The following is a 57671-nucleotide window of genomic DNA, read 5'->3' on the forward strand; positions in this document are numbered from 1 at the left end:
CGTATACGCGGTTCCAGGCAACAAGTCGCATTTGCTGGTCCACTACGCTGATACCTAAACTGATGTTTTCAATGGTTGATTGCAGGAGTGAGCGGTTGAATCGCAGTGCCTGTGAAGCTTCATCAACAATGGTTACGACATCGCCGATATGCATGTCCTTGCCGCGTAAAGTTGAGGCTAAGACGATACGCGCGGAAGATGCACCAATTACACCGGCTAAAAGACGTTCAGTAAATTGCACTAATTCAGGGGTCGCTTTATCGCCTGATAAAGGGGGTTCTTCTCCATGTTGCAATGCGAAGCCAGTAAAGGAATGTTGGGTTCTGCTTATGCCTAAAAAACGCTCTGTTAGCATCTGTAGATCACCGACTGTTACCTGCCCATATTGGCGTGTAGCTTCGGTTAAATCTTTGTTGTAAACATCAACAAAGGCGCTTGCTTGAATTCGGTCAACAAGGCGCAAGCTTGTATATTTAGAGACTAAGAAATACAGCGCGGTATTGAAGAATAGGGACCAGAAAACGCCGTGAGTTAGAGGTTCCAAGCCTTCGATGCCGAATAGCTGAGTGGGTTTTAGCCACTCAATCCCAAAAATGCTGTTATTTAAGTATTCGGGGCCAAGCAAGCCTGCTTCACTGAATGATGGTAGTACTAATGTGTATAGCCATAAAAGGAATCCGCCTGTTAAGCCTGCAAGTACTCCGTGACGAGACCCCGCCTTCCAATATATGCCACCAACAATCGCTGGGAGGAATTGTGCTGCTGCAACAAAAGCAAGTAGGCCGAATGAGGCGAGAGGGGATTGTTCACCCAAAATTCGATAGTAGAAGTACGCCAGAATCATTAAGCACATGATGGTGATTCGACGGACTTTGAGTAGGAGTGCGCCGACATCGTTAGTGTCGGATAAACGAAGCCAAGAAATACGGAAAAGTAGTGGCATCACGATGTCGTTACAGACCATTGTGGATAAGGTGATGCTGGCAACAATAACCATACTGGTAGATGCTGACAGGCCACCAATGAAAGCAAAGGTGGCGAGCTCTTTATAGTCTGCAGCTAGGGGTAGCATCAAAACATAAGTGTCTGCATCAACGCTGGTGTTCTCGAAATACAGCATGCCTGCCGTAGCGATAGGTAGTACAAAGATTGCTAAAAGGATTAGGTAGATCGGAAACAGCCAGCGAGCTAGTTTTAAGTGGCCTGTATTGGTGTTCTCTACAATTGTTACGTGGAACTGCCGTGGTAAGCAGATTACCGCTGCGCAGGCGAGTAATATCTCTGTCAAAAAACTGTCGTCTAGAAATGACGAGTAATTGGAATTGTTATTAAGCTGAGTGGCTATGTTGTAAGCGAGGTCTTCAAAGCCATCAAAAACTTCCAACATGACGAAAATGCCTACCGCAATAAATGCGGTAAGTTTGACGATGGATTCAAAGGCGACCGCTAAGACTAGGCCTTCGTGGTGTTCTGTGGCATCAATCTGCCGAGTACCAAATAGTATGGCGAAGATCGCCATGACAATCGCTACGAAAAGAGCAGTATCACTACCCTTACTGATAACTTCTTCTGTCCCAGGTGTAAGCGCGTTATAACTGATTGCCACCGCTTTAAGCTGCATGGCGATGTAAGGCATAGTGCCTGTAACCGCAATGATGGTAACGAGCACTGCTAAGGCTTGGCTTTTGCCATATCGGGAAGAAATAAAGTCTGAAATTGTTGTGATGTTCTGCTGCTTACTGATAAGAATCATCTTCTCGATCAGGCGCCAACCAAAGATAAATACAATGACAGGGCCTAAGTAGGTCGCAAGAAATTCCCAGCCGCTGGTGGTTGCGCGCCCTACAGCGCCGTAAAAAGTCCACGAAGAGCAGTAAACGGCAAGAGATAGGGAGTAGATAATCGGTCTGCTGATAATGCGATCATTCTTTTGTGCGCTTTTATCACCGTAGTGTGCGATGGCGAATAAAAGGCCAAGGTAGGTGAATGAAATAAGAATTATCGACCAGCCAGAAAGCATCTTGCATTCCTTAGTGAATAGTAAAAACAGATGTGTAGCTAGTTTACTTAATTTTGACAGGAACCCAACAATTGTCTGAATGGTGTAGCTATGGCTTTTCTAAATTAGGGTCGGCAGTGTTAATACCTTTGTCTAGAGTCTTGAGTGGCCTTTTACTACTCAATATCGAGAAAATGCCGTAATACGGCGCTTTGAAGCGATTTTTTAATAGCTTAGAGGAAAGTTGAGTCGACTAAAGTTTAGCTTTGTTTGGCTGCGCTGTTTGTTAGTCTCTTACAGTCTTAAATTTTCACCAATTTTTAAATAACAAAAATAAGGATGGTGTTATGTCAATCAGTAATGAGCAGGCGCAAGCCTACTGGCGTGAAAACTTGCGCATCATTATGACTCACCTCGCGATTTGGTTCGTAGTTTCCTACGGCTGCGCGATCTTGTTTGTCGAACAGCTTAATGCGATTCCGTTCTTCGGCTTCCCACTAGGTTTCTGGTTCGGCCAGCAAGGGTCAATCTTCGTATTCGTCATCTTGATCTGGACATACGTGTTCAGCATGAACAAGCTTGACGAGAAGTATGACGTTCACGAATAACAATAATAATTTCTATTAGGACGGCATTGCTATGAGTCTCGACGTTTTAACATTTCTCTTTGTAGGCGGCTCCTTTGCGCTATATATCGGTATTGCGATATGGGCGCGTGCAGGATCGACTAAAGAATTCTACGTTGCGGGCGGTGGTGTACCACCGGTTGCTAACGGTATGGCGACTGCTGCTGACTGGATGTCTGCTGCATCGTTTATCTCCCTGGCTGGCTTGGTTTCCTTCGTTGGCCGTGACGGTTCTGCTTATCTAATGGGCTGGACTGGTGGTTACGTACTACTAGCGCTATTGCTAGCACCTTACCTACGTAAGTTTGGTAAGTTCACAGTGCCTGACTTCATCGGTGACCGTTACTACTCTTCTACTGCACGTACAATCGCAGTAGTTTGTACTATCGTAATCTCTTTCACTTACGTAGCTGGTCAGATGCGTGGTGTTGGTATCGTATTCTCTCGTTACCTACACGTTGACATCAACACTGGTGTAGTTATCGGTATGGCGATCGTATTCTTCTACGCTGTACTAGGTGGCATGAAAGGTATTACTTATACTCAGGTTGCTCAGTACGTTGTATTGATTCTTGCGTTCACAGTACCAGCATTCTTCCTATCTGCTCAGGTAACAGGTCACTTCCTACCACAAATTGGTTTGGGTGCGACTCTGGACAGTGGTATGTCTGTATTGGCTACTCTCGACCAATTGTCAGTAGATCTTGGCTTCCATCAGTACACTGACGGTAAGAAATCGACTATCGATCTATTCTTCCTAACAGTTGCATTGATGTGTGGTACTGCTGGTCTTCCACACGTAATCGTACGTTTCTTCACAGTACCTCGCGTAAAAGATGCTCGTCTATCTGCTGGTTGGGCACTAATCTTCATCGCGCTGCTTTACACTGCGGTTCCTGGTGTAGCTGGTTTCGGTCGTGTAAACCTTATCCAGACTATTAACGGTGCTGACGGTACAGGTACTGCGTACACTGAAATGCCTGCATGGTTCAAGAACTGGGAGAATACAGGTCTTCTAGGTTGGACTGACCGTAACGGTGACGGCAAAGTGCAGTACGCTGCAGGTGGTGCATTCACTTCTAAGAAACCTGCGTTCACTGAAGAGCGTGGTGAATACGGCCAGCGTCTAACTAGCAATGCGAAAACAGATGCTGAGTTTGATGCGGCTAAACAGCCATTCGCTAACGAAGTATACGTAGACCGTGACATCATGGTACTAGCTAACCCAGATATCGCTCAGCTTCCAAACTGGGTAATTGCTCTGGTAGCAGCTGGTGCGGTAGCTGCGGCACTATCAACTGCAGCAGGTCTGCTGTTGGTAATCTCTACAGCGATCTCGCATGACTTGATGAAGAAAACCATCAATCCAAATATCTCTGATAAGCAAGAGCTTATGTACGCTCGTCTAGCTGCTATCGTGGCAATCTGTATCGCAGGTTACTTCGGTATCAACCCTCCAGGCTTCGTGGCACAGGTTGTAGCCCTAGCCTTCGGTCTGGCATGTGCGTCCGTATTCCCAGCTATCATCATGGGTATCTTCTGGAAGCGTCACACTTCTCAAGGTGCGATTGCAGGTATGCTAGTAGGTCTTATCACTACTATGTGCTACATGTACTACTTCGCATTCGGTGGCGGTACTCCATCTGAATACATCATGGGTATCTCTCCAGGTGGCTTCGGTACTGTAGGTGCGATCCTTCACATCATCGTTGGTTTCGTAGTATCCAACATGACTGAAGAACCACCACAGGAAATCCAGGATATCGTAGAAGATCTACGTATCCCACGTGGTGCTGGTGCTGCTCACGATCACTAAGATCGATTAGATAAATCTAAAAAAGGGCGCCCAGCGTAGGTTGGAGCGCCCTTTTCTTTTTCCTACAAAGAGGATGTTGGAAATGCCTGATTCTTTCAAAATGACAAATTTGCCATTCAGTTTACTGGATGAGAAAGAGCAAGATTTACTCCGTTCAAGCCTAGATATTGGTTACTACCAAAAAGGCGAGTACATCATGACGGCGGGTGAAGAGCCCGAAGGTGTCTTTGTTATTTTTAAAGGAAAGGTAGGGGAGAGCGAAGTTCAGGAAGAGGGAAGTGATACACCTGAACATGTTTTTGTTCACTATACCAATGAGGATTATTTTGGCGGTTGGTCTGCTATTCGGGGTAAAGCAATTCACAACTTTATCGCCGAAGAAGAGACTATCTGTCATATTTTACCGACTAAGATCCTTTTAGATCTTATGTCTACAAACGGCTTATTTGCTGATTACTTCCAGCAAAACCTGTCAGCTAAAACGGAGATCGTTCAGCAACACGGCAAAGAGCAGGACATGGCCGAATTTATGTTGGCCAAAGTCTCTGATGGTTTAGTGCGTGAACCGCTGGTTATCCTTGAAGGTACATCCATTCGTGAAGCAACTCTGCTTATGCGTGAGAAAAAGGCGGATTGTATTCTGGTAAAACGTGGCAATCGTTACGGAATGGTGACCGGCACGGATCTATTGGATGCTGTGGTGGTTAATGAATTGGCGATGGATACTGATTTAGCAGAAATCGCGAGCTATCGCTTAATCACTGTTAAGCCAGATGATTATCTGTTTAACGCTTTGATCATAATGACTCAGCAGCATATAGAGCGTGTAGTTGTGATGAAAGACGGAGAAATGTCAGGCATTGTTGAGCTGACAGATGTATTGAGTTATTTCTCCAGTCATTCTCATGTGATTGGTTTACGAATCGAGCGCGCACAAACGGTTGAAGATCTAAAAGAAGCTGAAAAAGGCTTGGATGATTTGATTAAGGCGCTTGTATCACAAGGTGTTAAAACTCGATTTGTGATGGATCTATTGGCCGCGATGAACGGCCGTATTATTGCTAAGTTATTCAATATCATGATCCCAAGTGATATGCAGCCGCATGTGTGTCTGTTAGTGATGGGTTCCGAAGGGCGTGGTGAGCAGATCATGAAAACAGACCAGGATAACGCCATTATTCATAGGGATGGTTTGGTTTGGCCTGAGATGAATGAAACACTGAATCGTTTTAGTCAGACTTTGATCGAATTTGGCTTTCCTCCTTGCCCGGGTAACATCATGGTATCGAATCCTGATTGGGTTAAATCTCTGGGTGGCTGGACGCAAATGTTAGGTGATTGGGCTGATCGATGTGATGGCGATTCGCAGATGAATCTAGCTATTGCTGTTGATGCTAAGCCTGTAGCAGGTAACCCAGCTATCTTTAAAGCTAGCCGAAACTGGTTTATGAGACATCTACGTAATAATGATGTCTTCTTCTCTCATTTCGCTAAAGCTTCTCTTGAGTTTGATACGCCTCTGACTTTCTTTGGTAACTTAAAAGATAAAGGTCAGTTGGATATTAAAAAGGGCGGAATTTTCCCAATTGTGCATGGGATTAGAACAATAGCTCTAGAGCATCGCATCAAAGTGACAAATACCTTTGAGCGTATAGAGGCTTTGACTGAGCTTGGTCAGCTTAAAGAAAAACATGGTAGAGAGATAGCGGAGGCTTTGAGTCTATTTATTAGCCTTCGATTAAGACAGCAAGTTAAGCGTATGGAAAGCAGTGAAACGGGGCATGATCAAACCCCGAATATTATTGATTTGCAGTCCTTAGATAAGCTTGAAAGAGAGCTGCTACGAGATGCGTTACATATTGTTAAAGGCTTTAAAAAGCACCTCGAGCTTAGGTACCACCTTGGAGGGTAAGTTTTAATGATCATACCCAGAGCGGTAAGAAGAATAAAAGAGAAGCATGACCATAAATCTGGTCCATATGCTCACCTGTTTGATGCTTACGACGGCGATGAGGTTGTTTCTTTAGATTGTGAAACGACTAGTCTCGATGTGAAGCAGGGTGAAATTGTCTCGATTGGTGCGGTTAAGATCAAAGGTAAAAAGGTTCTTACGAGTGATCGTTTAGATATTAAACTTAAGCCACCTAAATCGCTGACGGGTGAGTCTATTAAGATTCATAAGATACGTGAAAGTGATTTAGCTGAAGGTATCGATATTGAAGATGCCTTAGAGCAGGTTTTAGAGTTTGTCGGAAATCGTCCAATTCTGGGTTACTACGTTAACTACGATATCCGTATGTTGGATAAATTCATTCGACCGCAATTTGGTTTCGGCTTGCCGAATAAGGCGATTGAGTTATCCCACGTTTATCACGATATTATTAAATGGAAGTCTGTTGGCGGAAATGTCGATCTACGATTTGATACGATTTCCAAAAAATTAGATATACCAATGCTCGAGAGGCATACCGCTATCGGCGATGCTCTAACTGTAGCGTTGATGTATGTGCGTCTTAAGTATGGAGATCCACCAGAAGCGCATTATTAATTAGACGTCAAAAGAATAGCGGGCCATTGGCCCGTTTTTTGCTTTTATCTATACATGAAAAGTAAAATCAAGCATAAATAGACAAAAAAATGTCGTGCTATTCTTGGTTTTTGCCTTGATGAAGTAAATTGACTGTTTATAATGTCAATAAATTGCCGTTGGGTGTGGTTATGGTAGATAGAGCTGACATAAATAGTGTGCTAATGCAGATGAGAACGATTAAGGCTCAAGTGCAGAGTGCATCTCCAGAAATGATGTCGGGAATGGTCTCTGAGCCAGGCGTTGTTAAGCCCTCTGATCGTACAGGTTTCGGTGATATTTTAAAGAATGCGGTAGACGCAGTGAGTGAAACTCAAGCGGATGCCAAAAAAATGGCGGTTGCATATGAGAAGGGAGATCCAACGATCGATCTTCCACAAGTTATGATCGCTGCAGAAAAAGCTTCAGTCTCGTTTCAAGCGATGACTCAGGTGCGTAACCGATTGGTTACAGCCTATGAAGACGTAATGAAGATGCCAATCTAACAATAAATAGAATTAATGGGATAAGTGGCAGTGGCAGATAGCGCAGAAACATTAAGCGGAAGCCCAATGCTTGGCTTTAATAAGCTAAGTATTGTTAGGCAGATTGGTTTGATGGTTGGTCTAGCGGCAAGTGTCGCTATTGGTTTTGCTGTTGTTTTGTGGTCGCAAAAGCCAGACCAGCGTGTTCTATTTAGTAATCTTAATTTCTCTGATGCTAACCAGATTATAGAGCAGCTCCGCCTTTATAATGTTCCTTACAAGTTTGATGCAGATGGCCGAGCTATTTTGGTTCCGGATGAATATGTTCATCAGGCTAGACTTAAGCTTGCTTCCGAAGGTTTTACTGCTGATAAAACAGTGGGCTTTGAAATTCTAGATCGTGAGCAAAGCCTAGGCACCAGTCAGTTCATGGAAACGACAAAATATCGTCGTGGTCTTGAAGGTGAATTGGCTCGGACAATTTCCAGTATGACTGCTGTGCGCAATGCGCGTGTTCACTTAGCTATTCCAAAAGATACTGTCTTTATCCGTGATACTCGTAAGCCGACAGCATCTGTATTCCTTGAGTTATTCTCTGGGCGTCAACTAGAGCGTGATCAGGTTGCATCTATTGCTAACTTGGTGGCTTCAAGTATTCCAGCGTTAAACGTTAAAGATGTGACGGTTGTGGATCAGCGCGGCCGTTTACTAAATATGCGTGATAAAGACATTAATGTTGTTTTAGCTGCTAAGCAATTGGAGTACACGCGTAATTTAGAAGAAACGATGCTCAACCGTGTAAACAGTATCCTTCAGCCGGTTGTAGGTATGGGGCGCTTCCGTGCAGAAGTGTCAGCAGATGTTGATTTTACAGCAGTCGAACAAACTGACGAATTATATAACCCTGATCTTCCAGCGCTTCGTAGTGAGCAGACAATGGATGAGTCAAGGGTTGGTGGTGCTGCACCAGTCGGTGTGCCAGGCGCATTGTCTAATCAGCCTCCTGGGCCGAGCAGTGTACCTGAAGAAGCATCAGGCGAGGGCGTGTTGGCCAACAACGGTGCGCCGGGTTCTTCTCGTAAACAAGCGACGCGTAACTTTGAATTAGATCGTACTATTAGCTATACCAAACATCAGCAAGGTCGCGTGCGTCGTTTAACCGTCGCAGTTGTGGTTGATGACTTATCAAGTGTTGATCCGTCAACAGGTGATGCTAAGCGCACACCGTGGCAGCAGAATGAGTTAGAACGTCTGCGTATTCTTGTTCAGGATGCGGTAGGTTATTCTGCGCTCCGTGGAGATAGTGTGAATGTTGTAAATACACCGTTTGTTCCTGAGCAGCCAATCGTTACTGAGGATGTGCCACTTTGGGAACAGGAGTGGATCTGGGATATTGTTAAACAAGTTATGGCTGCGGTGTTTGTTCTGGTTCTAGTATTCGGTATTTTACGTCCTATCCTTAAAAACCTAGCATCAGCTGGCACTGCAGGTAATGTTGCTGGCTTGGGTGCTGCGGGTGAAGTGTCTGCAGAATTAGAGGGCCTTGATGGCGGTGATTTTTCTTCTGATTCGGTAACTTTTGGTAGTGATGATGGACTATTGCCAACTCCAAATGAAAGCTTTGATTATCAGTTGAACGCGATTCGTAGTATGGTTGCGGAAGATCCTGCGCGTGTTGCGCAGGCTGTGAAGCAATGGGTAGGTGACGATGAGTGATGAAGCAAATCAGGGGGAAGTCAGTGAGATCGATAAAGCTGCCATACTTCTGATTAGCTTAGGTGAGGCCGATGCCGCTGAAATCCTGAAACATATGGGCCCTAAAGAGGTTCAGATGATTGGTGAAGCGATGGCTCAACTGAATAATATTCCACAAACAAAGGTAGAATCTGTTGTTGGTGACTTTATGGGGTTGGTAAGCGACCAGACCGGTATTGGCATTAACAATGATATCTATATTCGTTCTATGCTTAATCAGGCATTGGGTGAAGAGAAAGCTAAAACCCTCCTTGATCGTATCCTGATGAGCACAAATACATCTGGTCTAGATACTTTGCGCTGGATGGAGCCTCGTCAAATTGCTGAAATTATTCGCTACGAGCACCCTCAGATACAGGCCGTTGTTTGTGCTTACCTCGAGCCAGATGCGGCTGCGGGTGTGCTTGGATTCTTTGATGATAAGCAGCGCCTTGATATTTTGATGCGTGTTGCGGCTTTAGATCGTATTCAGCCGCAAGCATTGCAAGAGCTAAATGATATTCTTGAGCGTCAATTTGCTGGCGCAAGTGGTGCAAGTTCTGCGACTCTTGGTGGTATTAAAAATGCTGCTGACATTATGAACTTTATCGATTCGAGTATTGAAGCCGAGTTGATGGAAGGGATTAAAGAGAGTGATGAAAATCTAGCTACCACTATCTCGGATCTGATGTTTGTCTTTGAGAATCTGCAAGATGTAGAGGATCAGGGTATTCAGGCGATACTCCGCGAAGTGTCTACGGATGTTCTGGTTGTTGCTTTGAAAGGTGCAGATGTTGCACTGCAAGAGAAAGTATTCCGTAATATGTCTAAACGTGCTTCTGAATTGCTACGTGATGACCTTGAAGCTAAAGGTCCGGTTCGTGTGTCTGAGGTTGAAGAAGCGCAGAAAGAAATTCTGACTGTAGCTCGCCGTCTGGCTGATGAGGGTGAAATAATCCTTGGCGGCGGTGGCGAAGAGATGCTCTAGGCTAAGTGCGTATGTCTGATAATAAAGTTTTTAAGCGCATTAAGGCTGAACAGGCTTCTAAGCTTATTGGTTGGGAGTTGCCGCAGGTTGCAGGTCAGCATGTTGTCGGCTTGCAGCAAAAAGATCCTGTCGAAGTGACCGTAGTCGAAGAGGTTATCGCTGCAGAAAAAATCACTCTAGCTGAGCTAGAAGAAATTCGAGAAACTGCGCGTATCGAAGGCTTGGCTGCTGGTCTTGAAGAGGGGCGCCTTAAAGGTCTTGAAGAAGGTCGCGTTAAAGGGGTTGAAGAAGGTAAAGAGCGGGGATATCAAGAGGGGTTTAAGCAAGGAGAGGCTGAGGTTCAACGCCTTCAGGCTCTTTTTAGTAATATGTTGACGGAATTTCAGTTACCTCTAAAACAGCAAACAGAAGCTGTTGAGCAGCAACTTGTTGATATGGTTGTTTCGCTGGCGGAGGCGACAATTGGAGCAGAGTTATCTAATCGACAAGAGTTGCTTTTAGACTCCATTCAGCACTCCTTGCGAAGTGTGCCAGAGCCTCTAGGTACAGTAACTGCAAAAGTGCATAAAGACGACTTGTCTTACTTAGAACAAATGCTTTTAATACCTGGTGTTGTTCTTGAATGTATCGTGGATGACAATATTTCCCAGGGGAGTTATGAGCTTCAAGCTGTGAGTACTGTGGTGGAGTATAATTTAGATCAGCATTTCGCTACGGTTGTTAAGCAGTTCCTTTCAAGCGTTGAATCTGATTCGGCACAATCACATGAGTGAGTTACTGGGTCGCTTATCTCGATATCAAAAAGATCACTTAGATAAACCTCAACCTAGGATTGAAGGCCGAATTACCCGGATGATCGGTCTGACAATTGAGGCTGTTGGTATTAAATGTGCTGTTGGTGAATGTTGTTATATAGAGCTTTCCGAAGATCAGCAGATTGAAGCAGAGGTCGTAGGTTTCTCTGGTGATCGTATTTATTTAATGCCGCTATATCCGATCGAAGGGTTGCAGTCAGGTACTAAAGTTATTGCCCTTAGTTCTTCTGGAAAAGTGCCTGTTGGTATGAGTCTGCTAGGCAGGGTGTTGAATGGTGTTGGCCAGCCGATTGATGGAAAAGGACCTCTTCAACCTGAAGCTGAAACGGGTTTGGCTGGTGAAATTATCAACCCTTTACTTAGAGACCCTATAAAGCAGACACTAGATGTTGGTATCCGAACTATTAATGGTTTGTTAACTGTTGGTCGTGGTCAGAGGATGGGATTGTTTGCCGGTAGTGGTGTGGGTAAATCTGTACTACTTGGTATGATGACTCGCTTTACAGAGGCCGAAATTATTGTGGTTGGGCTGATTGGTGAACGAGGTCGTGAAGTTAAAGAGTTTATCGAGCATAGTTTAGGCGAGGAAGGTCTAAAGCGCTCTGTTGTTGTGGCCTCACCCGCAGATGACTCTCCTCTAATGCGTTTGAGAGCATCCCAGCTATCTACTCGAATTGCTGAATACTTTCGAGATCAAGGTAAAAATGTCCTTTTGTTGATGGATTCGTTGACCCGTTACGCTCAAGCGCAGCGTGAGATTGCGTTAGCGGTAGGTGAGCCGCCAGCAACTAAAGGTTATCCCCCTTCTGTTTTTGCTAAAATTCCAAAATTGGTTGAACGAGCCGGTAATGGTGAGGCCGGAAGTGGCTCAATAACTGCCTTCTATACAGTTTTAACAGAAGGTGATGATCAGCAGGATCCTGTAGCAGATTCCGCAAGGGCTATTTTGGATGGGCATGTTGTATTGTCCCGTCGTTTGGCTGAACAGGGGCATTATCCTGCAATCGATATCGAAGCTTCTATCAGTCGAGCTATGCCGCAGATAGTTGAGCCTGACCACTTACAAATGGCGATGCGATTTAAACAGCTATACTCAAAATATAGGCAAAATGAAGATCTGATTAATGTTGGTGCCTATGTGAAAGGAAGTGATCCTGACACTGACTTTGTTATGGATAATTTGCCCTCAATGAATGCCTATTTGAGGCAGGGCATTAGTGAGGCGTTTCCTTTGTTGCAGTCTATGCAGCAGATGGTTATGGTTCTTACTGCGCCCCCAACACCTAATGCAGATCAACAACAGCAACAACAGTTGCGCAGACCTACTGTAACTAACGGGTTACAAAAATGAGCAAACGTTCTAAGCGCTTGAAACTAGTTCTTGATTTGGCTGAGAAAAAAAAACAACAAGCAGATCAATTTTTGGCTGCCAGTCGTCAGCGTGTGGAGCAAGATCAGAAAACGATGACTCAGCTTGAAGAGTATGTTGCAGATTATCAGCAAAATTATTTAGGTGCGCATACAGAAGGGTGTACAGGTGCTCAGTTACATACGCAGCAAGCTTTTTTACAAAAAATCCAAGATGCTAAGTCTGCTCAGACAAAAGCGATGGAGCAAAATCGGAGAGAGCTAGATGTAGTTGAGCAGCACTGGAAGGCGGCTTATGCTCGAGTCAAAGGTTTACAAAAGCTGACAGATAAAGCTGTTGAGAGTGAGCTTCAAGAAGAAGAGAAAGCTTTGCAAAAGCAACTAGATGAACGTTCTCAAGCTATAAAAACCCCTTTTATCTAGATTGGCCTCCATTTTGCTTTATTAAAATCAGGCAATATTAATAGGAGCCTGTAATGAGTGAGCAAGTATCCCCGTCTACTGGAGGCGGATTATTATCTCTTAATTTATCTATAACCCCTCAGAGTTCGCCGTCTGCAGCCTCTGGGACTGTTCCTCTATTAGGTGGTTTTGGAGCAGTTCTTAATCAGCAGACTGACGCCAGCGTGCCTGTCGCTAAATTTTCTGGCGGCGGGATGTTGCCGCCTGAAGGGGAGGCTTTGCCGCAGAAATTAGAGCAGCTGCTTCCTGAAGATCAGATGCAGGATCAGCTACGCCAAATCGCTCAGCTATTAGAGCAGCAATCGGCACAAGATACTCAGTTACCGCCAGAGCTGAGTGCAGAACTAGCCAGAGCGCTGCGCCAATATACCGAGCAGCAGCCGATATTGCCGGCCACAGATAATGGCGGTAAAGAGGTAGGGCTTCCAGCAAATGCAAGTTCGGATAAAGTGGTTACGGTTCCCAATAGCTCTGGTGTTGCTAGAGTGGGGAGCGAGAATCAAGTTGTTATTACGCCTCCGCCCAAGACTGCTGCAGTTGATCTGAATGCAAAGGTCGCTTCCGCACAGCAAGAAGTTGAAGCTTCGCGCGCTAATACAAATTCTGGTCAAATTCCTGCTGAAGAGGTGAGTAATTCTCAAGCTCAACCATCAGTAGATGTTAAGAGTGCTGTCTCTAAAGCCTCAGCGGCCACATCTCCGAATTCAGCTCAACTCACTGAGGTTCAGGATTCGCAACAATTAGTTGCAAAAGACAATGCAAATGCTGCTGATGTTCCAGGTTCAAATATTCAAAATCAGCAAGCTACTCAGCAGCCTCTAAGTCAGCAAAATATTCAGCAATCTCAAGTTACAGTTAATGCTGCAGCAGATATGTCTAATTCACAGCAGGCAGTAGCTAATGATGCGTCCGTTAAGGTGGGTGCACCATCTGTAAATGCTCAGGCGGATATAACGTCCGCTCCAGTTAAAGGTGCAAATCCAGTTGCTGCTACTGATGCTGATGAAGTGAAACTGTTTGACCCAACTGCAAGAAAGGTTGAAGTGGATGCTGCTAAATCAACTAATCGTGCAGTAACAGAACCACTAGTATCTGTACAAGGCGCTAAATCGGATTTGGTTCTTAATTCACAGACTGATAACAGTAGTATTAAGAAGATTGAATCTGCTTTGGAGATGACTCAGCAGTTGATGCAAAAAGTGTCTGCAAGTGAAAAGGGTGATGTGACAGCTACACAGGTAGTGGAGCGTTTAGCCTCAAATACTATAGGTCAGGTTAATTCTGCTTCGCCTACAGCGGCTCAAAAGGTTGTTACTGATGGACAAAATTTGATGATGCCGCAAAATGTTAAGGTGAATACGCCTGCCTGGAATAATGCGTTGGGCGAACGAGCAATCATGATTGCAGCTCAAAATACGCGTGTCGCAGAGATTAGGTTGGATCCACCAGAGTTGGGTTCGCTTAATATTCGAGTGAATATCAATCAGGATCAGGTAAGTCTTAACTTTACCTCTCCGCATGCACATGTCAGGGATGCGGTTGAGCAAAGTTTACCTAGGTTACGAGAGATGTTTGCTGAGCAGGGTTTAGCGCTGCAGGATTCCTCTGTTTCTGATCAGTCCGCAGACCAGCAACGACGAGAGCAGTTTGCAGATGGGGATGGCTCAGGTAATCAGTATGGTGGAAGCGTTGGTGTCGAAGGGGAGGATGGTGCTCAACCAGAAAATGCTCGATCGGTATCTCTGGTGGATTATTACGCTTAATTGAGCGGATTGTGAGCTTTGTTCAGCGAATATAATTTATGCTTTTGCAAAGCTCTTTGCTCTAAATCGTATTTTTGTTTGTTCTTGATCTTCAGCCTTAAAATCAGTGTGTTATATTAGGCGCAATACTGTTTTTAGCGATATGTAGTTCATACTGTAGAGTGTCGCGTTTTTTGTTGGAGATATAGAGATGGCTGAAGAGCAGGAAGCAGGCGCTGAAGGCGGCGAAAAGAAATCATCTAAGCTCAAGTTGATCATCATTGCTGTGCTTGCGCTAGTTGTTGTTGGCGGTGGTGGTGCTGCCGCTGCTTTGTTTTTCTTAGGTGGCGATAACGAGCCTGCGGCTGAAGAAGCTGCGCCAGCTGAGCCTGTTCGAGCTGAGGCTATCTACACCAAAGTGAGAACTATGGGCGGCAAACCAATGTTTGTTGTAACTCTGCAGTCAAGTGATAATAGGCCGCACTATATGCAGTTGTATGTAGAAGCAAAAAGTCGGGATCAGGCTGTAGCAGATGCTTTGACATTGCATATGCCTCTGGTTGTTTCGCGCTTAAACAATTTATATAGCACGCAAGATTTCCGCACTCTGCAAACGGTTGAAGGTAAAGAGGCATTGTTACAAAGCTCAACTGACCTTGTGCGCGAGATTATGCAGGAAAAAATTGGTAAGCCGGGTGTAGAAACGATCTTGTTTACTAACATGGTTATGCAGTAATGCAATTTAGGCTGATAGGAGATTATTCCTAAATGTCGGTCAAAGACTTACTTTCGCAGGATGAAATCGATGCACTGTTGCATGGTGTCGATGATGGGGATGTTGAAACATCTGACGATGCGGAAGTAGAAGAAGGCGATGTCCGAGGCTACGACCTTGCCAGCCATGAACGAATCGTTCGTGGCCGAATGCCTACGCTCGAAATGGTCAATGAGCGTTTTGCACGTTATACCCGTATTAGTCTTTTTAACCTGTTACGTCGCGCGGCAGATGTGACCGTAGGTGGTGTTCAGGTGATGAAATACGGCGACTATATTCATACCTTGTACGTTCCTACCAGTATGAACCTCATCAGAGTCAACCCTCTACGTGGTACCGCTCTGTTTATCATGGATGCTAAGCTGGTATTTAAACTGGTGGATAACTTCTTCGGTGGTGATGGGCGTCATGCCAAGATCGAAGGACGAGAGTTTACGCCAACAGAGACGCGTCTTATCCATAAAGCTTTAGAGCAGTTCTTTATTGATCTGGAAGAGGCGTGGGCTCCGGTAAAAGAGCTTACCTTTGAGCATCTCGGTCATGAAATGAATCCGGCGATGGCTAACGTTATCAATCCAACTGAAGTTGTAGTTGTAAGCACTTTTCAAGTAGACCTGGAAGGTGGTTCTGGTGAGTTCCACGTGGCGATGCCGTATTCAATGTTGGAGCCGATTCGTGATCTTCTCGTCTCTGGTTTCCAAAATAGCGAAGATGAAAAGGATGAGCGTTGGCAGATAGCTCTGCAGCGGGATATTTTAATGGCTGGTTTGCCATTGGAGATGACCTTAGCGAAACAAGAAATGACGCTAAGGGATGTTGTTGAGTTGGAGGTTGGTGATGTTATTCCAATAGAGCTACCGGAAAAATTTGAGTTAAAAGCTAACAAAGTACCTGTTTATAATTGCACTATGGGTGTTTCTCGAGGCAATTTGGCCGTTAAAATTGTTGATCAAATTCAACGCCCTAAATAAGTGTGCAAGCGATTGTATTATAGAGAGCAAAAGCGATGAGTGATGAAACTGAAGACCAGCAAGCGTTAGCTGACGAATGGGCTGCGGCCATGGAAGAGCAGGTCACTGAAGAGGGGGGCGAAACAGTCGACCCTGATGCTTTGCTTGCTGAAACAGGTGTGACGGGTGATTCAGTTGAGTTGGATGAATTAACTGATGAAGGCGCGCCAGTCACAGATCCTAAGCTTGATGTAATTTTGGATATTCCTGTAACGCTCTCTATGGAAGTAGGTCAAACGGATATTCCAATTAGTAACCTGTTACAACTTAATCAGGGATCTGTTATTGAGTTAGATCGTGTTGCAGGTGAGCCTTTGGATGTAATGGTGAATGGAACACTCATCGCGCATGGTGAAGTGGTTGTTGTAAATGATCGATACGGCATTCGTCTGACCGATGTGATCAGCCCTCAAGAACGAATCAAGCGTCTTAAATAACCTATGCGGTCTTGGTTGTTATGTCTGCTTGTAACTATCTCACCCAGTGCTTTTGCGTTGGGTGTTGAAACTGCTTCGGGTGCTAAGCCTTCAGTCGTGCCTGTTACATCCTATCAAGAGCCATTCTCTGCTGCTGCTCTCACGCAATTACTATTAGGCTTGCTGTTTGTCATTGGTATGATTTTTATCCTTTCTTGGTGCTTTAGGCGTTTTAGCGGCGTTACGCCAATGGCTCGCCATATGAAGGTTTTAAGTGTATTGCCTTTGAGTACACGCGAAAAAGCAGTATTAGTCCAGGTTGGTGATAAGCAGTTATTACTGGGTGTGGCGCCAGGACGCGTTTCTCATCTGCACGCTTTTGATAAGCCTATTGTTGATGACCAGTCGAGTGAGAGCTTTGCTGCGCGCCTAGGAGAGGCTATTTCAAAGCGACGGAGCGTTGATGAGGCTGATTAAGTTAGTTTCAATTCTTCTTGTGTCCTTTCTTTTTCCACATCTAGCTTACGCTGCGGATGTGGGGATTCCGGCTGTAACGCTTACAACCGGAGAAAATGGTGAAAGTAATTACAGTGTGACACTTCAAGTGCTCGCGCTCATGACCATGCTGACATTCTTGCCAGCAATGCTCATGATGATGACCTCGTTTGCCCGTATTATTATTGTCTTTGCGATTCTCCGGCAGGCTTTAGGTCTTCAGCAAACGCCATCTAACCAGATCATGGTTGGTATGGCGATGTTTTTGACGTTGTTTATTATGACGCCAGTGCTGGATAAAGTTTACGTACAGGCTGTAACGCCTTATGTTAACGAAGAGATGGGGGTGTTTGAGGCTTTTCAGGCGGCAAGCAGCCCGTTTCGTGATTTTATGATGCTGCAAACCCGTGAAAGTGATCTGGATCTTTTTATGAGAATTTCAGGTACACCAGCCGTAGAAGCGGCTGAGCAGATCCCTTTTACCGTGCTTGTGCCTGCATTCGTAACTAGTGAATTAAAAACTGCCTTCCAGATCGGCTTTATGTTGTTTATCCCATTCTTGGTTATCGACTTGGTGGTTGCCAGTGTCTTGATGGCTATGGGTATGATGATGTTATCGCCAGTAATTATTTCTTTGCCATTCAAAATTATGCTATTTGTATTAGTGGATGGTTGGGCGTTGGTGATAGGTACATTGGCCGCCAGTTTTGGTATATAGCTAAGGAGGAAATATGACACCCGAAGTCGTACTTAGTCTCTTTGGCGAGGCGTTTTGGTTAATAGTCTTGATTGTTAGTGTCTTGATTGTACCAAGCTTGATAGTGGGTTTGGCGGTATCAACCTTTCAAGCGGCTACACAGATTAACGAACAGACATTGAGCTTTTTGCCTCGACTTATCATTACGATTCTTGTAATTATGTGGACAGGCCCTTGGCTTTTAACCAAGTTGACTGAGCATTTCACTACTCTAGTGAAAAACATCCCTTACCTTATAGGTTAATCCCTTGTTTGAGCTGAGTGTTCTGCAGATCGAACAGTGGGTAGCTGCATTTCTATGGCCTTTTTTTAGAATTGCTTCATTCTTTATGGCTGTGCCTTTACTAGGTAGTCAGCTTGTTAATGCTCGTGTGCGTTTGTTTTTGGCTCTTGCTGTAACCGTGGTGGTCGCGCCATTATTACCGGCGATGCCTGAGTTCGATGGACTGCATTTTAATACCTATCTAATTATTGCTCAGCAGATTCTGGTTGGGGCAATGCTGGGTTTCCTGTTTCAGGTTTTTTACCAAGTATTTGTCTTAGGTGGTCAGATGATCGCGCTTCAGATGGGTCTTGGTTTTGCGTCAATGACGGACCCTGCTAATGGTATCTCGGTTGTTATGTTGGGTCAGTTTTATCTGACATTGATTATGATGATCTTTGTGGCTCTTAATGGTCACTTGGTTATGATTGAAATAGTTGTGAGGAGCTTTGATGTTGTTCCTATAAGCTTGGAAGCAATAGACCGAAGAAGCTACTGGCGAATTTTGATGGCGGGTAGTTGGATGTTTTCAGCTGCTATGCTGATGGCGTTACCAGCGGTGACGGCTCTTTTAGTGGTAAACATGGCTTTTGGTATTATGTCTCGAGCTGCTCCGCAGTTAAATATTCTTGCGGTAGGCTTTCCATTTACCATGGTGCTTGGCTTATTTATTAACTGGGTAAACTTGGGTGGTTTCTTGGATCAGTATATGCGGATCTCTGCCTTTGTTTTGGATTATATCGAGAACCTTTTTCTGTGATGCGCGATTATGGCTGAAGATTCTGGTCAGGAAAAAACAGAAGACCCCACACCCAAGCGAATAAAAGAAGCTCGGGAGAAGGGGGACGTTCCGCGGTCGAAAGAGCTGGCTACAACGCTTGTGCTAATGGCTGCTGTTTTTTCTGTGATTATCTTTGGTGCTCAGTTAGCAAATAGCATGTTGGGTATCATGGAGAGTAATTTCATTCTCGGCCGCGCTGATGTATTTGATACTAATAAAATGTTGGCGCATTTTGGAGCTTCTGCTAAAGAGTCGCTCATGGGCTTAGCGGGAATATTTGGAGTTCTTTTGATTGCTGCTTTGGTTGGGCCTATTGCTTTAGGGGGCTGGAATTTTAGTGCGCAGTCAATTGCACCTAAAGGTAGTCGAATAGACCCTTTAGCAGGCCTTAAACGGATGTTTTCCCTCAAGTCATTGATCGAGCTTTTTAAGGCGATTGCAAAGTTCTCGCTTGTCGGTGGATTTGCTATATTGATTTTATGGACTATCAGGGGGGATCTGTTGGCGCTGGGTACCTTTGAGGCGCGACCAGCAATAGATGCGGCATTAGAGACCATAATCTGGGTATTTATGGCGCTTAGTGCAGTCTTGATTCTCGTGGCTGTGGTAGACGTGCCTTATCAGTTGTATGACTATACCGAAAAAATGAAAATGACCTTGCAAGAGGTTAAGGATGAGTTAAAAAATACCGAAGGTAAACCTGAGGTCAAAGGGCGTATCAGGCAGTTGCAGCGTGAAATTGCTCAAAGGCAAATGATGCAATCAGTGCCTGAGGCTGATGTAGTTATTACCAACCCGACTCACTACTCTGTCGCTTTAAAATATGAGAGTGAAGGGCGTGGTGCGCCGATTTTAGTGGCTAAGGGGGCGGACTTTGTGGCATTAAAGATCCGAGAAATAGCCGATGAGCATGATATTCCTATCCTTTCTGCGCCCCCTTTGGCGCGTGCAATCTATAATTCCACTGAAATAGATGACGAGATTCCATCTGGCTTGTATATGGCTGTGGCTCAAGTGCTTGCCTATGTCTTCCAGTTGAAACGATATAAAGAGCGTGAAGCTGAGCGTCCAAGTAACTTACAAGTTGATAAGTTACCTATCCCTGATGAATTCAAAGATGACCTTTAATTGGCGTAAAAATTGCAGAATTTAGGATCGGCATAACTATTCGTCAAAAAAACATCAGATTTTATTGCTTTACCTATATCTGTTTGTAAGGTGAATTGAGTGCTTATTGTTTTTGTGATGTTTTTTTGACGTTTGGGGTTTGAGTGGATAAAGCAGTTGTTTTAGAAAATGTTAAAAGTTTAGGGCGCGGTAATATCGGTGTGCCTTTGCTGCTGCTTGTTATTTTGGCAATGGTGACGTTGCCGGTACCTCCTTTTCTATTGGATGTGCTATTTACCTTTAATATTGCCCTTTCGATTGTTGTTCTATTGGTTTGTGTCTACTCAAATCGCCCGCTAGATTTTGCAATTTTCCCAACCATTATCCTTGTTGCGACACTGATGCGTCTTGCTCTGAATGTGGCATCGACTCGTGTGGTTTTGCTTTATGGTCATGAGGGGGGCGATGCTGCCGGTAAAGTGATCGAGGCTTTTGGTGAGGTCGTTATCGGCGGTAATTACGTTGTTGGTTTTGTCGTCTTCCTTATTCTAATTATTATCAACTTTGTTGTTGTGACCAAAGGTGCGGGTCGTATTTCGGAAGTAAGTGCTCGCTTTACCTTGGACGCTATGCCAGGTAAGCAGATGGCGATCGATGCTGATTTGAATGCGGGTCTAATTGGGCAAGAGGAAGCAAAAGCAAGGCGAGAGGATGTAACGCAAGAAGCCGACTTTTATGGTTCTATGGATGGTGCTTCTAAGTTTGTTCGTGGTGATGCGGTTGCGGGTATTTTGATTCTTGTAATCAATCTTTTGGGTGGCCTAGGTATTGGCATGTTGCAGCATGATCTCGATTTTGAGACTGCCATGCGTTTCTATTCGCTACTAACCATTGGTGATGGTTTGGTAGCGCAAGTGCCGTCATTACTACTTTCAACTGCTGCGGCGATTATGGTAACCCGTCAGAATGTTTCTCATGATATGGGTGGTCAGGTTGTATCGCAGATGTTTGCATCGCCAAAGGCTTTGGCGGTTGCTGCAGGTATTCTGACAATTATGGGTATTATCCCGGGAATGCCGCATTTTGCTTTCTTGTCGTTGGCTATTCTGGCAGGTGGTGGTGCTTGGTGGATTCACAAAAAACAAGTTGAGAAAGAGGCTGTACAAGAGGAGCAGGCGCAGCAAGAAGCTGAAATGTCTGAAGAGGACGAGTCAGAGAAGCGAGAGCTTGATTGGGATGATGTGATGCCGGTCGATATGGTTGGCCTTGAGGTGGGTTACCGCTTGATCCCAATGGTTGACAAAATGCAGGGTGGGCAGTTGTTGAGCCGCATCAAAGGTGTGAGGAAAAAACTGTCGCAGGACTTAGGTTTTCTGGTGCCGTCGGTGCATATTCGAGACAATTTGGATCTCTTGCCCGGCGCTTATCGCATTACTTTAATGGGCGTGGTTGTAGGTGAGTCAGAAGTATACCCAGACCGTGAACTGGCTATTAACCCAGGTCAAGTATTTGGTAAGTTGCAAGGTGTAGAAGTAAAAGATCCAGCGTTTGGTTTGGATGCGATTTGGATTGAGCAATCACAAAAAGAACATGCGCAATCACTGGGCTATACGGTGGTCGATGCCTCCACAGTAGTAGCGACGCATATGAATCAGTTGCTTCAGTCCCATGCTCATGAATTACTCGGGCATGAAGAGGTTCAGCAGCTATTGGATATGCTTACGAAGAGCTCTCCAAAGCTGGTGGATGAATTGGTTCCGGCTAAATTGTCGTTCAGTATTCTTCTCAAGGTGCTGCAGAATTTGTTGATGGAGCAGGTGCCGTTAAAAGATTTTCGCACGATTGCTGAGTCGTTGGCGGATGCGGTTAATAGGACACAAGATCCATTGGCTTTAACGGCTGCTGTAAGGGTCTCTTTGGCTCGATTGATAGTTCAGAACATTAATGGTTCTGAGTCGGAACTTCCGGTGATTACTTTGGCTCCGCAATTGGAGCAGCTCTTATTGAACTCTGTTCAGCAGGGGCAGGATAATGGATTGGTGTTGGAGCCGGGTATGGCTGAGAGGTTGCAATCTTCTTTGTCAGAGGCTGCAACGCAGCAAGAAATGATGGGGAGACCGTCGGTTCTTTTGGTCGCGGCGCCAGTGCGGCCGCTTATGGCTAAATTTGTTAGGTATGGCGAGCATCAAATTAATGTGCTCTCCTATCAGGAAATTCCTGAAAATAAAAAGGTCACAATTGTCTCGACAGTGGGAGGTGAAAATGCGGCATAAACGTACTTCAGCCCAGCTTGTTGTGGCCGATAAGGAATTGATATGAAAGTAAAACGCTTTTTTGCGCCAGATATGCGACAGGCTATGCAGCGGGTCAGGGATGAGATTGGTCCGGACGCAGTTATTGTGTCTAATCATCGTGTCGCTGGTGGTGTTGAAGTTGTGGCTGCTCATGAAAATGATTATGAGGCGGCTCAACAAGAGTTTTCTCGCAAACAAAAGAAAACGCAAAAACGGCAGTCCCAAATTGACGTGCTAACAGGTGGCGGTGCTTCTAATCGAGACTTAGAGGGCGAGCTACAAAAGGCGCGAATGCAAATAGCGGAAGCTCAGGGTAAGCAGGAAAGTCAAAATTATGACGTTCCAGGTCAGGTTAATAAGCAGATAGAACAAGACGATGATCTGCGAACAATTTTGGCTTCGTTGAAACAAAGGCAAAAACAGAAAGCTAATACGGCTCATCAGAACTTTATGCAACAGCCCGCTGTTGATGATCCTGGGCTCGGTTTAGATCTGCAAAGTGAATTGTCTATGTCAGCTGCGCCTTCAAATGAAGGGGCCGAACATCTTATTCAGTCAATGCAGGACGAAATTGCGCAGCTTAAAAACCTACTAAGTCAGCAAGTTTTAGCCCAAGGTAATGTGCAAGCGTCTGCTCCTACAAAATCTCCATTGCAGAAAAAATTTGAATTGTTAGGTGTGAGTGAGAAATTATCTACGCATCTACTTTCTCATGTTGAATCAGGTTTGGCGCCGGATAAAGCATGGAAAAATGCGCTGACGCGCTTGTCGGATGCGATCCCTGTGATGGGTGAAGATTTTATCGAACGCGGTGGAATGATCGCTTTTGTCGGACCAACAGGTGTCGGAAAAACTACAACCATTGGTAAGCTTGCAGCGCGTCATGTACTGAAATACGGTAGCTCAAGTATGGCGTTGGTAACGACTGATACCTATCGAATTGCGGCACATGAACAGTTAAGAACCTTTGGGCGAATTCTTGACGTTCCGGTTCGAGTTGTTGATGAAAATAATAGTTTGGATGACGTTTTGCACTCTCTGCGAAACAAGAGATTAGTGCTGATAGATACTGCCGGATTGAATGCAAATGAGCCGCATAGTGAGGCTCAATTGGCCATGCTGGAGGGTGTAAGTTTGCGTCTTAAGAAGCTATTGGTCGTTTCTTGCAGCAGTCAACGCAGGGTTGTTGAACAGGCATTCAATGCTTATCAGGGGTTAGGCTTGAATGGTTGTGTGCTGAGTAAGATGGATGAATCGGGTAGCTTAGGTGAAGCTATTTCTTTGATCGTCGAAAAGCGTTTGCCTGTTTCCTACGTTACCGATGGACAGCGTATCCCTGATGATATTGATATTGCCAAAAAACATGAGTTGGTTAGTCGAGCTGTCATAACGGCTCAACGAGCTATAGAAGCAGAAAAGAAAATGTCTGCGCTCGATTCAATCTATAAAACGGGTTAATGGTGGGAATTAATAATGAATCAACATAAACCCGTTAAAGTAATTGCGGTAACCGGTGGTAAAGGCGGCGTTGGGAAAACTAACGTCTCGGTGAATTTGGCGTTAGCTTTAGGTGATCTAGGTCATAAATCTATCTTGATGGATGCTGATTTAGGTTTAGCAAACGTCGATGTGATGTTAGGTTTGCGTCCGAAAAAGAATATTGCTGATGTTCTGAATGGTGAATGTGGCCTAAAGGATATTATGCTGGACGTAGGCGAGCATCTAAAAATTGTACCGGCTTCATCTGGTACACAAGAGATGACAGCATTGTCACCGCATGAGCATGCAGAATTAATACATGCTTTTAATGAAGTGGCTGATGATACCGATGTTCTGATCATTGATACGGCAGCAGGTATTTCTGATTCGGTCGTGAGCTTTGTTAAAGCCGCACAAGAAGTTTTAGTAGTTGTTTGTGATGAACCCACCTCAATTACCGATGCTTATGCTTTAATTAAACTGTTAAATCGGGATTATAGGATGACCCGCTTCCGCGTTCTGGCCAATATGGTTCGAAGTGAGCAGGAAGGACGTAATATGTTTGGGAAGTTATTAACAGTTACTGATAGGTTTCTTGACGTGACCCTTCAATATGTAGGATCAATACCTTATGATGAAAATGTTCGTAAGGCGGTTCAACGTCAAGTGGCTGTTTTAAAAGCGTTTCCAAAGAGCAAAGTCTCCTTGGCATATCGTCAATTAGCGAATAAAGTAAATGGGTGGCCGGTTCAAACTGTGCCCCGAGGTCATTTAGAGTTTTTTGTTGAGCGGCTCGTTCAAGGAGTTCGCCCTTCGGACTAGCAAAGAGGCGGTATGTACAACCAGCTGCAATTACAAACGAGTGAAGAGCTAATTGAGCAGTATGCGCCGCTAGTTAAACGTATTGCACATCACTTGCTTGCTCGCTTGCCTGCGACTGTAATGCTGGATGATCTTATACAAGCAGGCATGATCGGTTTACTTGAAGCCGCAAGTAAATACGATGCTTCAAAAGGAGCGAGCTTTGAAACTTATGCAGGGATCCGCATTCGTGGCTCCATCATTGATGAAGTACGCCGTGGTGATTGGACGCCGCGTTCGGTACATCGAAATAGTCGTCGCGTAACAGAAGCTATTCAGCAGATAGAAGCTCGAACAGGACGCGATGCAACAGATTCAGAAGTGGCTAAAGAGATGGGGATTAGTGTTGCTGATTACCATAATTTGCTTAAGGATAGTTTGGATAGCAGACTCTTTAGTTTCGAGGAGATGATCAATCCTCAACATGAAGGTCCAGGGGAGTCTTTTGCTAACGATGATCCCGGTCCAAATCAAAATTTTGAGCGAGAAGCATTTTTAAAAGCGCTAAGTGCAGCTATAAATAACTTACCAGAACGGGAAAAGTTGGTGTTAGCGCTCTATTATGATGAAGAGCTCAATTTAAAAGAAATTGGTCAAGTTTTAGGTGTAAGTGAGTCTCGAGTTAGTCAGATCCACAGTCAAGCAGCGTTAAGGTTGCGTTCGCGACTAAGTGATTGGCAATAAAAAGGGTTGACCAGACTCAACGTAATTGCGGTAATTAAGTGTAGACTCAACAAGTTGCGTAGTTCTAACAGGAGGCCGTCTTGAATAAAGACATGAAAATTCTTGTAGTGGATGATTTCTCCACAATGAGACGAATTATTAAAAACCTATTGCGCGATCTGGGCATGACAAATGTTCAGGAAGCGGATGATGGTCAGACTGCACTGCCGATCCTTAAGCAAGGGGGAATTGATTTTCTGGTCACAGATTGGAATATGCCAGGAATGACCGGTATCGATCTTTTAAAAGAGGTTCGTTCTGATCCTAACTTAGCTCACATGCCAGTGCTTATGGTTACAGCAGAAGCTAAGAAAGAGCAGATTATTGCGGCGGCGCAAGCAGGGGTAAACGGTTATGTAGTTAAGCCATTTACTGCAGCAGTGCTGAAAGAAAAGATTGATAAGATCTTTGAACGCCTAGGATAAGAAATAGGGTCCGTTGTAATGATTGCAGGAACAGATAAAGGTGTAGGGCGCTTCGAAATGGAATTGCAGTTGAAGGCTCAGGAATTGGTTTCCGTCCTGAATGAAGGGAATCTCTCTGAAGCCATGGATCTGATCCAAGAACTCCATGAATTCAGACATAAGACCTTCTTTAGTGAAGTGGGTCATCTGACACGTGGCCTGCATGAAGCGATTAAAGCCTTTTCTTCAGAGCTAGGTACTAGCTTGGAATTGGATGATGAAGCAGCTCCTAAAGATGCGGATGCAGCTGATCGTCTCAATTATGTAATTGAAGTTACCGAAAAAAATGCACATGAAACCATGGACCGTGTCGATAAGGCGCTGGGTTTGGTTGATCGTTTAGATTCACAGAGTGAACGGTTTAAAGACCTATTGTCGCTAGTTGGTCAGTTAGAAAAAGAACACGACAATTTGAACGGCGTCTATGACCGTACATGTGCAGTAAAAGAAGAATCTGAAAAGACAATTGAAACTTTGCGGTCAGAGTTGACTGATATTGTGGTGTCTCAGAGCTATCAGGACATTACAGGGCAGCTAATCCGTCGTGTTATTAACTTGGTGACAAATGTAGAAACACACCTTGTTGGTTTGATGGAAATGGCTGCTCAGGTTGAAAAATTGTCGGGCATCGAGGTGCAAACCGCACCAGAAGATGACAAGCAGGATAATAAAAAGAATCCTATTCAGGCTGAGGGGCCGCAGGTCAACAAAGATAGTGCTGATGTAGTCAGTAACCAAGATGAAGTTGATGACCTGCTTTCCAGTCTGGGTTTTTAAGAGGAGCGCCGTATGAGTTTGGATGTGGATCAGGAGATTCTTGAGGATTTTCTTGTCGAAGCAGGTGAAATCCTTGAGCAATTATCTGAACAGTTAGTTGATCTGGAGCAGCGTCCAGATGACAGTGATCTGCTCAACGCAATATTTCGTGGCTTTCATACCGTAAAAGGTGGTGCAGGTTTCTTGCAACTTGAACCTATGGTTGATTGTTGCCATAACGCAGAAAATCTCTTTGATATGTTGAGAAATGGCGAAATCAAAGTTTCGCCAGAACTGATGGATGTAGTACTGCAGGCACTTGATACTGTAAACGTGATGTTTGATGCCGTAAGGGGCGGTCAAGAGCCAGAAAATGCGGATCCACAACTTATTAAGGCTCTAATTGCTTTTGCAAGTGGCGGTGCTCCAGTACCCGCTGAAGCTGCACCTGCTCCGGTGGCGCCAGAGCCCGCTCCAGCTGCGCCAGTTCCTGAGCCTGTAGCAAGTAATGCAGATCAGAGTTCAGATGAATTCGATATGCTGTTAGATGATCTAGGAGGTCCGGCTCCTACCGAAGAGAATGCGGCGGATGACGGCCTTATCACTGAAGATGAATTCGAATCATTGCTCGATGAACTTCATGGCCAAGGTAAGGGGCCTGGTTCAGAGGGTGGTTCAAAAGCGCCTGCTGTAGAACCAGAACCTGCTGGTGGTGATCTGATCACAGAAGATGAATTTGAAGCATTGCTGGATGAGCTGCAATCTCAAGGCAAAGGTGCGTTTGCAGAAAAACCGGCACCGGCATCGGCACCAGCGGCTGCGTCCGTTAGTGCGCCAGAACCTGCTCCCGCACCAGCTGTGCCAGCTCCTGTTGCTACACCTGCTCCTGCGCCAACTGCTCCTGAGCCTGAAAAACGTGAAAGTGCTGCAGCTGCCGCGGTTAAAGCTGCGCATCAGCAAGCTAAGCCTCAGCCTGAAAGCAATGTTCGTGTAGATACACGTTTGCTAGACAAAATCATGAACATGGTGGGTGAGCTGGTATTGGTTCGAAACCGTTTGGTTCGTCTTGGTGTAACCCGTGAAGACGAAGAGATGGCGAAGGCGTTAGGTACGCTAGATATGGTTACGGCTGACTTACAAATGTCAGTTATGAAAACGCGAATGCAGCCTGTTAAGAAGGTTTTTGGTCGCTTCCCGCGTTTGATTCGTGACCTATCACGTAACTTGAAAAAAGAGATTCGCCTAGAGCTTCGTGGTGAAGATACTGATTTAGATAAAAACTTGGTCGAAGCACTTGCTGATCCTTTGATTCACTTGGTTCGTAATGCCGTGGACCACGGTATTGAATCACCTGATGTGCGTGAAGCTGCGGGTAAGCCAAGAGAAGGTCATGTATTACTTTCTGCTGAGCAGGAAGGTGACCACATCCTATTGGTTATTCAAGATGACGGTGCTGGTATGGACGCAGAAAAACTGCGTAATCTGGCTATTGAGCGAGGCATGATGGATGCTGAAGCGGCTCGTCGTCTTACTGAACAAGAATGTTTCAACTTGATCTTTGCTGCGGGCTTCTCAACTAAGAAAGAAATTTCTGATGTTTCTGGTCGTGGCGTGGGTATGGATGTTGTTAAGACAAAAATTACCCAGCTAAACGGTACGTTGAATATTGATTCTGTAATCGGTCAAGGTTCGCGTATTGCGATTCAGGTACCTCTAACATTGGCAATCATGCCAACGCTGATGGTTATTTTGGAAGATCAAGCGTTTGCATTGCCATTGGTAAATGTTAACGAAATCTTCAACCTTGATTTGACTAAGACCAATATCGTTGATGGTCAGCAAGTGATCATTGTTCGAGACCAAGCATTACCGCTATTCCACCTTAAACGTTGGTTGATCGATGGCCAACAAGGTGCTGATCTGCCGGAGCAAGGCCATGTGGTTATTGTTACTGTCGGTACTCAGCGAGTAGGATTTGTAGTTGATCAGCTTGTAGGTCAAGAAGAGGTTGTAATTAAACCTCTAGGTACGATCCTACATGGCACGCCAGGTTTGTCTGGTGCAACAATTACAGGTGATGGTCGTATCGCATTGATTATTGATATCCCTAACTTGCTTAAATATCACGCTTCTTGATGTACCTGAATGAGAGCAAATAAAGATGTCTGTTAAGGTACTGGTGGTAGATGATTCTGGTTTCTTTAGACACCGTATCACTGACTTGCTCTCAGGAGATAGTCGAATAGAAGTGGTTGGCTCTGCTCAAAACGGTAAGGAAGGCGTTGAGCAGGCCAAGAAACTGAAACCTGACTTGATCACGATGGATGTGGAGATGCCGCAAATGAATGGTATCGAAGCAGTCAGAGTGATCATGCGGGAATGCCCGACCAATATACTGATGCTCTCTTCACTAACTCATGAGGGAGCTCAGGTCACATTGCAAGCGCTTGAAGCAGGTGCGCTGGATTATTTATCCAAAGATATGCGTGCTTGGATGGAGCATTCTGCATCTTTGGAAAAACAACTTCGAGATAAGGTTGTTGAATTAGGTCGTTCACGTCATTCAAAGCTACGTAGTAGCTTTATATCCCCATTTGGATCGGGCGATAGTAAAAGTAAGTCGATGGTGTTTAGGCCCGAGGCGGAAAGTAAACCGTCTCGACCTGTGCCTTCTAAGAGGACTGCATCTTCTACCCCTAGGCCTGCTAGACCAACAGACAGATCGCGTACCTCTTCTAGTTTGCCCCTACGGGAGCGACCAGCCGTTTCACAGTTAAAATCAAAATCGGCTCAACCAGAAACCCAGAAACCTACAGGGCATAAGCCTGCATCAAAAATTTCTGTCCCTTCTGGCTGTAAGATTGTAGTTATTGGTTCTTCAACTGGTGGACCGGCTGCGCTGCAGCAGATATTGACTCAGTTACCTGCTAATTTTCCCCATCCGATTTTGTTAGTTCAACATATGCCTAAGACGTTTACGTCGGTATTCGCTACGCGTCTGGATCAACAATGTAAAATTTCGGTTAAAGAAGCAGAAGATGGCGACCGTTTGATACCTGGTCGAGCGCTATTAGCACCCGGTGGGCATCAAATGATTATTGATCCGCGTAGTTTGGACAAAATCCGAATTATGCCGGGAGATGAGCGATTAACTTATAAGCCAAGTGTCGATGTTACCTATGCATCTGCAGCTAAAAGTTATGGCAACAAAGTGCTCGGGATTATTCTGACTGGTATGGGGGCTGACGGTCGGGACGGCGCCAAAATGTTACGCCAACAAGGGGCGACAATTTGGGCGCAGAATGAAGCAAGTTGTACCATTTATGGTATGCCCCAGGCAGTAGTTAATGCTGGATTGGCCAATGAGATCTTAGACTTAACCGAGTTTGGGCCCATTTTGAGTAATAGAAGGTAGTTTAGATGGATTTCACTGCTGTAATCGGTGTATTACTAGCTTTTGCAGCCCTACTGGGTGGTAACTATCTCGAAGGCGGACATGCACAAGAGCTTCTAAACTTACCTGCTGCTGCAATCGTTATTTGCGGCACTCTAGCTGCCGCGATTATTCAGTCGCCAAAACAGGACTTTGCTCGTGCAATCAAATTAATTGGTTGGGCTTTTGGCAATAATCAGCAAGATCTGAAAGGCAAGATTGATGAGATTGTGCAATGGTGTGTTATTGCACGTCGTAAAGGCCTTTTGTCTCTAGAGGCTGAAGCTGATAAGCATAAAGATGATTTTGTTAAGACCGGTCTGCTTTTATTAGCTGATGGCAAGGGGCCTGATGTTATTAGAAGTACCCTAGAAGTTGATCTTATTACGATGGAACAACGGGACCTCCAAGGTACTAAAGTAATAGAGAGCATGGGCGGATATGCACCAACCTTGGGGATTATTGGTGCGGTCTTAGGTTTGATTCATGTCATGAGTAATCTTTCTGATCCAGAAAGCTTAGGGAGTGGTATCGCTACTGCATTTGTCGCGACGATCTATGGTATTGGTATCGCGAACTTATTCTTGATTCCTGTGGCAAACAAAATTAAGAGTCTGATTTCTATGAGATACCAGGCTCAAGAGATGGTGTTAGAGGGGTTGATGTTTATTGCAGAGGGGCAAAACCCTAAAGCGATTCAACAACGCCTCCAAGGTTATTTGAGATAATTATGCCCCGTCGACAGATAGTAGATGATAGTGTTCGCAATGACCGTTGGGTTATCTCTTATGCGGATTTTATTACTTTGCTGTTTGCGTTCTTTGTAGTGATGTATGCGATTTCGTCGGTTAACGAAGAAAAATATAAGCATTTAACCGAAGCGCTTGCGGGTGTTTTTGTCGGTGTAGACCAAGCGATTGATAGTAATCCGGCTCCAGGCGAAGGAAAGAGTGAAAGTGGATTTGCTATCTTTATAGGTGGTAAAACCGATGTAGATGTGCCGGAAGTTACAATTTCACCGCCAGATCAGGAAGAAACAGACGCTTTAAAAGCGCTGCAACAGGAGATGGCGGTAGCTTTTGCTAAGCTGATTGATGACGGACAACTTCGAATTACAGGTAATGATCTTTGGCTTTCTATCGAGTTGAGATCAAATTATCTGTTTGATTCAGGTGGTGCATTACCGAATATTCTTGCGGATCAATTGCTAGAGCAGATAGCAATTATGCTTAAGGGGCGGCCTAACCCCATTCATGTGGAAGGGTTTACCGATAACCAAAGAATATCGACCGATGCTTATCCGTCAAATTGGGAACTATCAGCTGCTAGGGCTGCAGCAGTAGTAAGATTGTTAGCTCAATTTGGAGTAGAGCCAGAGCGAATGGCTGCTGTGGGCTATGGTGAGTTTCAACCTGCTTACAGCAACCGCACCGCTGAAGGCCAGAAATTAAATCGCCGAGTGTTGATTGTCGTTTCTCGAGATGAAAAGGTCCGTAGAACCGTATCTTCATTTGGTAGTCAGCAGGTCAGTGCTGATGCTGTATCAACGGTGTTATCAACGCCGGAAGAAGAAACGGTACCCGTAATTGAACAGGTAGAAACCGGAGATGGTGATGTTTTGTTCAGAAGAGCTGAACCTAAGCCACCGGAACAGGAAGAAAATTAAATGCATGTATGGTCAGTTGCCAACCAGAAGGGTGGTGTCGGCAAAACAACAACAGTAGTGACAATCGCTGGGTTATTGGCGGAGGTTGGCTATCGTGTCTTGTTGATTGATTTGGATCCGCATGGATCTTTGACCAGTTATTTTGGTTATGACCCCGATGAATTGGAAGACAGTGTCTATGATCTATTCACTGGCAGTAGCCAAGTTAAGAAAGATGACGTAACGCGCCTGCTTTTAAAAAGCAGTCATGAGCGTATAGAGCTGATACCTGCTTCTACAGCCATGGCGACATTAGAACGTAAAGCAGTAGGTGCAGAAGGTATGGGTCTGCAGGTTGCCAAAGCCTTAGCACACGTTCGTGATCAGTATGATTATGTGTTGATTGATAGTCCGCCTGTTTTAGGGGTGTTAATGGTTAATGCTCTTGCTGCATGTGAGCACTTGCTAGTTCCTGTTCAAACCGAGTTCTTGGCCTTGAAAGGTCTAGAACGCATGGTTAGAACGATCAACATGATTAACCGTGCTCGTAGTAAAAAATTGAGCTTTACGATTATTCCGACGTTCTACGATCGCAGAACTCAAGCTTCTGTAAGTAGCTTAAGAGAACTCCACCATAATTATCCAAATGAGATCTCTAACGCGGTTATTCCGGTAGATACCAAGTTTAGGAATGCGAGTATTCAAGGGCTTGTACCTTCGGTTATGGACTCCAGTAGTCGAGGGGTTCATTCTTATGCGCGTTTATTGCGTACTTTATTAGAACGTCAAAAGCAGGAGGCCCTATGAGTCAGTCGGATAAAAAGCCTCTTGAACAGGATGAAGTAGAAGTTCATGGCGTTCAAAAGCTTGTTTTTGATTATCTAGAATCGCTGCTATCAGATCCTGATGCGGGTGCAATTGATACTGAAGCTGAAATTGCGGCCATTGAAGAGCAGATCGCAGCAGAAGAAAGTTTAGAGCATCAAGGTTTAGAAGCGGAAAGTGAAGAAAATGCTTTGCTTGCTGATTCCGTAGATCAAAATACTGAAGAGCCAGAGCCAGAGCCAGAGCCAGAGCCAGAGCCAGAGCCAGAGCCAGAGCCAGAGCCAGAGCCAGAGCCAGAGCCAGAGCCAGAGCCAGAGCCAGAGCCAGAGCCAGAGCCAGAGCCAGAGCCAGAGCCAGAGCCAGAGCCAGAGCCAGAGCCAGAGCCAGAGCCAGAGCCAGAGCCAGAGCCAGAGCCAGAGCCAGAGCCAGAGCCAGAGCCAGAGCCAGAGCCAGAGCCAGAGCCAGAGCCAGAGCCAGAGCCAGAGCCAGAGCCAGAGCCAGAGCCAGAGCCAGAGCCAGAGCCAGAGCCAGAGCCAGAGCCAGAGCCAGAGCCAGAGCCAGAGCCAGAGCCAGAGCCAGAGCCAGAGCCAGAGCCAGAGCCAGAGCCAGAGCCAGAGCCAGAGCCAGAGCCAGCACCAGCACCGGAGACAACTCCAGATCAGGCGCAATTAGCTGCAGGTTCGGGGGCAACAAGCCGAGAGATCAATTGTGTGTTGATCAAGATGCATGGCTTAAATTTAGCGATTCCGTTCGATTATATTGAAGGAGCAGTGCATTTAAGTTCTGTTTCTCTAACGTTGGATGCCGCACATGATTGGTGTCTAGGTCGCTTTGGTGGAACCAGCGCAGATACCAATGTTATTGATACGGCTTTATGGTTGATTCCTGAGCGTTATCAGCCTGAGATGGCTAAATACGATGAGTTAATTATTCTTCGTGGTCGCCATTGGGCGCTAGCTTGTGATGAATTGGTAAAATCGGTTCGGATTCCAGCGGATAAAGTATCTTGGGCTGGCAATGATAATCCGCGTAAGTGGCTATGGGGTACTTACATGGAAGAGCGTTGTGCCATTCTAGATATTCCTGAATTGATGAATCAGTTTGATAAGGCCTTCTAAAGGATAGAGGCTTTGGAGAGATAATGCCGTCATTGTTTGAAATCGTTCTACTTATCATAGCGTTGGGTACCGCTTGTACAAGCTACGTGCTGTTCAAGCGCTTACAAAAAAATGAGCGTCAGCATCAGGCGCTTATCAATGTTCTGCGTAATGAAATTCAAGCAATGACGAATGGATCTATCGGTATGGGACGTCGTCTTATTGAGGTGGAACAGAAGCTGAATCTAACCGCTGATAAACAACTGGAATTAGAAAACCGAGACCCATCTGCTTTGGCCTACAATCAAGCGACCCGTTTGATGGAGATGGGAGCGGATGTTGATGATCTGGTTAAAAATTGCGGATTAGGGCGACCTGAAGCGGAATTGATGGCGCTGTTGCATAAAGAGTTGCAGGCGCCTCATGAGGCATTAGGTTCAGATCGTTAGTTCTTCTGCTCTGCTGCCTTAATGATCTCAGCCGGATCATGTTTTAGGCTGTAAGCAAAGGCAATTACTTCCGCAATCGCTCTGTAGAGTGATTCAGGAATCTCGTCACCCAGTTCAAGTCTGATTAACACTTCCACAAGTTCAGGGCTTTCGTGGATGTGGATATTATTTTCTTCTGCGAGCGCAATGATCTGTTCAGCAATTTCCCCCATACCTTTAGCAACGATGAGCGGGGCCTTGCCCATCTCTTGATCGTATTTCAGGGCGATCGCTTTTTGTCGCGGAGCATCTAAATCAGGTTTGGAAAATTTCATGTATGCAGATCGACTAGCTGTTTATGAACCACCTGATCCTGACGAGGGGCTTGACCCTCATGCCAAGTGATTTCTGAATTATTAAAACCACACATTCTTAATTTTTCAGCAAACTCTTCGGAGCGCTCTCTCAATTTTTCTGCGGTAACTTTTTGTTCACACCAAAATAGCGTACTGATTTCATGTCCATCTGTTAACCTGATTTCAGCATCGACGCCGCCTTGCTCCTCAAGATCAAAGTGCAGTCGAACCCGCCAAACTGAAATCATTTCGCCTGCAGCGTTAGTCCCGCCTTCTCGGCTAAGTCTAAGTTCTAAATTCTCCCAGCTTTCACCTTGTTTAATCGGTAGATCTAGTTGTAATACGCGCTCAAATCCGCCATCTGGCAGCTCGCGCCACTGATGAAGAGAGTTAATCTGTTGGCTGGTTACCCTAGATTGTAAACCTTTAATAATCTGATCAAAACGTTCTCGCTGTTCAGCAGGAAGTTTGTCGCTGAGTTGTTTCAATTGTTGCAACTGGGCTTTCATGTCTAAAGGGCTTGCACTTCGTCCTTGGCTTAATTGGCGCTCAGTACTTAGCCCACCTAATTCAACGTTTTGACGTATCTGAGAGGGCGCTTCGCTACTCCCCGGGCGGACGCCGAACAGGTTCAGCATGCTACGAACTACACTGCCTATCTGAGAGGTTTGGCTTGCCTCGGTTGCAGTAGCTTGTGCCAACTGATTGAAAGCCGTAGCTGTAGGTTGCTGTACTGGCAAAGTATTTCGCAGTATTTCCTGTATAGCTGGTTTGTCTAACGCAGAATTTAACGTCAGAGGTGGTTCCTGAATACGCAGAACCTGAACGTTTTGATTACCGTTCGAGACCAATTGCAGTTGCGCACCCTGCGGAATAGGTCGAGGCGATTGAACCTCTACTTTTGAACCGTCTGGTAGCGCTAAGCTTACAAGGTGATGTATTGGTGGGCCTGTCCTAACAGGTGTAGGGTTTTGCTGGACCTGTTGTGTAGCTGGGTTAGTTTTATCTGCAATGTTTTGCTGTTGCTGTTGCTGTTGCTGTTGCTGTTGCTGTTGCTGTTGTATCGAAGGACTCGTGGTTTGTGAGGTAGTTACTGTAGTTGCCCCTTGAGTTGTGGGAGCGGGTTGGTTTTGCGGCGCGCTGTTGTTGATTGGCGTTGTAATGTTCGGCTGAGCCCCCGCAGTATTTGTTGCTTGGGCAGTATTACTCTGAACACTTGTAGATGTAATTGCCGGTTGTACTAGGGTTGATCCGCCTGCTGCAGAGGTACTTGTCTGAGCGGTTGGCGCGGGTGCTTGTTGGGCTGCCGGGCTCGTATTATTTGGCTGACCAGAAGTCGTTATGGCTTGTTGCGAAGTAGCTGTTGTTTGTTGGGATGTTACTGATATTTGTTGCGGCGTTGTCGTGGTGCTCGCTACATTAGTTTGTACTGGCTGAGTACTCGATGTTGAAGGTGGATAGACAGGGCGACTGCTGATGACTGCAGCTGTAATGCGCGTATCGGCAGGAAGTTTTAGAATATCGCCTGATTGGGCAAGTTTTAACTGTATGCCAGGATCAGGTCTGGCGGCCGTATTGTTAGCGCTTTGTTGGGCTTGTTGCGGTTGGTTTTGTGTATTGCTTGCCTGGGTATTCGCTGTGTTGGCCGTCTGAGCAGGCTGCGGCGTGATCTGAATTTGGCCATCACTTTGACGATTTACATTAATCTTCTGCCCTACAGGCAGGGCTTGAAAGACCCCCATCTGGATCAAACGATTGTTAACTTCCAGTTTGAGTTTAAAAACTTCTGGCTGGATCTGATCCCTACTTACCGCTACAACGGTTGCACTGACGTTCTGCCCGACTGGGAACAGTCGATTTATATTTTGAGCAGAATCGCTACTACTGCTGGTCGTTTGCAGTGGAATAGCAGGTAGTTGTGGTAGCAAGTTTAGTAACCTCTAGTCCTAGGGAATGAGTAAGGAGCGTGCGGGCGTTATTCTATGAGAAATATATGCTGCTAAATGAGGATAAGAATCCAACTTTTAGAAAGCAATACAACAGTGCCGTGCAATCAGATATTCGTATATAATCCCTCGGTTAATAATCGGCAGATATTGTAAAAAGTATAGTTTATTGCCGTAAATTACATTTCTTAAGCGATTCAAAGTTTAAGAAATAGGTCGGAAGACTCGATTGGGGTTGGGGATTGATTTGGATACAGCGTTAATACAAGTTGAAAACCTGTTTTGTGAGCGTGACGAACGTATTTTGTTCGAAGATCTGAATTTTTCTGTATCACAAGGCGAAGTTATCCAGATTGAAGGCCAAAACGGTAGCGGTAAAACGACACTGCTGCGTATCCTCAGCGGTCTATCTAATCATTATGAAGGCGATATTTACTGGGAAGGAGAACCTATCTCAGAGGTTCGCGAAGAATTCCGTCGAGAGCTCCTATATTTTGGTCACCACCCTGGGGTGAAGGCTGTGCTCACGCCTGAAGAAAATCTCCACTGGTATGCTGCGATGCATCCGGGGATAAATGTCGCTGATATCCCTATGGCGTTGGATAAAGTGGGATTAACCGGTTTTGAAGATTCTCCCTGCCATACGCTTTCTGCAGGTCAGAATCGTCGAGTAAGCCTTGCGCGTTTGTATTTAAGTAGCGCTAAGTTGTGGATTCTCGATGAGCCTTTCACAGCTATTGATAAAAAAGGTGTTGCAGAAAAAGAACAGCTTATTCTTGATCATGCGAAGCAAGGTGGTTGTGTGATTTTAACCACTCACCATGAGCTGGGTGTGGGCGAGCAGGTACGTCGATTAAATCTTGATGAATTGGCGGGAACTTAATGGACCAGACAGTGACAAAAGATGAGTTAGGTCAGGGCGATACGTCTGTATCAAGTTTATTCTATGCCGTATTAAAGCGGGATTTAATGTTGGCTTATCGTAAAAAAAGCGATTTGTTTAATCCGCTCATTTTCTTTTTAATGGTCGCGACATTATTCCCACTGGGTGTGAGTCCTGAACCGACGTTCTTGGCTGAGGTGGCTCCCGGTGTTGTTTGGGTGGCAGCATTGCTCGCTACCTTATTGTCTATGGATAGCCTATTTCGATCGGATTTCGAAGACGGAACATTAGAGCAGACGCTGTTAAGTCCGCAGCCTCTGTTTGTGGTTGTGTTGGCTAAAGTGATTGCTCACTGGATGATGAGTGGTCTGCCATTAACGCTATTAGCGCCCTTACTCGGGGTGATGCTGTTTTTACCAGCAGAAGGAATGAGTGGCTTGATGTTGAGTCTGTTGTTAGGGACACCAACATTAAGTTTAATCGGTGCCATCGGTGCGGCATTGACGGTGGGATTAAGAAAGGGTGGCGTGCTGATATCTCTACTGGTGCTGCCACTGTATATCCCTGTGCTTATTTTTGGTACCAGCGCAGTTCAGGCGGCAGTGACAGGATTGCCGCTTGCAGGGTATTTTGCGTTGTTAGGCGCTATTTTGGCTTTGGGTGTTGTGATGGCGCCTCTTGCTATTGGTGCAGCATTACGAATTTCCGTGAGCGGATAAGTTTAGGTAGTTATGAGCGAAAAGAAGAAGTGGATGCCCCGTTGGTTTTATCAATTGGCTTCGCCACGCTGGTCTTATGAAATTATGGGTAAGTTGCTGCCCGGATTTGCAATCGCAGCAGCTATTGCACTTATTGCAGGTGTTGTTTGGGCGCTAGGTTTTGCTCCAGAGGATTACCAGCAGGGTAACAGCTTTAGAATTATCTATATCCATGTTCCTTCCGCTATCTTGGCTCAATCCTGCTACATGATGATGGCAATCGCAGGTGCAATCGGACTTATCTGGAAAATGAAAGTGGCCGATATGGTCGCTAAGTCTTGTGCGCCTATTGGTGCTTCCATTGCGATCTTGGCTTTAGCTACAGGTGCAATTTGGGGTAAACCTACTTGGGGTTCTTGGTGGGTTTGGGATGCGCGCTTAACGTCCATGCTAATCCTTCTATTCCTTTACTTAGGCGTTATTGCTTTGAACTCAGCAATAGAGAGTGAAGCGACGGCAGCTCAAGCTTCTGCAGTTTTATCTTTGGTTGGTTTAGTGAATATCCCAATCATCAAATATTCAGTTGATTGGTGGAATACTCTACATCAGCCAGCAACATTTACTTTGACTGAGAAACCGGCGATGCCCGCTGAAATGTGGGTGCCACTCCTCGTCATGGTCATAGGGTTTTATTGTTTCTTCGCGGTCTCTTTGATGATGCGTACTCGAAATGAAATTTTATATCGAGAACGTCGCTCCAGTTGGGTGCGGGAATTGATAGAAAAACAGAGAGGCTAATTCAGTGAGTTTTGATAGTTTTTCAGATTTTATCGCGATGGGCGGACATGGTTTATATGTCTGGTTGAGTTATGCCATCGCTCTATTCGTTATTGTTATTAATATTGTGAATCCGGCACTGCAAAAAAAGAAGGTTATCTCTGATCTTGCACGTCGCCTGCGCAGGGAGAAAAAATCTTCATGAACCCTAAACGCAAACAACGTTTAATTATCGTTTTATTTATTGTTTTTGGTGTCGGAGCGGCTGTTGGCCTAACTATGTTTGCTCTTAGCCAAAATATTAACCTTTTTTACTCTCCAACTGAGATTGCTAAGGGCGAAGCGCCTAAGGATACGCGAATTAGAGCGGGTGGCATGGTTGTAGAGGGCAGTGTTAAGCGTGATCCTCAAAGTCTGAAAGTGACTTTCCAACTTACAGATTACGAAAGCGTAATGACGGTTCATTATGAAGGTATCTTGCCTGACCTATTCCGTGAAGGTCAGGGTATTGTTTCCCAAGGCAAATTAAATAGTTCTAATGAACTTGAGGCGACTGAAGTGTTAGCTAAGCATGATGAAAACTATATGCCACCAGAAGTTGCTGAAGCACTAGAAAAGAGTGGTCATATGCCTAAACCAGAGGGTGAGGTGTTTAACAAATGATCCCTGAGTTAGGTCAGTACGCACTAATTTTATCTTTATGTTTGGCTGCGTTATTAGCGGTTGTTCCGTTAGCAGGTACTTATAGTAAGAATGCTTTATGGATGGGCTTTGCGCGTCCATTAGCGACAGGCATGTTTGCCTTCTTGATGGTCAGTCTTGTATGCCTTGGCTACGCCTTTGTTGTAGATGACTTCTCTGTTGCATATGTCGCAACAAACTCAAATACAGCGCTACCTATCTATTACAAAATCAGTGCTATCTGGGGCGGGCATGAAGGTTCATTGCTGCTTTGGGTTGTGATCCTAGGTGGTTGGACTTGGGCTGTAGCGATTAAAAGTGACAACTTGCCGCAAGATATTGTCGCTCGTGTATTAGGTGTCATGGGTATTATCAGTGTTGGTTTTATCCTGTTTACACTGATGACATCGAGTCCATTTGAACGTCATTTGCCTCGTTTCCCACAAGAGGGTGGCGACCTTAACCCATTGCTGCAAGATATCGGTCTGATTCTACATCCGCCAATGCTGTACATGGGCTATGTTGGTTTCTCTGTTGCGTTTGCCTTTGCTATTGCTGCTTTGCTAAGCGGTCGTTTAGATGCGGCTTGGGCGCGTTGGTCACGTCCTTGGACAATTGTTGCGTGGGCATTCTTAACCCTAGGTATCGCATTAGGAAGCTGGTGGGCATATTACGAATTAGGCTGGGGTGGCTGGTGGTTCTGGGATCCAGTAGAAAACGCTTCATTTATGCCATGGTTGGTAGGTACTGCACTGGTTCACAGTTTAGCTGTGACTGAAAAGCGTGGTGTGTTTAAAAGCTGGACCGTATTGCTAGCGATCTTTACCTTCTCTTTGAGCTTATTAGGTGCCTTTTTGGTTCGTTCTGGCGTACTTACTTCAGTACATGCCTTTGCGACAGACCCAGAGCGAGGCTACTTCCTACTTGCGCTGTTGGCGATCACGATTGGTGGATCTTTGTTGATCTATGCATTGAAAGCTGCGCATGTAAAAAGTGAATCAAGTTTTGAATTGGTTTCGCGCGAGACCTTCTTGCTAGGTAACAATGTTCTATTAGTGGTAGTAGCGATGATGGTTCTATTAGGAACATTGTATCCGCTGCTTATTGATGCCTTAGGTATGGGTAAGATTTCGGTAGGTCCTCCGTACTTTAACGCACTCTTTATACCTCTAATGGCTGTAATGGTTGGCTTTATGGGCTTTGGTATTCTTTCTCGTTGGAGAAGTACTAAGAGTTCATATCTTACCGCTCAATTAGTCATTCCATTTGTATTGAGCATTGTCTGTGCTGCTGTGTTCCCTATGCTGTATGGCGATGGCTTTGATTGGTACGTATTCCTAGGCATGGCGCTTGTATTCTGGATTACGTTCGTATCGATTAAAGATATTTGGAACAAAGTTTCTCACCGTAAGGCACCTTTTAAAGCGCTAACTACGTTGTCTCGTAGCTATTATGCGATGGTATTAGCCCATATTGGTGTTGCGGTAACGATTGTTGGTATGACGCTCGTTTCTATCTATAACGAAGAGCGCGATCTTAGAATGGTGCCAGGGGACAAACTTAGCTTTAAACAGTACGAGTTTATTTTTGACGGCACTCGAGATGTTGTAGGTCCTAACTATGTTTCAGATAAAGCGCGTTTACGTGTACTGAAAGATGGGGAGGCTTATGGTGAGCTTTTCCCAGAAAAACGTATGTACAACGCCAGTGGCACAGTTATGACTGAAGCCGCAATTGACCCAGGTCTAACACGAGATCTATATGTTGCGTTGGGTGAACCTCTTGAAGGCGGTGCATGGGCGGTTCGTGTTCAGCATAAACCATTTGTACGTTGGTTATGGTTGGGGGGCTTGCTAATGACCGTTGGTGGTTTGTTGGCTGCGATGGACAAGCGTTATAGAAAACAAAATAAGCGTGCTGTAGCAAACGCTTAAGTATTAAGGGTAATCAATCATGCGTCGCTTTGTTTTGTTTATTCCATTGGCGATTTTCTTAGGAATAGGTGTTTTTCTTTGGCGTGGTCTTCAACTGGATCCTACGGAATTGCCTTCAGCGCTGTTGAATAAGCCTTTCCCTCAGTTTGAGCTACCGTCATTGTATGACGAAGGAAAAATGCTTAACGCTGAAGACCTTAAAGGTGAAGCTGCTTTAGTTAATGTTTGGGCAACTTGGTGTCCATCCTGTAAAGAAGAGCATGCACAGCTGAATAGTATTAAGGCCGAAGGCTATAAAGTTATAGGTATTAACTATAAAGATGAGCGCCAGAAAGCAAAAATTTGGCTGAATAAATACTTAGATCCCTACGCAACAAATGTTTATGACGACAAAGGAAGCTTAGGCCTAGATTTGGGTGTTTATGGAGCACCTGAAACTTATGTGATCGATGCACAAGGCGTGATTCGGTATAAGCATGTCGGTGTTGTCGATCAGCAAGTGTGGACCAAGCTGAAAGGGATAATTGATCAGATCAACAGTTCTGAGAAGGTCGCTGCACAATGAGAAAAATCCTAGCGTTATTGCTGTTTTCTCTGCCTATGTCGTCATGGGCAGCTATTGATACTTACGAATTTAAGGATGAGGAAACGCGCGAACGCTTTCGTCAATTAACGTTCGAGCTACGTTGTCCAAAATGCCAAAACCAAAACTTGCAGGATTCTAACTCGCCTATCGCTTCTGATTTGCGTAACGAAGTCTACAAGATGTTGCAAGAAGGCAACGATAACGACGAAATTGTCGATTTTATGGTGGCAAGGTACGGTGATTTTGTTCTATATCGCCCGCCGGTTAATAAAGCGACCTATGTATTGTGGTATGGCCCGTTTGTGTTGGCTGTTATCGGTATTATCGTGATGGTTTTTCTTTCTCGAAAGCGCAAGAAGAAAGTGGACGACAAAGGGCAAGATCTAGATTCATCCCTTAGCGGTGATGAAGCCCAGCGCCTGAAAGATATTTTAGATAAGGGTAAAGATAAATGATTGAACTATGGGTAGGCATAGCGCTGTTAACGGTACTAGCTATTGCTTTTGTATTTTTACCCTTTGTACGTGCTAGACGCCTAATTCAAAATGAGGTTGCTGAAGATCGCGAACAACAAAATATTGAGATCTTTCAGGAGCGCTTATCCGAATTAGAAGAAGAGAAAGCTGCAGGCAACCTAGATGATACGGATTTTGCGACGTTGAAAACTGAGCTTGAGCGAAATCTGCTTTCAGATGTAAACGAGCAAAAACAGTCGAAGAAGGGCATTGCATTAACGTCGCAAACGCTAGTGACTGTAACACTGTTGGCATTAATGATTCCTGTTGCTGCTATTGGTTTGTACTCCGTTTACGGACGTTCTGCAGATCTAGAGTTATCAATGCAACAGCCGAAAGATCCTTTCAATGGTAAACAACCGACACTGGAAGAGGCCGTTGCTCAGCTTGAAAAAGAGCTCGAGCTGAATCCAGAAAACCCTGAAGGTTGGTACTTACTATCAACAACCTATATGAATCAAGGGCGCTTTAAAGAGGGGGCTGCTGGTTTTGAAAAGGTTGTGTCTTTGTTACCTGAAGATTCACCGCAGTATGCGGATGTTTTAGGTCAGTACGCACAGGCTCTATTTTTTGCCAATGAAAGTAAAATGAGCCCAGAGATCAAAACGGTTATTGATAAGACGCTAGCGATTAAACCTCTAGAAATTACCGTTTTAGGTTTGTTAGGTATTGATCGCTATGAGCACAAAGATTATCAAGGTGCGCTGGATTATTGGTTGAAAGCGCTTCGTAACTCTGACGGTAAGACTGCAGAATCTCTTCGTTCTGGTGTACGCAATGCTCGTGATGCCTTGATTGCTGAAGGTGTTGATGTACCAGAAATTCCTGAGTTGATGCCAGCATCAATTAGCTTGAAAGTGAATATTGATGACCAGCTGAAACAGCAAGTTGCTGCTGATGCCACTGTGTTTGTGTTTGCACGCGAAGTAGGCGGTCGTATCCCGTTAGCAGCTGTTAAACTTCAAGTTTCTGACCTACCTATTGATGTCGTTCTTGATGATTCTAAAGCGATGAATCCTCAGTCAGGTTTATCTACGGTTTCGACTGTTGAAGTATCTGCGAGAGTCTCAAAAACGGGTGAACCAAAAGAACAGTCAGGTGATCTATATGGTCTGATCTCCCCAGTTCAGGTGCGTGGTACAACTTTACCAATGATTCTTACGATCGATAGAGTTGTCGAATAAATCTGGCTCTTTTATAGTGGGTACTTATTACCGTTTTTTTAAGATAAGGTCGCGACTAAGCACATGGAAATCACTCTGCGTGAATGGTTAATAATCGGTGGGGTTGTTTTAATCCTACTGATTGTTTTGGATGGTTGGCGTCGTATGCAAATTGGGCGTAATCGCCTAAAGATGAACATCGACAAAAACTTTGTTGATCTTCCAGAGGGAGATGACTCATTTAATCCAGAGTTACCGTCAGGTGGTGCCCGCAAGGTCGCGTTAGATGATGACCCACTTTTCTCTAATCACCGTCCAAATTTAGACGGTGATTCCCCCTCTGCTGAGACTCAAAACTCTTCTTATACGAGTGAATTGGATGCACAAGAGATGCAGCCGCTAGCAGAAGAAAAGCCTGTTAAAAAAGAAGAGCCTATAGTGCCGGTCTGGGATGATGATCTCGATATTGATGACGGCATTGTTGGTAGTGCACGTAAGGTTACAGTTGAGCCGACGTTAACTGTTGACGACATCCCTGTAATGGATGAGCCACTTCCAAAAGAAGCGGAAGAAACAAAATCAGAAGTCTCCGATTATGCTATGGATGAAGGGGTGTTGGGTCCTGCTCGCGTAGTAGAACAAACTATTCCAGAACCAGAACCAGAACCAGAACCAGAACCAGAACCAGAACCAGAACCAGAACCAGAACCAGAACCAGAACCAGAACCAGGGCTTCAGTCGTATCAGGAAGTTGCCGAGGAAGAGGTTCCCGTGGTTACTGCGGATAACGGTTTTGAGCAAAATGCTGTTGAAATCCAAGATGCTACTGCTCCATATCATGAAGATGAAGTTCTGCAAGAGCCATCGGTAGCTGAGCTAGAATCTGAAGCTGTCGAAGATACTGTGCAGCCAGAACCTGAGGTTGAGATTGTTCAGGAAGCAGAGCAAGAGTCTCAGTACTATGCTGAGCTTTCTGATGAAGTTTCAGAAATTGAAAGTGTTGATACTGAACAGAATCATGATGTTGAAGCAACGAACACGCAAATTAATGAGTACGAAATGCTTCAGGAAGAGTCTGACACTGAACTTGAGTTAACAGAAGCTGTTGACGCAGAGCTGAAATCAGAAAAGCTTATTGAAACTCAACAGCCTATCGAGAACTTTGTAGAGCCAGAGCCAGAGCCAGAGCCAGAGCCAGAGCCAGAGCCAGAGCCAGAGCCAGAGCCAGAGCCAGAGCCAGAGCCAGAGCCTGTAATTGCAGCAGTAGCTGAGCCTGTTCAAGAAATTGACTTCGAAAAGCCTGTTACGCTTCTTATGGATGAGCTTGATGAAAAAGAGCATATCCATGAAAGCGAACAGGAACCTGAAGCTTTCCCTCAGTTGGATCTTAAAGGTGTTGAAAACAGCACTCCTTCAGCTATTGAGGATGATCCTCAAACAGGTTTTGATTTCGGTCATGTGGAAGAAGATCCATATGCAAATCTGACTCTAGGTTCGGCGCTAGATAATGATTGCTCCGAGCTTTCAGTTACAGAGACTATTTCAAAAGCCCCGGCAGTTGAGGTTCAGGGGGCTGAGGTTGAGCAGACTGAAATTGTAAATGCCAGAATTGAAGAATCAATGGAGCCTGAGTATCTACGTGAAGAAGTAGAATATTCGCCAGAACCAGAGCCAGTTGTAGCGCCTGCAGGTGTGCAGCGGAAGCCTCTAGAGAAAGATCCAGATCCTGAAAATGTCTTGGTGATCTCTGTAATTGCAAAAGAGCAGCCGCAGTTTAACGGTCCTGTATTGCAAAAAATAGTTGATGCCTGCGGTATGAACTTTGGCGAAATGGATATTTACCACCGTTTCGAAAAAGCTTCGGGTGTTAGTCCTGTACAGTTCAGTATGGCAAATGCGCTTCCTCCAGGCACCTTCGTCCAAGACAATCCCGAATCACTTACGACAAAAGCGGTGATGTTCTTTATGTCTATGGAAGAACCGCAAGATGTCATGGATGCCTTTGAGTGTATGTTGGCTACTGCAGAAACTGTAGCGAAGCATCTTGGTGGCGAAATGCTGGATGAAAACCGATCGGTGCTAAGAAGCCAGACGATGGAACACTACCGACAGCGTGTTCGCGATTTTGAAATGAAAGCTCTTAAAAAGCGTGGTCGTTAAGCCGCGCTTTCTTCTCTCTATACCCCTTATTGAGTCTTACCGTGTCTATACAAGAACAGATCGAATTTCTGCGTGAGCAGCTAAACCATCATAACTATCGTTACTATGTTTTGGATGATCCAGAGGTTCCGGACGCTGAGTATGATCGACTTTTCCATGAGTTGAAAAAGTTAGAGAGAGAAAATCCTGAGCTAATAACATCTGATTCGCCTACACAAAGGGTAGGTGGGCAGCCTCTATCTGCCTTTAGCCAAATTGCTCACGAACTGCCGATGCTCTCTTTGGATAACGCTTTCAATGAAGAGGATATGCAAGAGTTCAACCGTAGAGTGGTAGAGCGTTTAGATCAGCAAGGTGGTGGATCTATACAATATGCTTGTGAGCCAAAATTAGACGGTATTGCCGTAAGTTTACTCTATGAAAATGGTTTGCTGGTTCGTGGCGCAACGCGTGGTGATGGTACCACCGGTGAAGATATCACGCTGAATGTACGTACCATTCCTACGATTCCTTTAAAGCTAACAGGCAGTGGTTATCCAGAGCGGATAGAGGTCCGTGGTGAAATTTACATGCCGAAAGCAGGTTTCGAACGGTTAAATCAACGTGCAGCTGCAACGGGACAAAAGCCATTTGTAAATCCACGTAATGCTGCAGCAGGGAGCCTTCGTCAGTTGGACCCCAAGATTACTGCTTCTCGACCTCTAGAGATGTGTAGTTATAGCGTTGGTATCGTTTCTGGCGGTGAGTTGGTTTCTGAGCATGCGGCCATACTGACCCAGCTAAAGGAGTGGGGCTTTAAACTCAATCCATTGTTAGATGTTGTCGATGGTGTTGATGGTTGTATGACGTACTATCAAAAAGTCTCTGAGCTGCGTGATTCGCTTCCTTACGAGATCGATGGTGTCGTTTTTAAAGTGAATAACCTTGAGCAGCAAAAGGCGTTGGGCTTTGTATCACGCGCGCCGCGCTGGGCAATAGCGCATAAATTCCCTGCTCAAGAAGAGATGACAACAATTCGTGCAATAGAATTTCAGGTCGGGCGTACAGGTGCGGTTACCCCTGTGGCTCGTCTAGAGCCTGTATTCGTGGGCGGTGTTACGGTTTCTAACGCCACTTTACACAATATGGATGAGATTGAACGTCTTGATGTCCGGGCAGGTGATACGGTGATCATTCGTCGTGCTGGCGATGTGATTCCTCAAGTTGTTCGAGTGTTACATGATAGAAGGTTACCCGAAGCAGAAGCGGTAGAGTTTCCTAAATCTTGTCCCGTATGCGATTCGGCTGTAGAGCGACAAGAGGGGGAGGCAGTTGTTCGTTGTACGGGTGGTTTGTATTGTGCGGCACAACGAAAAGAGGCGCTAAAGCACTTTGTATCCCGTAAGGCGATGGATATCGATGGCTTAGGTGATAAGTTAATCGAAATGCTAGTCGATCTTGATATGTTACATAATCCGGCGGGCTTATTTACATTGGATCAAGCGGAGATCGCTAAGCTTGATAGAATGGGGCCCAAGTCTGCCGAGAATCTGATTAATGCGATTAACAACAGCCGTAATACACAATTGCCGCGTTTCCTTTACGCTTTGGGTATTCGTGAGGTAGGTGAGGCAACTGCTCGGGCGTTAGCGCATCATTTTGGCAAGCTAGATACTTTGATGTCAGCATCTGAAGAAGAGCTTATCGATGTACCTGATGTAGGGCCGATTGTAGCGAAGCATATTACTCAGTTTTTTGCACAGGAACATAACCGCGAAGTTATCGATGCCTTGATTAATGAGGCTGGTATTTCTTGGGAAGCGATAGAAAAACCGTCTGAAGATGAGTTAGTCTTGCAGGGTAAAACATGGGTTCTGACAGGTAAGTTGGAGCGTATGGGGCGTAGTGATGCGAAAAATCACTTGTTGGCTTTAGGCGCCAAAGTGGCTGGCAGTGTCTCTGCAAAAACTGATTGTGTAGTGGCTGGGCCGGGTGCTGGCTCAAAACTTAAAAAGGCAAATGAGTTAAACATCGCAACGATGGATGAAGATGAGTTTGTTAACTTTCTAGCTGAGCATGGAGTGAATCTGTAATGCTAATTCGGTTCAATCATAAAGCTTATAGTGTGTTTATCATTTCATTGCTTCTTTCTGGTTGCTTTGGTGGGGCTGCCACTAAGCCAGCTCTGATGATTTGTGATGAGTTAGACGATACTGATGATTGGATTGAGCCGGCTGTGAATATTCAGCAAAAATACGGTACTCCTCTGGCTTTAACTTTAGCTATGCTTGAACTGCCATTAACTGAGCTGGATAAAAAGCATGTCCGTCCTCGTGCTGCAGATTGGGATGAATTCCGTATCCGTAGTGAGCGTTGGGATGCTGAGCCTACAGAGGTGGAAGATGCCGTTCATTTTATCGGTTGGTTTACACAGCAGAGCGTGAGCCGTAATGGTCTTGCTTGGAATAATGCGGCAGGTCACTACTTGGCACTTCGGCTAGGTCATGGTGGTTATCACCGTTTTGATTCAACTAAATATCCAGAACTTACTCAGCAAGCGCGTGGCATTCAACAAAGATATGATCGCTGGCAGCGTGAATTGCACGGATGTAAAGACCGTTGGCAGGGGGAAAGCTTGTTTAGTAAGTTGAAGATCTGGTAGTCCCACCTTTATGATCATCCCCTATCAAGAACTTGAGTCAGATACACTCACGGCATTAATCGAAGAGTTTGTCAGCCGTGATGGTACTGACTATGGTGAATATGAGTTCTCTCTCTCCGATAAAGTCGCTCAAGTAAAATCTCTCTTGCAATCAGGGCAGGTCGTTATCTTGTTCAGCGAGAGTACAGGGCTTTGTAATATAGTATCTAAAGACACATTGTAGCGCTGGGCCTTTCTATTCGATCTGCAAGGCCTTGGATAATCAGCGAGGTACTTATATGGATCAGTTAGAACAAATTGTCAGTTTAGTAGCACTGACGATGGGAGTTGGTTGGGCAAGTGGTATTAACTTATACGCTACTGTCCTAATGTTAGGCATGCTCAATAATATGGGGCATATAGCCTTACCAGAAGAGTTACAGATTGTTAGTGATCCGCTAGTATTGATGGCTGCTGGTGCTATGTATTTTGTCGAGTTTTTTGCCGATAAAGTACCTGGTGTCGACACTGGCTGGGATACATTACACACCTTTATTCGAATCCCCGCAGGCGCAGCTTTAGCTGCCAGTGCAGTAGGCGACGTAACGCCAGCAGTAGAGCTGGCTGCAGCTTTGGCTGGTGGCACATTAGCAGCAGGAAGTCATGCGGCGAAAGCGGGTGGGCGCGTACTAATTAATACTTCACCAGAGCCTGTGACCAATTGGACGGCTTCAATTAGTGAAGACCTGCTGGTGTTAGGTGGCTTGTGGGCTGCACTTAACCACCCTATTTGGTTCTTAGCTGGCTTAGTAATCTTTATATTACTGTTGGTATGGCTGCTTCCAAAAATCTGGCGCGGCGTGAAAAAGGTGTTTAGATTTATTGCTGGGTTGTTCGGCGGTAATAAAGAGGAGCCTAAGGAGCTATCATCGCATCCACCGCAACGTCCTAAACCCATCTCTCCAAATGAGGGCCGCTGACCAGTAAGCGCAAAAGGTCAGTTCTACAGACGATGCCAACAACTTGGTCTTGATCATCAACCACTGGAACGGCATTGATATCATTCTCAATAAAATTCATCGCGACATCTTGAACCATAGTTTCAGGTGTCGCTGCCGTTAGCTTTTTAGTGCATAAAGATCGGACAGGGGAGAGGGAATCTGTCCCTGCTGCAATAAGATCTGTTTTGTGAATAAGCCCTAAGGGGCGTTGATCTTCTTCCATTACCACCAAGTGATTGATTTCCAGAGAGTCCATTCGTTTCCAAGTGCTACTGATCGGGGTGCTCGGTGTCACACTATGTACCGGCGAAACCATAATCCTAGAGACCGTCAACTGTGGGCTGTTAGGTTCAGTATGGCTATCGGCAGTATTAGAGGTATAGGCCCGGCTGGCGTTGTCATTATTTTCTGGGCCTTTGTGAGGCCCAGGAATAACAAATTTTTCACCGTCGGCATGGAGGCGATCCTCCATATCTGCGCTACGGTGGCTATGGCGGCTGTGTTTTAGAGAATCAACACCTTTCTCCCTAAAGAGAGACTCTTTAGGTGTTTGTATTCGATAACCTTGATCGTATACGTAAAGTGCCATAGCTACTCCAGCCAAACAGGGATAAACCAAATATAAAACTGAAGCTACATGTTATGCAACTTCAGCTATACCCTATTATATCGTCTGTTTTATCAACTTCTTAATGATAAAGCGGGCAGGGTTAATGGCATCAATGACATCTTTGGGAAGGGGGAGTGGCTCATCGCAAATCATCGAGGCTAATAGTTCGGCTGAAATAGGGCAGGTAATTAACCCTTTGGAACCATGACCTGTATTAACGTAGAGATTAGGGTGATGCTCTGTTTCTGCATTCTCAAAGCGCCATTTTCGATCTTTGCTTAGTTGTGCGAAGGTTTCAATAAATTGATCTTGCACCGGTGCAGGACCCACAATCGGCATGTAATCTGGCGTGCTGCAGCGGAAGGCTGTGCGTCCTTGAAGCTCATTAGGTTCTGAAGCTAAATCTGCATGTATGTCGGGTAGAACCTTACTTAACTTTTCTAGGTTGGATTGATGGTCATCTTGTGTGACATTGCGCTCTTTACCTTGAAGATCATAAGTCGCGCCAAAGCAATACTGTTGATTCTGAGCTGGTGAGATATAACCATCACCACAAACCACACTGTTTAATTGACTATTCGTTGGTTTAGGTTCAGTAATAGATACTTGGCCTCGGATGGTTTTAAGAGGCAGATGATCTGTTTGATTAAATTGGTTCGCCATCTCGGCATTACAGATAACAACATGGCTAGCCGATAAGGTCTCTCCGCTTTGTGTTGCTAACTGCCAATGACCTTCTGAAAAAGATAATTCTTCTACTTGCTGTTGTACTAACGAGATATTCGGGTGATCGACAAAATGATCGGATAATGCTCGTGGTGAAACCCAACCGGCAGAAGGGAAAAATAAACCATCAAAATTTACGGCCGTGTTAGCGATCTCAGATAATTCTTCAGCGCTTTTAAGAGAAACAAGTTCTTGTGGATAAGTTTCTTGTTCTATTAGGTTGTTTTGACGAGCGAGTTCTTTGTCGCTCGTTGCAAGCTGCATTACCCCACATTGAGACCAAAAGGATTCTTCTGGGTCTAAGCGCTTAAGCATGTTAACACTGTACAGAAAACCGCTCAGGTGTAACTCACCCTGGGTGGTTTGCTTGACTGGGAGCTTGGCGTATAAAGCACCCTGAGGATTACCTGATCCGCCAGTCGCTAACTGATTTTCTTGTTCGATCAACCTGACTTTGACGTCCCGGTCGGCTAAGGCTCGCGCAGTCGAGCAACCTGACAGGCCGCCACCAATAATCGTGACCTCTTTAGGTTTTGCTGAAGCTGGCAATTCAAACCAAGGCTTAACAATCGGCGTAGGTGTTGTGTTCTCAACAAAGGTGCCGACTAACATTTCGCGCTTACGACCAAATCCCTTCTGTTTTCTTACATCAAAACCAACGTCCCTTAAGCCACGTTTCACAATACCTGCCGCTGTGAAAGTAGAAAAGGTTGTGCCTGGCTTGCTCAAGCGAGCGATCTCACGGAATAACTCCGGTGACCACATATCAGGATTTTTAGAGGGTGCGAAACCGTCTAGATACCATGCATCTACTTTGGCATTTAAGCGAGAGTATGACTCGGCAGCGTCGCCAAACATAAGTGTTAGTTTGATGCGATTGTTATCGAAATAAAGGTGATGAAAACCTGAGGTATTCGAGGGATATTGATGGACTAATTGTTCAGTTAAACATGTTAAGTCAGGCCAATGAGCGAGGGCTTTGGTTAGGTCGATCGAGTTTAGAGGGTACTTTTCAGTACTAATGAAATGAAATTTGGAATCTGTACTTATTTCACGAAATCGCTTCCATAGCGAAATAAAATTTAAACCTGTACCGAACCCTGTTTCTCCAATAACAATTGGGGAATGAGAAGCCTGAAATCTATTTTCCATGTCATTAGCTTCAAAGAAAACGAACAAAGATTCAGCTAGCCCATCTTCAGCAGAAAAAAATATGTCCTTAAACTGAAGTGAAAAGGGAGTGCTTTCTTTCCAACAAACTGTCGATTTTTGTTTGTCAATCATATGGATAAATTAAACCTGAAATGTGAATTAACAGATGGTTGTATATAAGAATTCATTATGCCTAGCTACCTAGTGGTTTTCATTGTTGCAATGTACAATGTTGTGATCTAGATAGAGGTCAGGGCCTTCTTACCTGTTAATAAGGGTTCGTTTTTAACTGTCTTGAGTACCTATCTTCCGTTTTTATTTCAAATATATCAAATAGTTAGTGCAGTTTTTGCAATGGCTGTCACGACTTGTGATTATCGATTAAAATTTATCCCCTAGAGATTAAGGTTAAGATTTGAAGATACTCGATTGTACGCTTAGAGATGGTGGTTATTACAATAATTGGGACTTTGATCAAGATACTGTTCAGGAGTATTTGTCAGCTACGGCCGAAGCTGGAGTAGATCTTATTGAGTTAGGCTTGAGGAATTTTCCTGGCTCTGGGTTTAGAGGGGCCTATTATTTTACTACTGAAGCACATATCGCTGATTTGAAACTCCCTCCTGGGCCGAAGTATGGTGTCATGATAGATGCTAAAACTATACTTAATTCTGATATGTCAATTGAAGATGCGATACAGACACTGTTCGTAGGTTCAAATGAATCACAGTTGGAATTTGTCAGGATTGCTTGCCATTTTAATGAGGTCGATAGCTCCAAGGAAATTGCTGAATCCCTGAAAAAACTAGGTTACTGCGTTTTTATAAATGTGATGCAGATAAGTCTTCGTTCTGATGAGGAAATTAGACAATTAAGTGAGTTGTTATCGAATTGGTCATGTATAGATGGGTTATATTTTGCAGACTCTCTAGGAAACATGGATGCTGATGATATAAATCGAGTAGTAAAGCAAATAAGGTTACATTGGAAGAGAGAGCTAGGTATACATGCCCATAATAATATGGGCTTAGCGCTTTCGAATGCTCTTTATTCTATTGAATTAGGTGTTTCACATATCGATGTCACTATTACGGGTATGGGGCGTGGTGCAGGAAATGCAGAAACAGAATTGTTATTGTTAGAGCTGGAGTCAGCTGGTAATAGCAGTTATAAGGCATCAGCATTAGCTGAATTAGTATTTAAGTGTTTTGAACCTATTAAAAAAAAGTTGGGTTGGGGGGCGTCACTTCATTATTTCATGGCTGCTAAATATAATATCCATCCTACATATATACAGAAAATCCTTACAGATAATCATTTTGGTGTATCAGAACGAATCGCTGCAATTAAAAATCTAGCTAAGCTTGCAGGAAAAACATCTTATAATGAAAGTTATTTAAGTGATTTGATTTCTCCCCCCGCTTTTAAAAATGGATTGTTAGATAAATCGATCAAGGATATCAGATCATATCCTGTTATAAGTGGACAAACAGCAATATTAATTGGGGCTGGAGAAGGTGTTAGTCGACATTTAAGGGCAATTCAGAGGTATATTGGTGATTCTAGATGTAAAGTATATTCTGTAAATACAGGGATACAGCAACTTGATAATTACATAGATGGATATTTTGTATCGCATAATGTAAAACAAATTGATTATAGTAAATTTTCAGCTAGTGGTGGAGATATATTTGCTCCGTTAAAAAGGCTTTCTGATACAGAGCTTCAATTACTGAATCTAGATCAACTTTTTAATTTCCCAATTAGTATTGAGGCTGGTAAATTTGAAGCTTCATTAGACGGTTGTAAAATACCTTATGAATTGACAGCAGGTTATGCTCTGGCTGCACTTATTGCGCTTGGATTTAAAAGAATTTATCTAGTTGGGTTTGATGGATATGGCTATGCAGATTCTAGACAAAAAGAAATGTCAGAACTGTTTTATTTAGTACGAAAAGAATACCCTAGTATAGAAATAATTGCATTAACCCCAACAACTTACCCTGTGTCACAGGAATCAGTTTATGCACCAATTATATAAATACGATATCTACATATTTGACTGCGATGGAGTGATTCTTGACTCTAATAAATTAAAAATTTTGGCAATGAAGGATGCTCTAGAATCTATAGAGAACATTAAAGATGGTATCGACAGTTCTATTGAATACTTTACCAATAACTTTGGACTATCTAGGTATCATCACGTTAACGAGTTCTCTAGCAAATTTTTAAGCTATTATGGGTTAAGTAAAATAGAACTCGAAAAGATTATATTGAATAACTATGCAGATTTTTTAGACAAGCATTATGTTAAATCTGAAGTTATAGCAGGCTTTGAACAGATTGCTTCAACTGTTAATGGCTTAATGTATGTAGCTAGTGGTTCCGAGCAAAATCAACTAAGAAGAGTTTTAGAAAAGAAAAATATTTCAATATGTTTTAAAGGTATTTTTGGCTCGCCTACAAAAAAATATGAAATAATCCGAAATGTTTTAGATGAGGTAGGTGAAAATAAAAAGGCTGTAATGATAGGCGATTCAATAGCAGATCTAGATGCAGCAAAAGCTAATCATATAGATTTTATTGGCATTTCTGATTATTCAAATACACCAGACTTGTTGCGTGAAAAGTGTACATTGTATGGATACAGAGTGATTAATAACTGGCATGAAATAGGAACTAAAGTTTATGGATAAAATAGGTATTGTGATACCAGCACGTTATAAGTCAACAAGATTGCCCGGAAAGCCACTAATTGATTTACTTGGAAAAACAATGATTCAACGAACTTGGGAACGTTGTATTCAAGCTTTACCAGAAAATCAAGTGTTTGTAGCAACGGATAATGAAGAAATAGCAAAGCATGTACGTGAATTTGGTGGGAATTATGTAATTACTTCGACATCTTGTTTAACTGGTACAGATAGATTAGCCGAGGCAAATAAAAAACTAGGACTGGATTTGGTAATTAATGTACAGGGTGATGAACCACTTATAGATCCTGAAGAAATAAAAATGGTTATCCAGTTTGCATTAAAGCACCCTGGAGAAGTTGTAAATGCGATAGCCAAAATTGAGAAAGAAGAAGAATATAGATCTAATACCATCCCTAAAGTTGCTAAGTCTTTAAATAATGATTTGCTTTATATGAGTCGTTTGCCTATTCCTGGAGGTAAAAATGACGAGTTCGAATTTGCATATAAACAAATATGTATTTATGCATTTCCAAAGTCGGCGCTAAATGATTTTTGTACATCAGATAATAAAACACCATTTGAATCAATAGAGGATATTGAAATTCTAAGGTTTATTGAGCGCGGAGTTAATGTGAAGCTAGTAGAAGTATCTGGTAAAAGTATTGCTGTAGATGTAAAAGAAGATGTTTCAAAAGTGATTGGAAGATTAAAAGATAGTTGTGATACTTGATCGAGTTGAAAATAAACTTAAGAATGAAATTGAATAGATGAAAAAAAGTGAATTAATAGCCTTGCTATTAGTAGTGTGTGAAGGAAAAAATAAAAAAGCCATTGCTTTAATTTGCTTAGTTACACTAATGGCAATTATTGATGTATTAAGTATAGCCTCAATAATGCCGTTCTTGAGTGTGATGGGTGATCCTGAGCTAATTAATACTGATCCTAAGATTAATTATATTTATGAGATAGGTAAAAGTCTTGGTGTTTTGGGGGAAAGAAACTTCTTGTTTTTTTTAGGATGCCTTAGTTTTTTACTAATAGCGTTTAGCTCAATCGTTAAAATTACGGGCGCATACTTTCTTAATTACTCAATTGAATCAATTCGCTTTGAATTATCCAGTAGGCTGTTAGATAACGCACTAGGAAACTCTTACTTAGATATAAAAGAAAACCATAGTGGGGATATTCTTAAAACTGTATTGTCTGAAGTTGATCAACTTTCACATCAGATAATTAGGCCAATAGTAATGATGTTGGCTAATATTATAGTGGTTTTGTCTATATCTATACTCATCATTCTTGTTGATCCATATCTGGCATTAGTATCTGTCGGCTTTATTGGTGGTCTATATTGTATTATTTATCAATTATTGAAGGCTAAATTGGGTGTGATTGGTAAGATCCGATCAAGTTCTAATTCTGGACGATATATGGTGGCTACAGAGGCACTATCGAGTTATAAATATGTTAAGGCAACTGATACTGAAAATTTATTTACGAATAAGTTTATAAAAGAAGCAAATGAATTTTGTGATTCTCAATCTCAGTATCAAACAATGTCGCAGGCACCACAGTATGTTATTGAGGCTATAACTTTTGGTTGCTTGATATTAGCTTGTATGTATCTACTTTTTGAAAATAGTGGAGGATTGGGCTCAGCACTACCATTAATAGGGTTGTATGCTTTTTCAGCGTATCGTTTGCAGCCAGCAGTTAGAGCAATATTTCAAGGAGTTTCGTGTTTAAAATATGGTAGTAGCTTAGTAATAGATATAACCAATATGCTTAGCTCTTCCGATAGAAAGAATAGAACTGATAAATCAGTTATTGAATCTGAGAGTGTCTTGCCAGACAGCGCGGAACTTGTATTTGAAAATGTCAATTTTAAATATCCCGATACAAATGAATTCCTTTTTGAAAATCTTTCTTTGAAAATTCCTAAAGGCAGTTTCGTAGGAATTGTTGGAGGCACAGGAGTAGGTAAAACTACTATGGTCGATCTGTTTTTAGGGTTGCTGGAGCCAGATTCAGGTAGGGTAAAATTCTCTAATTCTTCTTTTGATTCCACTTGTGCAGGTTGGAGAAACTTCTTCTCTTATACGCCGCAAGAAGTGTGCTTACTCGATGGTTCAATTAAAGAAAATATAGCATTTGGCGTAAGAGATAATGATATTGATGATAAACTTATATGTCGGTCATTAGAAGATGCTGCCCTTAACGAATACGTCAGTTCTACATTAAATAGTTTGGACACACGAGTTGGGGAACGTGGTGAAGCTTTATCAGGCGGTCAAAGGCAAAGAGTTGGTATTGCTCGGGCATTGTATAAAGAGTCTTCTGTCTTAATTTTTGATGAAGCAACATCTGCACTAGACGAAAAAACTGAGGCAGTTGTTTTAGATAATATATTATCAAGAAACAACGGTAAGACAATAATAGCGATAGCTCATCGTTTGAGTACACTAGAAAAGTGTGACTTCATAATCAGTTTATCGAATGAAGGTGTGAAAATAATTACTACTGATGAGTTGAAAAATCATGGTGTTTATTAAAAACGACTTATATGCATGGGTTAGATCAATAATTAAGAAGCTTATTCCTGCTAGCGCTCGTTCGGCTATTTCATCAAAACCAAGAACCGAGAGTGAAAAGAAGCACCAGAAACTGTTAGAAGATGATAGATTAAACAAATTATTCAAGATTTTTCTAGCACTGGATCTTGAAGAAGGTGAGGGGCAGAAATCGAAAAAAATCACCAAAGACTTTTGTGAAAAGCATAAAGTGAATTTTGAAGAGGGCCTCGATCTTTGTTTTTTACTGATAGCTAGACGTTTTTATTATGAATCCATACTTATAAGGGAGTACTCAATTCATAAGTATGTTGAGGACTTTGAATTATCAAATTTTGATAATGGGAATGAGCGTATTATAGGCGCTTTAATTGAAAAAAAATAT

56 protein-coding genes (2 of these 56 running past the window's edge) are annotated in these 57671 nt (G+C 44.0%); 51 read left to right on the top strand and 5 right to left on the bottom strand.

Annotated elements, in window-relative coordinates:
* A protein-coding gene (locus ACMXYT_RS02445; protein ID WP_415900059.1) for a NahK/ErcS family hybrid sensor histidine kinase/response regulator crosses the window boundary here: on the bottom strand, positions 1-2020 show its 5' portion. Its footprint begins 1928 nt before the window's first position; the window shows 2020 of its 3948 coding nt (coding positions 1-2020); it begins with the start codon at positions 2018-2020; its stop codon lies off the left edge, out of view.
* Positions 2021-2346: 326 nt separating this feature from the next.
* Between ACMXYT_RS02445 and ACMXYT_RS02450 the strand changes: the two genes are divergently transcribed.
* The 32 genes from ACMXYT_RS02450 to ACMXYT_RS02605 all read left to right on the top strand — a co-directional run bounded on the left by ACMXYT_RS02450 (position 2347) and on the right by ACMXYT_RS02605 (position 34230).
* Complete coding sequence (locus tag ACMXYT_RS02450; RefSeq protein WP_415883411.1) at positions 2347-2607, top strand: DUF4212 domain-containing protein; 261 nt, start codon at positions 2347-2349, stop codon at positions 2605-2607.
* A 31-nt stretch (positions 2608-2638) separates the two neighbouring features.
* Positions 2639-4441 carry a sodium:solute symporter family protein gene (locus ACMXYT_RS02455; RefSeq protein ID WP_415900060.1) on the top strand — a complete coding sequence of 601 codons (1803 nt, stop codon included), beginning with the start codon at positions 2639-2641 and terminating at the stop codon, positions 4439-4441.
* Between the two features lie 82 nt (positions 4442-4523).
* Positions 4524-6353: a putative nucleotidyltransferase substrate binding domain-containing protein gene (locus ACMXYT_RS02460; RefSeq protein WP_415911818.1), complete on the top strand. Its 1830-nt coding sequence runs from the start codon at positions 4524-4526 to the stop codon at positions 6351-6353.
* Positions 6354-6359: 6 nt separating this feature from the next.
* Positions 6360-6989, top strand: a complete 630-nt coding sequence (locus ACMXYT_RS02465; protein ID WP_415900062.1) for a 3'-5' exonuclease — start codon at positions 6360-6362, stop codon at positions 6987-6989.
* A gap of 170 nt (positions 6990-7159) precedes the next feature.
* Entirely contained in the window at positions 7160-7513 is a 354-nt protein-coding gene (fliE, locus tag ACMXYT_RS02470; RefSeq protein ID WP_415911819.1) for a flagellar hook-basal body complex protein FliE, read from the top strand.
* Between the two features lie 66 nt (positions 7514-7579).
* Positions 7580-9208: a flagellar basal-body MS-ring/collar protein FliF gene (gene fliF / locus ACMXYT_RS02475; protein ID WP_415901091.1), complete on the top strand. Its 1629-nt coding sequence runs from the start codon at positions 7580-7582 to the stop codon at positions 9206-9208.
* Positions 9201-10214 carry a flagellar motor switch protein FliG gene (gene fliG, locus ACMXYT_RS02480; RefSeq protein WP_415900064.1) on the top strand — a complete coding sequence of 338 codons (1014 nt, stop codon included), beginning with the start codon at positions 9201-9203 and terminating at the stop codon, positions 10212-10214. Before fliF ends, fliG begins: the two co-directional genes overlap by 8 nt.
* An 11-nt stretch (positions 10215-10225) precedes the next feature.
* Positions 10226-10987 carry a FliH/SctL family protein gene (locus ACMXYT_RS02485; RefSeq protein WP_415911820.1) on the top strand — a complete coding sequence of 254 codons (762 nt, stop codon included), beginning with the start codon at positions 10226-10228 and terminating at the stop codon, positions 10985-10987.
* Complete coding sequence (gene fliI, locus ACMXYT_RS02490) at positions 10980-12380, top strand: flagellar protein export ATPase FliI (RefSeq protein WP_415900066.1); 1401 nt, start codon at positions 10980-10982, stop codon at positions 12378-12380. Before ACMXYT_RS02485 ends, fliI begins: the two co-directional genes overlap by 8 nt.
* Positions 12377-12820, top strand: coding sequence for a flagellar export protein FliJ (gene fliJ / locus ACMXYT_RS02495; protein ID WP_415911821.1), 444 nt, complete (start codon positions 12377-12379; stop codon positions 12818-12820). The genes fliI and fliJ overlap by 4 nt, the downstream gene beginning before the upstream one ends.
* A gap of 53 nt (positions 12821-12873) precedes the next feature.
* Positions 12874-14622 carry a flagellar hook-length control protein FliK gene (locus tag ACMXYT_RS02500; protein ID WP_415900069.1) on the top strand — a complete coding sequence of 583 codons (1749 nt, stop codon included), beginning with the start codon at positions 12874-12876 and terminating at the stop codon, positions 14620-14622.
* 190 nt (positions 14623-14812) lie between these two features.
* Positions 14813-15337: a flagellar basal body-associated FliL family protein gene (locus tag ACMXYT_RS02505; RefSeq protein WP_415900070.1), complete on the top strand. Its 525-nt coding sequence runs from the start codon at positions 14813-14815 to the stop codon at positions 15335-15337.
* A 32-nt stretch (positions 15338-15369) separates the two neighbouring features.
* Positions 15370-16347 (top strand): flagellar motor switch protein FliM, encoded by a 978-nt coding sequence (gene fliM / locus ACMXYT_RS02510; protein WP_415900071.1) that lies wholly within the window; start codon positions 15370-15372, stop codon positions 16345-16347.
* A 35-nt stretch (positions 16348-16382) separates the two neighbouring features.
* A complete protein-coding gene (gene fliN / locus ACMXYT_RS02515; protein WP_415900072.1) occupies positions 16383-16823 on the top strand; it encodes a flagellar motor switch protein FliN in 441 nt (146 codons plus the stop codon).
* Between the two features lie 3 nt (positions 16824-16826).
* On the top strand, positions 16827-17279 hold the full coding sequence (gene fliO / locus ACMXYT_RS02520; RefSeq protein WP_415900073.1) for a flagellar biosynthetic protein FliO: 453 nt from the start codon (positions 16827-16829) through the stop codon (positions 17277-17279).
* Positions 17266-18015, top strand: coding sequence for a flagellar type III secretion system pore protein FliP (fliP, locus tag ACMXYT_RS02525; protein WP_415900074.1), 750 nt, complete (start codon positions 17266-17268; stop codon positions 18013-18015). The genes fliO and fliP overlap by 14 nt, the downstream gene beginning before the upstream one ends.
* Positions 18016-18028: 13 nt before the next feature.
* The gene (fliQ, locus tag ACMXYT_RS02530; RefSeq protein ID WP_415890231.1) at positions 18029-18298 is read left to right on the top strand and encodes a flagellar biosynthesis protein FliQ; all 270 of its coding nucleotides are present in this window, start codon (positions 18029-18031) and stop codon (positions 18296-18298) included.
* A gap of 4 nt (positions 18299-18302) precedes the next feature.
* Positions 18303-19076, top strand: a complete 774-nt coding sequence (fliR, locus tag ACMXYT_RS02535; protein ID WP_415883428.1) for a flagellar biosynthetic protein FliR — start codon at positions 18303-18305, stop codon at positions 19074-19076.
* A 9-nt stretch (positions 19077-19085) separates the two neighbouring features.
* Entirely contained in the window at positions 19086-20225 is a 1140-nt protein-coding gene (gene flhB, locus ACMXYT_RS02540; protein ID WP_415900075.1) for a flagellar biosynthesis protein FlhB, read from the top strand.
* Positions 20226-20368: 143 nt separating this feature from the next.
* Positions 20369-22477 carry a flagellar biosynthesis protein FlhA gene (gene flhA, locus ACMXYT_RS02545; RefSeq protein WP_415900077.1) on the top strand — a complete coding sequence of 703 codons (2109 nt, stop codon included), beginning with the start codon at positions 20369-20371 and terminating at the stop codon, positions 22475-22477.
* A gap of 42 nt (positions 22478-22519) precedes the next feature.
* Positions 22520-23956 carry a flagellar biosynthesis protein FlhF gene (flhF, locus tag ACMXYT_RS02550; protein WP_415900078.1) on the top strand — a complete coding sequence of 479 codons (1437 nt, stop codon included), beginning with the start codon at positions 22520-22522 and terminating at the stop codon, positions 23954-23956.
* 15 nt (positions 23957-23971) lie between these two features.
* Entirely contained in the window at positions 23972-24799 is an 828-nt protein-coding gene (locus ACMXYT_RS02555; RefSeq protein WP_415900079.1) for a MinD/ParA family protein, read from the top strand.
* Positions 24800-24811: 12 nt separating this feature from the next.
* Positions 24812-25522: an RNA polymerase sigma factor FliA gene (locus ACMXYT_RS02560; protein ID WP_415900080.1), complete on the top strand. Its 711-nt coding sequence runs from the start codon at positions 24812-24814 to the stop codon at positions 25520-25522.
* Positions 25523-25602: 80 nt separating this feature from the next.
* The gene (gene cheY / locus ACMXYT_RS02565; RefSeq protein WP_040661672.1) at positions 25603-25986 is read left to right on the top strand and encodes a chemotaxis response regulator CheY; all 384 of its coding nucleotides are present in this window, start codon (positions 25603-25605) and stop codon (positions 25984-25986) included.
* A gap of 18 nt (positions 25987-26004) precedes the next feature.
* Complete coding sequence (locus ACMXYT_RS02570; RefSeq protein WP_415900081.1) at positions 26005-26802, top strand: protein phosphatase CheZ; 798 nt, start codon at positions 26005-26007, stop codon at positions 26800-26802.
* Positions 26803-26814: 12 nt separating this feature from the next.
* The gene (locus ACMXYT_RS02575; protein WP_415900082.1) at positions 26815-28917 is read left to right on the top strand and encodes a chemotaxis protein CheA; all 2103 of its coding nucleotides are present in this window, start codon (positions 26815-26817) and stop codon (positions 28915-28917) included.
* Between the two features lie 25 nt (positions 28918-28942).
* On the top strand, positions 28943-30196 hold the full coding sequence (locus ACMXYT_RS02580) for a protein-glutamate methylesterase/protein-glutamine glutaminase (RefSeq protein WP_415900083.1): 1254 nt from the start codon (positions 28943-28945) through the stop codon (positions 30194-30196).
* Positions 30197-30201: 5 nt separating this feature from the next.
* Positions 30202-30942, top strand: coding sequence for a flagellar motor protein (locus ACMXYT_RS02585; RefSeq protein WP_415911822.1), 741 nt, complete (start codon positions 30202-30204; stop codon positions 30940-30942).
* Between the two features lie 2 nt (positions 30943-30944).
* A complete protein-coding gene (gene motD, locus ACMXYT_RS02590; RefSeq protein WP_415900085.1) occupies positions 30945-31880 on the top strand; it encodes a flagellar motor protein MotD in 936 nt (311 codons plus the stop codon).
* The gene (locus ACMXYT_RS02595; RefSeq protein ID WP_415900086.1) at positions 31881-32666 is read left to right on the top strand and encodes a ParA family protein; all 786 of its coding nucleotides are present in this window, start codon (positions 31881-31883) and stop codon (positions 32664-32666) included.
* Positions 32663-33802 (top strand): chemotaxis protein CheW, encoded by a 1140-nt coding sequence (locus tag ACMXYT_RS02600; protein WP_415911823.1) that lies wholly within the window; start codon positions 32663-32665, stop codon positions 33800-33802. Before ACMXYT_RS02595 ends, ACMXYT_RS02600 begins: the two co-directional genes overlap by 4 nt.
* Before the next feature lie 23 nt (positions 33803-33825).
* Positions 33826-34230 (top strand): DUF2802 domain-containing protein, encoded by a 405-nt coding sequence (locus ACMXYT_RS02605; RefSeq protein WP_415890245.1) that lies wholly within the window; start codon positions 33826-33828, stop codon positions 34228-34230.
* On the opposite strand, the gene ACMXYT_RS02610 is transcribed toward ACMXYT_RS02605, so the two are convergent.
* Both ACMXYT_RS02610 and ACMXYT_RS02615 read right to left on the bottom strand, forming a co-directional pair.
* On the bottom strand, positions 34227-34544 hold the full coding sequence (locus ACMXYT_RS02610; protein WP_415893386.1) for an EscU/YscU/HrcU family type III secretion system export apparatus switch protein: 318 nt from the start codon (positions 34542-34544) through the stop codon (positions 34227-34229). The two genes, ACMXYT_RS02605 and ACMXYT_RS02610, sit on opposite strands and share 4 nt — an antisense overlap.
* Entirely contained in the window at positions 34541-36493 is a 1953-nt protein-coding gene (locus ACMXYT_RS02615) for a flagellar hook-length control protein FliK (protein ID WP_415911824.1), read from the bottom strand. Before ACMXYT_RS02615 ends, ACMXYT_RS02610 begins: the two co-directional genes overlap by 4 nt.
* 265 nt (positions 36494-36758) lie before the next feature.
* On the opposite strand from ACMXYT_RS02615, the gene ccmA reads away from it, so the two are divergent.
* From ccmA to ACMXYT_RS02685, 14 genes are all read left to right on the top strand, one after another.
* Complete coding sequence (ccmA, locus tag ACMXYT_RS02620; RefSeq protein WP_415900090.1) at positions 36759-37394, top strand: cytochrome c biogenesis heme-transporting ATPase CcmA; 636 nt, start codon at positions 36759-36761, stop codon at positions 37392-37394.
* Complete coding sequence (gene ccmB, locus ACMXYT_RS02625) at positions 37394-38113, top strand: heme exporter protein CcmB (protein WP_415883445.1); 720 nt, start codon at positions 37394-37396, stop codon at positions 38111-38113. The genes ccmA and ccmB overlap by 1 nt, the downstream gene beginning before the upstream one ends.
* Positions 38114-38146: 33 nt before the next feature.
* Entirely contained in the window at positions 38147-38890 is a 744-nt protein-coding gene (locus ACMXYT_RS02630; protein ID WP_415905120.1) for a heme ABC transporter permease, read from the top strand.
* A 4-nt stretch (positions 38891-38894) separates the two neighbouring features.
* Complete coding sequence (ccmD, locus tag ACMXYT_RS02635; RefSeq protein WP_415883447.1) at positions 38895-39074, top strand: heme exporter protein CcmD; 180 nt, start codon at positions 38895-38897, stop codon at positions 39072-39074.
* Complete coding sequence (gene ccmE / locus ACMXYT_RS02640; RefSeq protein ID WP_415883449.1) at positions 39071-39532, top strand: cytochrome c maturation protein CcmE; 462 nt, start codon at positions 39071-39073, stop codon at positions 39530-39532. Before ccmD ends, ccmE begins: the two co-directional genes overlap by 4 nt.
* Entirely contained in the window at positions 39529-41484 is a 1956-nt protein-coding gene (locus ACMXYT_RS02645; protein WP_415900091.1) for a heme lyase CcmF/NrfE family subunit, read from the top strand. Before ccmE ends, ACMXYT_RS02645 begins: the two co-directional genes overlap by 4 nt.
* Before the next feature lie 19 nt (positions 41485-41503).
* Positions 41504-42049 (top strand): DsbE family thiol:disulfide interchange protein, encoded by a 546-nt coding sequence (locus ACMXYT_RS02650; RefSeq protein ID WP_415900092.1) that lies wholly within the window; start codon positions 41504-41506, stop codon positions 42047-42049.
* Positions 42046-42525 carry a cytochrome c-type biogenesis protein CcmH gene (locus tag ACMXYT_RS02655; RefSeq protein ID WP_415900094.1) on the top strand — a complete coding sequence of 160 codons (480 nt, stop codon included), beginning with the start codon at positions 42046-42048 and terminating at the stop codon, positions 42523-42525. Before ACMXYT_RS02650 ends, ACMXYT_RS02655 begins: the two co-directional genes overlap by 4 nt.
* Entirely contained in the window at positions 42522-43769 is a 1248-nt protein-coding gene (gene ccmI / locus ACMXYT_RS02660) for a c-type cytochrome biogenesis protein CcmI (protein ID WP_415893391.1), read from the top strand. Before ACMXYT_RS02655 ends, ccmI begins: the two co-directional genes overlap by 4 nt.
* A gap of 63 nt (positions 43770-43832) precedes the next feature.
* The gene (gene zipA / locus ACMXYT_RS02665; RefSeq protein WP_415911825.1) at positions 43833-45908 is read left to right on the top strand and encodes a cell division protein ZipA; all 2076 of its coding nucleotides are present in this window, start codon (positions 43833-43835) and stop codon (positions 45906-45908) included.
* A 41-nt stretch (positions 45909-45949) separates the two neighbouring features.
* Entirely contained in the window at positions 45950-47980 is a 2031-nt protein-coding gene (ligA, locus tag ACMXYT_RS02670) for an NAD-dependent DNA ligase LigA (RefSeq protein WP_415900096.1), read from the top strand.
* The gene (locus ACMXYT_RS02675; protein ID WP_415911826.1) at positions 47980-48549 is read left to right on the top strand and encodes a hypothetical protein; all 570 of its coding nucleotides are present in this window, start codon (positions 47980-47982) and stop codon (positions 48547-48549) included. Before ligA ends, ACMXYT_RS02675 begins: the two co-directional genes overlap by 1 nt.
* A 10-nt stretch (positions 48550-48559) precedes the next feature.
* Positions 48560-48772 carry a YheU family protein gene (locus tag ACMXYT_RS02680; RefSeq protein WP_415900098.1) on the top strand — a complete coding sequence of 71 codons (213 nt, stop codon included), beginning with the start codon at positions 48560-48562 and terminating at the stop codon, positions 48770-48772.
* 55 nt (positions 48773-48827) lie between these two features.
* Positions 48828-49508 carry a DUF4126 domain-containing protein gene (locus ACMXYT_RS02685; RefSeq protein WP_415893396.1) on the top strand — a complete coding sequence of 227 codons (681 nt, stop codon included), beginning with the start codon at positions 48828-48830 and terminating at the stop codon, positions 49506-49508.
* On the opposite strand, the gene ACMXYT_RS02690 is transcribed toward ACMXYT_RS02685, so the two are convergent.
* Positions 49477-50118 carry an HPP family protein gene (locus ACMXYT_RS02690; RefSeq protein WP_415900099.1) on the bottom strand — a complete coding sequence of 214 codons (642 nt, stop codon included), beginning with the start codon at positions 50116-50118 and terminating at the stop codon, positions 49477-49479. The two genes, ACMXYT_RS02685 and ACMXYT_RS02690, sit on opposite strands and share 32 nt — an antisense overlap.
* Before the next feature lie 75 nt (positions 50119-50193).
* Positions 50194-52149 (bottom strand): bifunctional tRNA (5-methylaminomethyl-2-thiouridine)(34)-methyltransferase MnmD/FAD-dependent 5-carboxymethylaminomethyl-2-thiouridine(34) oxidoreductase MnmC, encoded by a 1956-nt coding sequence (gene mnmC / locus ACMXYT_RS02695; RefSeq protein ID WP_415900100.1) that lies wholly within the window; start codon positions 52147-52149, stop codon positions 50194-50196.
* Between the two features lie 283 nt (positions 52150-52432).
* Between mnmC and ACMXYT_RS02700 the strand changes: the two genes are divergently transcribed.
* The 5 genes in view from ACMXYT_RS02700 to ACMXYT_RS02720 are tightly spaced (at most 37 nt apart) and all read left to right on the top strand, a layout consistent with a single transcriptional unit that may run on beyond the window.
* Entirely contained in the window at positions 52433-54058 is a 1626-nt protein-coding gene (locus ACMXYT_RS02700) for an aldolase catalytic domain-containing protein (RefSeq protein ID WP_415911827.1), read from the top strand.
* A complete protein-coding gene (locus tag ACMXYT_RS02705) occupies positions 54042-54716 on the top strand; it encodes an HAD family hydrolase (RefSeq protein WP_415911828.1) in 675 nt (224 codons plus the stop codon). The genes ACMXYT_RS02700 and ACMXYT_RS02705 overlap by 17 nt, the downstream gene beginning before the upstream one ends.
* Positions 54709-55446 (top strand): 3-deoxy-manno-octulosonate cytidylyltransferase, encoded by a 738-nt coding sequence (locus ACMXYT_RS02710; RefSeq protein WP_415900104.1) that lies wholly within the window; start codon positions 54709-54711, stop codon positions 55444-55446. The genes ACMXYT_RS02705 and ACMXYT_RS02710 overlap by 8 nt, the downstream gene beginning before the upstream one ends.
* Positions 55447-55483: 37 nt before the next feature.
* Positions 55484-57268 (top strand): ATP-binding cassette domain-containing protein, encoded by a 1785-nt coding sequence (locus tag ACMXYT_RS02715; protein ID WP_415900105.1) that lies wholly within the window; start codon positions 55484-55486, stop codon positions 57266-57268.
* Positions 57255-57671, top strand: the beginning of a protein-coding gene (locus ACMXYT_RS02720; RefSeq protein WP_415900106.1) for a hypothetical protein. Its footprint extends 702 nt past the window's final position; the window shows 417 of its 1119 coding nt (coding positions 1-417); the start codon lies at positions 57255-57257; the stop codon falls past the right edge of the window. Before ACMXYT_RS02715 ends, ACMXYT_RS02720 begins: the two co-directional genes overlap by 14 nt.

The organism is Neptuniibacter sp. QD37_11 (assembly GCF_047778105.1).
GTDB lineage: Bacteria > Pseudomonadota > Gammaproteobacteria > Pseudomonadales > Balneatricaceae > Neptuniibacter.

Coding starts and splice junctions, on each gene's coding strand:
- fliP (WP_415900074.1), top strand. CDS start 17,266: ATGAGGCTGATTAAGTTAGTTTCAATTCTTCTTGTGTCCTTTCTTTTT.
- fliO (WP_415900073.1), top strand. CDS start 16,827: ATGCGGTCTTGGTTGTTATGTCTGCTTGTAACTATCTCACCCAGTGCT.
- ACMXYT_RS02485 (WP_415911820.1), top strand. CDS start 10,226: ATGTCTGATAATAAAGTTTTTAAGCGCATTAAGGCTGAACAGGCTTCT.
- ACMXYT_RS02675 (WP_415911826.1), top strand. CDS start 47,980: ATGCTAATTCGGTTCAATCATAAAGCTTATAGTGTGTTTATCATTTCA.
- fliI (WP_415900066.1), top strand. CDS start 10,980: ATGAGTGAGTTACTGGGTCGCTTATCTCGATATCAAAAAGATCACTTA.
- motD (WP_415900085.1), top strand. CDS start 30,945: ATGCCCCGTCGACAGATAGTAGATGATAGTGTTCGCAATGACCGTTGG.
- ACMXYT_RS02465 (WP_415900062.1), top strand. CDS start 6,360: ATGATCATACCCAGAGCGGTAAGAAGAATAAAAGAGAAGCATGACCAT.
- ccmB (WP_415883445.1), top strand. CDS start 37,394: ATGGACCAGACAGTGACAAAAGATGAGTTAGGTCAGGGCGATACGTCT.
- ACMXYT_RS02455 (WP_415900060.1), top strand. CDS start 2,639: ATGAGTCTCGACGTTTTAACATTTCTCTTTGTAGGCGGCTCCTTTGCG.
- ACMXYT_RS02685 (WP_415893396.1), top strand. CDS start 48,828: ATGGATCAGTTAGAACAAATTGTCAGTTTAGTAGCACTGACGATGGGA.
- ACMXYT_RS02610 (WP_415893386.1), bottom strand. CDS start 34,544: ATGAAATTTTCCAAACCTGATTTAGATGCTCCGCGACAAAAAGCGATC.
- fliF (WP_415901091.1), top strand. CDS start 7,580: ATGCTTGGCTTTAATAAGCTAAGTATTGTTAGGCAGATTGGTTTGATG.
- flhF (WP_415900078.1), top strand. CDS start 22,520: ATGAAAGTAAAACGCTTTTTTGCGCCAGATATGCGACAGGCTATGCAG.
- ACMXYT_RS02460 (WP_415911818.1), top strand. CDS start 4,524: ATGCCTGATTCTTTCAAAATGACAAATTTGCCATTCAGTTTACTGGAT.
- fliM (WP_415900071.1), top strand. CDS start 15,370: ATGTCGGTCAAAGACTTACTTTCGCAGGATGAAATCGATGCACTGTTG.
- ACMXYT_RS02450 (WP_415883411.1), top strand. CDS start 2,347: ATGTCAATCAGTAATGAGCAGGCGCAAGCCTACTGGCGTGAAAACTTG.
- ACMXYT_RS02505 (WP_415900070.1), top strand. CDS start 14,813: ATGGCTGAAGAGCAGGAAGCAGGCGCTGAAGGCGGCGAAAAGAAATCA.
- mnmC (WP_415900100.1), bottom strand. CDS start 52,149: ATGATTGACAAACAAAAATCGACAGTTTGTTGGAAAGAAAGCACTCCC.
- fliE (WP_415911819.1), top strand. CDS start 7,160: ATGGTAGATAGAGCTGACATAAATAGTGTGCTAATGCAGATGAGAACG.
- ACMXYT_RS02680 (WP_415900098.1), top strand. CDS start 48,560: ATGATCATCCCCTATCAAGAACTTGAGTCAGATACACTCACGGCATTA.
- ACMXYT_RS02555 (WP_415900079.1), top strand. CDS start 23,972: ATGAATCAACATAAACCCGTTAAAGTAATTGCGGTAACCGGTGGTAAA.
- ACMXYT_RS02650 (WP_415900092.1), top strand. CDS start 41,504: ATGCGTCGCTTTGTTTTGTTTATTCCATTGGCGATTTTCTTAGGAATA.
- ACMXYT_RS02645 (WP_415900091.1), top strand. CDS start 39,529: ATGATCCCTGAGTTAGGTCAGTACGCACTAATTTTATCTTTATGTTTG.
- zipA (WP_415911825.1), top strand. CDS start 43,833: ATGGAAATCACTCTGCGTGAATGGTTAATAATCGGTGGGGTTGTTTTA.
- ACMXYT_RS02570 (WP_415900081.1), top strand. CDS start 26,005: ATGATTGCAGGAACAGATAAAGGTGTAGGGCGCTTCGAAATGGAATTG.
- ACMXYT_RS02575 (WP_415900082.1), top strand. CDS start 26,815: ATGAGTTTGGATGTGGATCAGGAGATTCTTGAGGATTTTCTTGTCGAA.
- ccmI (WP_415893391.1), top strand. CDS start 42,522: ATGATTGAACTATGGGTAGGCATAGCGCTGTTAACGGTACTAGCTATT.
- ACMXYT_RS02500 (WP_415900069.1), top strand. CDS start 12,874: ATGAGTGAGCAAGTATCCCCGTCTACTGGAGGCGGATTATTATCTCTT.
- fliG (WP_415900064.1), top strand. CDS start 9,201: ATGAGTGATGAAGCAAATCAGGGGGAAGTCAGTGAGATCGATAAAGCT.
- ACMXYT_RS02595 (WP_415900086.1), top strand. CDS start 31,881: ATGCATGTATGGTCAGTTGCCAACCAGAAGGGTGGTGTCGGCAAAACA.
- ACMXYT_RS02690 (WP_415900099.1), bottom strand. CDS start 50,118: ATGGCACTTTACGTATACGATCAAGGTTATCGAATACAAACACCTAAA.
- flhB (WP_415900075.1), top strand. CDS start 19,086: ATGGCTGAAGATTCTGGTCAGGAAAAAACAGAAGACCCCACACCCAAG.
- ACMXYT_RS02585 (WP_415911822.1), top strand. CDS start 30,202: ATGGATTTCACTGCTGTAATCGGTGTATTACTAGCTTTTGCAGCCCTA.
- ACMXYT_RS02715 (WP_415900105.1), top strand. CDS start 55,484: ATGAAAAAAAGTGAATTAATAGCCTTGCTATTAGTAGTGTGTGAAGGA.
- ACMXYT_RS02655 (WP_415900094.1), top strand. CDS start 42,046: ATGAGAAAAATCCTAGCGTTATTGCTGTTTTCTCTGCCTATGTCGTCA.
- ACMXYT_RS02580 (WP_415900083.1), top strand. CDS start 28,943: ATGTCTGTTAAGGTACTGGTGGTAGATGATTCTGGTTTCTTTAGACAC.
- ACMXYT_RS02710 (WP_415900104.1), top strand. CDS start 54,709: ATGGATAAAATAGGTATTGTGATACCAGCACGTTATAAGTCAACAAGA.
- ACMXYT_RS02630 (WP_415905120.1), top strand. CDS start 38,147: ATGCCCCGTTGGTTTTATCAATTGGCTTCGCCACGCTGGTCTTATGAA.
- fliJ (WP_415911821.1), top strand. CDS start 12,377: ATGAGCAAACGTTCTAAGCGCTTGAAACTAGTTCTTGATTTGGCTGAG.
- fliN (WP_415900072.1), top strand. CDS start 16,383: ATGAGTGATGAAACTGAAGACCAGCAAGCGTTAGCTGACGAATGGGCT.
- ACMXYT_RS02605 (WP_415890245.1), top strand. CDS start 33,826: ATGCCGTCATTGTTTGAAATCGTTCTACTTATCATAGCGTTGGGTACC.
- fliQ (WP_415890231.1), top strand. CDS start 18,029: ATGACACCCGAAGTCGTACTTAGTCTCTTTGGCGAGGCGTTTTGGTTA.
- ccmE (WP_415883449.1), top strand. CDS start 39,071: ATGAACCCTAAACGCAAACAACGTTTAATTATCGTTTTATTTATTGTT.
- ACMXYT_RS02705 (WP_415911828.1), top strand. CDS start 54,042: ATGCACCAATTATATAAATACGATATCTACATATTTGACTGCGATGGA.
- ACMXYT_RS02600 (WP_415911823.1), top strand. CDS start 32,663: ATGAGTCAGTCGGATAAAAAGCCTCTTGAACAGGATGAAGTAGAAGTT.
- ACMXYT_RS02560 (WP_415900080.1), top strand. CDS start 24,812: ATGTACAACCAGCTGCAATTACAAACGAGTGAAGAGCTAATTGAGCAG.